51 protein-coding genes, 1 tRNA gene and 1 pseudogene (1 of these 53 cut by a window edge) are annotated in these 56,023 nt (G+C 58.3%); 29 read left to right on the top strand and 24 right to left on the bottom strand.

The annotated features are described in order from the left end of the window. A protein-coding gene (gene hslO / locus ACVWY8_RS11560; protein WP_414328989.1) for an Hsp33 family molecular chaperone HslO crosses the window boundary here: on the top strand, window positions 1-418 show its 3' portion. The gene continues 473 nt to the left of window position 1, outside the view; only the last 418 of its 891 coding nucleotides appear in the window; the start codon falls outside the window, past its left edge; the stop codon is at window positions 416-418. Between the two features lie 47 nt (window positions 419-465). Continuing rightward, window positions 466-1,470: a glycosyltransferase family 2 protein gene (locus tag ACVWY8_RS11555; protein WP_414349686.1), complete on the top strand. Its 1,005-nt coding sequence runs from the start codon at window positions 466-468 to the stop codon at window positions 1,468-1,470. Here ACVWY8_RS11555 and ACVWY8_RS11550 read toward each other — a convergent pair. Together ACVWY8_RS11550 and ACVWY8_RS11545 are read right to left on the bottom strand one after the other, a co-directional pair. Next, window positions 1,462-2,724: a YcjF family protein gene (locus ACVWY8_RS11550; protein WP_457396359.1), complete on the bottom strand. Its 1,263-nt coding sequence runs from the start codon at window positions 2,722-2,724 to the stop codon at window positions 1,462-1,464. The genes ACVWY8_RS11555 and ACVWY8_RS11550 overlap by 9 nt on opposite strands. A gap of 109 nt (window positions 2,725-2,833) precedes the next feature. After that, window positions 2,834-4,027 (bottom strand): RNA-guided endonuclease InsQ/TnpB family protein, encoded by a 1,194-nt coding sequence (locus ACVWY8_RS11545; protein WP_457395078.1) that lies wholly within the window; start codon window positions 4,025-4,027, stop codon window positions 2,834-2,836. A 248-nt stretch (window positions 4,028-4,275) separates the two neighbouring features. Here ACVWY8_RS11545 and dpsA point away from each other — a divergent pair, with 248 nt between their 5' ends. From dpsA to ACVWY8_RS11520, 5 genes are all read left to right on the top strand, one after another. Continuing rightward, a complete protein-coding gene (dpsA, locus tag ACVWY8_RS11540) occupies window positions 4,276-4,827 on the top strand; it encodes a DNA starvation/stress protection protein DpsA (protein ID WP_457395038.1) in 552 nt (183 codons plus the stop codon). 124 nt (window positions 4,828-4,951) lie between these two features. Next, window positions 4,952-5,230, top strand: coding sequence for an Asr1405/Asl0597 family protein (locus ACVWY8_RS11535; protein WP_414343199.1), 279 nt, complete (start codon window positions 4,952-4,954; stop codon window positions 5,228-5,230). Then, window positions 5,214-5,864: a (2Fe-2S) ferredoxin domain-containing protein gene (locus tag ACVWY8_RS11530; RefSeq protein ID WP_414357287.1), complete on the top strand. Its 651-nt coding sequence runs from the start codon at window positions 5,214-5,216 to the stop codon at window positions 5,862-5,864. The genes ACVWY8_RS11535 and ACVWY8_RS11530 overlap by 17 nt, the downstream gene beginning before the upstream one ends. Before the next feature lie 174 nt (window positions 5,865-6,038). Further along, window positions 6,039-7,013, top strand: a complete 975-nt coding sequence (locus tag ACVWY8_RS11525; RefSeq protein ID WP_457395035.1) for a Gfo/Idh/MocA family protein — start codon at window positions 6,039-6,041, stop codon at window positions 7,011-7,013. A 312-nt stretch (window positions 7,014-7,325) separates the two neighbouring features. Beyond that, entirely contained in the window at window positions 7,326-8,612 is a 1,287-nt protein-coding gene (locus ACVWY8_RS11520; protein ID WP_457397119.1) for an AmpG family muropeptide MFS transporter, read from the top strand. A gap of 59 nt (window positions 8,613-8,671) precedes the next feature. Here the strand turns inward: ACVWY8_RS11520 and gap are convergent, their stop codons facing one another. Continuing rightward, complete coding sequence (gene gap, locus ACVWY8_RS11515; protein WP_457395030.1) at window positions 8,672-9,688, bottom strand: type I glyceraldehyde-3-phosphate dehydrogenase; 1,017 nt, start codon at window positions 9,686-9,688, stop codon at window positions 8,672-8,674. 175 nt (window positions 9,689-9,863) lie between these two features. On the opposite strand from gap, the gene surE reads away from it, so the two are divergent. Then, complete coding sequence (gene surE, locus ACVWY8_RS11510; RefSeq protein WP_414419291.1) at window positions 9,864-10,670, top strand: 5'/3'-nucleotidase SurE; 807 nt, start codon at window positions 9,864-9,866, stop codon at window positions 10,668-10,670. Here surE and ACVWY8_RS11505 read toward each other — a convergent pair. Then, on the bottom strand, window positions 10,593-11,240 hold the full coding sequence (locus ACVWY8_RS11505; protein ID WP_414400295.1) for a DUF3318 domain-containing protein: 648 nt from the start codon (window positions 11,238-11,240) through the stop codon (window positions 10,593-10,595). The genes surE and ACVWY8_RS11505 overlap by 78 nt on opposite strands. 249 nt (window positions 11,241-11,489) lie before the next feature. On the opposite strand from ACVWY8_RS11505, the gene ACVWY8_RS11500 reads away from it, so the two are divergent. The 4 genes from ACVWY8_RS11500 (at window position 11,490) to ACVWY8_RS11485 (ending at window position 16,745) form a co-directional block, all read left to right on the top strand. After that, window positions 11,490-12,296: a GvpL/GvpF family gas vesicle protein gene (locus ACVWY8_RS11500; RefSeq protein WP_457395028.1), complete on the top strand. Its 807-nt coding sequence runs from the start codon at window positions 11,490-11,492 to the stop codon at window positions 12,294-12,296. 204 nt (window positions 12,297-12,500) lie between these two features. Further along, on the top strand, window positions 12,501-13,811 hold the full coding sequence (locus ACVWY8_RS11495) for a homoserine dehydrogenase (RefSeq protein ID WP_011433040.1): 1,311 nt from the start codon (window positions 12,501-12,503) through the stop codon (window positions 13,809-13,811). A 118-nt stretch (window positions 13,812-13,929) separates the two neighbouring features. After that, a complete protein-coding gene (gene hemG, locus ACVWY8_RS11490; protein WP_457395025.1) occupies window positions 13,930-15,465 on the top strand; it encodes a protoporphyrinogen oxidase in 1,536 nt (511 codons plus the stop codon). Between the two features lie 53 nt (window positions 15,466-15,518). After that, a complete protein-coding gene (locus ACVWY8_RS11485) occupies window positions 15,519-16,745 on the top strand; it encodes a DUF3326 domain-containing protein (protein WP_457395022.1) in 1,227 nt (408 codons plus the stop codon). Between the two features lie 49 nt (window positions 16,746-16,794). Here the strand turns inward: ACVWY8_RS11485 and ACVWY8_RS11480 are convergent, their stop codons facing one another. Further along, on the bottom strand, window positions 16,795-17,700 hold the full coding sequence (locus tag ACVWY8_RS11480) for a leucine-rich repeat domain-containing protein (protein ID WP_457395019.1): 906 nt from the start codon (window positions 17,698-17,700) through the stop codon (window positions 16,795-16,797). 186 nt (window positions 17,701-17,886) lie between these two features. Between ACVWY8_RS11480 and ACVWY8_RS11475 the strand changes: the two genes are divergently transcribed. Next, a complete protein-coding gene (locus ACVWY8_RS11475; protein WP_011433036.1) occupies window positions 17,887-19,137 on the top strand; it encodes an LL-diaminopimelate aminotransferase in 1,251 nt (416 codons plus the stop codon). Here the strand turns inward: ACVWY8_RS11475 and ACVWY8_RS11470 are convergent. After that, a complete protein-coding gene (locus ACVWY8_RS11470) occupies window positions 19,134-19,430 on the bottom strand; it encodes a hypothetical protein (protein WP_457397115.1) in 297 nt (98 codons plus the stop codon). The genes ACVWY8_RS11475 and ACVWY8_RS11470 overlap by 4 nt on opposite strands. Window positions 19,431-19,575: 145 nt before the next feature. After that, on the bottom strand, window positions 19,576-20,400 hold the full coding sequence (locus tag ACVWY8_RS11465) for a creatininase family protein (protein WP_457395075.1): 825 nt from the start codon (window positions 20,398-20,400) through the stop codon (window positions 19,576-19,578). Between the two features lie 174 nt (window positions 20,401-20,574). Here ACVWY8_RS11465 and ACVWY8_RS11460 point away from each other — a divergent pair, with 174 nt between their 5' ends. Continuing rightward, window positions 20,575-20,997 (top strand): hypothetical protein, encoded by a 423-nt coding sequence (locus ACVWY8_RS11460; RefSeq protein ID WP_457397114.1) that lies wholly within the window; start codon window positions 20,575-20,577, stop codon window positions 20,995-20,997. On the opposite strand, the gene ACVWY8_RS11455 is transcribed toward ACVWY8_RS11460, so the two are convergent. Next, window positions 20,994-22,259: an aspartate aminotransferase family protein gene (locus ACVWY8_RS11455; protein WP_414419285.1), complete on the bottom strand. Its 1,266-nt coding sequence runs from the start codon at window positions 22,257-22,259 to the stop codon at window positions 20,994-20,996. The two genes, ACVWY8_RS11460 and ACVWY8_RS11455, sit on opposite strands and share 4 nt — an antisense overlap. Window positions 22,260-22,394: 135 nt before the next feature. Between ACVWY8_RS11455 and cysC the strand changes: the two genes are divergently transcribed. Together cysC and ACVWY8_RS11445 are read left to right on the top strand one after the other, a co-directional pair. Beyond that, window positions 22,395-22,922, top strand: a complete 528-nt coding sequence (gene cysC, locus ACVWY8_RS11450; protein ID WP_457395011.1) for an adenylyl-sulfate kinase — start codon at window positions 22,395-22,397, stop codon at window positions 22,920-22,922. Window positions 22,923-23,018: 96 nt separating this feature from the next. Next, window positions 23,019-23,954 carry an alpha/beta fold hydrolase gene (locus tag ACVWY8_RS11445; protein WP_011433031.1) on the top strand — a complete coding sequence of 312 codons (936 nt, stop codon included), beginning with the start codon at window positions 23,019-23,021 and terminating at the stop codon, window positions 23,952-23,954. 9 nt (window positions 23,955-23,963) lie between these two features. On the opposite strand, the gene ACVWY8_RS11440 is transcribed toward ACVWY8_RS11445, so the two are convergent. Continuing rightward, on the bottom strand, window positions 23,964-24,500 hold the full coding sequence (locus tag ACVWY8_RS11440) for an HNH endonuclease (RefSeq protein ID WP_011433030.1): 537 nt from the start codon (window positions 24,498-24,500) through the stop codon (window positions 23,964-23,966). 231 nt (window positions 24,501-24,731) lie between these two features. Here ACVWY8_RS11440 and ACVWY8_RS11435 point away from each other — a divergent pair, with 231 nt between their 5' ends. Continuing rightward, on the top strand, window positions 24,732-26,342 hold the full coding sequence (locus ACVWY8_RS11435) for a nitrilase-related carbon-nitrogen hydrolase (protein ID WP_457395009.1): 1,611 nt from the start codon (window positions 24,732-24,734) through the stop codon (window positions 26,340-26,342). A gap of 66 nt (window positions 26,343-26,408) precedes the next feature. Then, window positions 26,409-26,481 (top strand) — tRNA-Thr (locus ACVWY8_RS11430). Between the two features lie 121 nt (window positions 26,482-26,602). On the opposite strand, the gene ACVWY8_RS11425 is transcribed toward ACVWY8_RS11430, so the two are convergent. The 6 genes from ACVWY8_RS11425 to sufR form a co-directional block, all read right to left on the bottom strand. Further along, window positions 26,603-28,903 (bottom strand): DUF1796 family putative cysteine peptidase, encoded by a 2,301-nt coding sequence (locus ACVWY8_RS11425; RefSeq protein ID WP_457395006.1) that lies wholly within the window; start codon window positions 28,901-28,903, stop codon window positions 26,603-26,605. A gap of 309 nt (window positions 28,904-29,212) precedes the next feature. After that, on the bottom strand, window positions 29,213-30,562 hold the full coding sequence (locus tag ACVWY8_RS11420) for a sensor histidine kinase (RefSeq protein ID WP_457395003.1): 1,350 nt from the start codon (window positions 30,560-30,562) through the stop codon (window positions 29,213-29,215). A gap of 33 nt (window positions 30,563-30,595) precedes the next feature. Further along, the gene (gene miaE, locus ACVWY8_RS11415; RefSeq protein WP_457395001.1) at window positions 30,596-31,177 is read right to left on the bottom strand and encodes a tRNA isopentenyl-2-thiomethyl-A-37 hydroxylase MiaE; all 582 of its coding nucleotides are present in this window, start codon (window positions 31,175-31,177) and stop codon (window positions 30,596-30,598) included. A gap of 30 nt (window positions 31,178-31,207) precedes the next feature. Then, window positions 31,208-31,654 (bottom strand): dihydroneopterin aldolase, encoded by a 447-nt coding sequence (folB, locus tag ACVWY8_RS11410; RefSeq protein ID WP_457394999.1) that lies wholly within the window; start codon window positions 31,652-31,654, stop codon window positions 31,208-31,210. Window positions 31,655-31,799: 145 nt separating this feature from the next. After that, the gene (locus ACVWY8_RS11405) at window positions 31,800-32,870 is read right to left on the bottom strand and encodes a 3-deoxy-7-phosphoheptulonate synthase (protein WP_457394996.1); all 1,071 of its coding nucleotides are present in this window, start codon (window positions 32,868-32,870) and stop codon (window positions 31,800-31,802) included. A gap of 275 nt (window positions 32,871-33,145) precedes the next feature. Next, entirely contained in the window at window positions 33,146-33,862 is a 717-nt protein-coding gene (gene sufR / locus ACVWY8_RS11400) for an iron-sulfur cluster biosynthesis transcriptional regulator SufR (RefSeq protein ID WP_457394993.1), read from the bottom strand. A 179-nt stretch (window positions 33,863-34,041) separates the two neighbouring features. On the opposite strand from sufR, the gene sufB reads away from it, so the two are divergent. The 5 genes from sufB to ACVWY8_RS11375 all read left to right on the top strand — a co-directional run bounded on the left by sufB (window position 34,042) and on the right by ACVWY8_RS11375 (window position 39,707). Continuing rightward, window positions 34,042-35,478, top strand: a complete 1,437-nt coding sequence (sufB, locus tag ACVWY8_RS11395) for a Fe-S cluster assembly protein SufB (protein ID WP_011433021.1) — start codon at window positions 34,042-34,044, stop codon at window positions 35,476-35,478. A gap of 128 nt (window positions 35,479-35,606) precedes the next feature. Beyond that, entirely contained in the window at window positions 35,607-36,005 is a 399-nt protein-coding gene (mscL, locus tag ACVWY8_RS11390) for a large-conductance mechanosensitive channel protein MscL (RefSeq protein ID WP_011433020.1), read from the top strand. A 97-nt stretch (window positions 36,006-36,102) separates the two neighbouring features. Then, on the top strand, window positions 36,103-36,918 hold the full coding sequence (gene sufC, locus ACVWY8_RS11385) for a Fe-S cluster assembly ATPase SufC (RefSeq protein ID WP_457394991.1): 816 nt from the start codon (window positions 36,103-36,105) through the stop codon (window positions 36,916-36,918). Further along, window positions 36,915-38,207: a Fe-S cluster assembly protein SufD gene (gene sufD / locus ACVWY8_RS11380; RefSeq protein WP_457394989.1), complete on the top strand. Its 1,293-nt coding sequence runs from the start codon at window positions 36,915-36,917 to the stop codon at window positions 38,205-38,207. The genes sufC and sufD overlap by 4 nt, the downstream gene beginning before the upstream one ends. 360 nt (window positions 38,208-38,567) lie before the next feature. Next, the gene (locus ACVWY8_RS11375) at window positions 38,568-39,707 is read left to right on the top strand and encodes an S-layer homology domain-containing protein (RefSeq protein ID WP_457394986.1); all 1,140 of its coding nucleotides are present in this window, start codon (window positions 38,568-38,570) and stop codon (window positions 39,705-39,707) included. Between the two features lie 35 nt (window positions 39,708-39,742). Here ACVWY8_RS11375 and ACVWY8_RS11370 read toward each other — a convergent pair whose 3' ends face one another. Then, window positions 39,743-40,378 (bottom strand): exopolysaccharide biosynthesis protein, encoded by a 636-nt coding sequence (locus tag ACVWY8_RS11370; protein WP_457394984.1) that lies wholly within the window; start codon window positions 40,376-40,378, stop codon window positions 39,743-39,745. Between the two features lie 130 nt (window positions 40,379-40,508). Here ACVWY8_RS11370 and ACVWY8_RS11365 point away from each other — a divergent pair, with 130 nt between their 5' ends. The 4 genes and pseudogenes from ACVWY8_RS11365 to ACVWY8_RS11350 all read left to right on the top strand — a co-directional run bounded on the left by ACVWY8_RS11365 (window position 40,509) and on the right by ACVWY8_RS11350 (window position 43,079). Continuing rightward, the gene (locus ACVWY8_RS11365; RefSeq protein ID WP_457394981.1) at window positions 40,509-40,934 is read left to right on the top strand and encodes a hypothetical protein; all 426 of its coding nucleotides are present in this window, start codon (window positions 40,509-40,511) and stop codon (window positions 40,932-40,934) included. 193 nt (window positions 40,935-41,127) lie between these two features. Beyond that, window positions 41,128-41,310: pseudogene (locus ACVWY8_RS11360) on the top strand (ATP-binding cassette domain-containing protein); the annotation flags it as partial. A 150-nt stretch (window positions 41,311-41,460) separates the two neighbouring features. After that, on the top strand, window positions 41,461-42,063 hold the full coding sequence (locus ACVWY8_RS11355; protein ID WP_083757641.1) for a J domain-containing protein: 603 nt from the start codon (window positions 41,461-41,463) through the stop codon (window positions 42,061-42,063). Next, window positions 42,054-43,079, top strand: a complete 1,026-nt coding sequence (locus ACVWY8_RS11350; protein WP_457394978.1) for a hypothetical protein — start codon at window positions 42,054-42,056, stop codon at window positions 43,077-43,079. Before ACVWY8_RS11355 ends, ACVWY8_RS11350 begins: the two co-directional genes overlap by 10 nt. A gap of 165 nt (window positions 43,080-43,244) precedes the next feature. On the opposite strand, the gene ACVWY8_RS11345 is transcribed toward ACVWY8_RS11350, so the two are convergent. The 8 genes from ACVWY8_RS11345 to ACVWY8_RS11310 form a co-directional block, all read right to left on the bottom strand. Next, entirely contained in the window at window positions 43,245-44,225 is a 981-nt protein-coding gene (locus ACVWY8_RS11345; protein ID WP_414423735.1) for a tyrosine-type recombinase/integrase, read from the bottom strand. 72 nt (window positions 44,226-44,297) lie between these two features. Continuing rightward, window positions 44,298-45,650 (bottom strand): acetyl-CoA carboxylase biotin carboxylase subunit, encoded by a 1,353-nt coding sequence (gene accC / locus ACVWY8_RS11340; RefSeq protein WP_414423734.1) that lies wholly within the window; start codon window positions 45,648-45,650, stop codon window positions 44,298-44,300. Between the two features lie 154 nt (window positions 45,651-45,804). Beyond that, a complete protein-coding gene (gene ispE / locus ACVWY8_RS11335; protein ID WP_414382793.1) occupies window positions 45,805-46,740 on the bottom strand; it encodes a 4-(cytidine 5'-diphospho)-2-C-methyl-D-erythritol kinase in 936 nt (311 codons plus the stop codon). Window positions 46,741-46,861: 121 nt separating this feature from the next. Beyond that, complete coding sequence (locus tag ACVWY8_RS11330; protein ID WP_011431474.1) at window positions 46,862-47,314, bottom strand: hypothetical protein; 453 nt, start codon at window positions 47,312-47,314, stop codon at window positions 46,862-46,864. A 246-nt stretch (window positions 47,315-47,560) separates the two neighbouring features. Continuing rightward, the gene (locus tag ACVWY8_RS11325) at window positions 47,561-49,582 is read right to left on the bottom strand and encodes an FHA domain-containing protein (protein WP_414332258.1); all 2,022 of its coding nucleotides are present in this window, start codon (window positions 49,580-49,582) and stop codon (window positions 47,561-47,563) included. A 175-nt stretch (window positions 49,583-49,757) separates the two neighbouring features. After that, entirely contained in the window at window positions 49,758-50,300 is a 543-nt protein-coding gene (locus ACVWY8_RS11320; RefSeq protein ID WP_414374025.1) for an FHA domain-containing protein, read from the bottom strand. Window positions 50,301-50,829: 529 nt separating this feature from the next. Further along, on the bottom strand, window positions 50,830-51,294 hold the full coding sequence (locus ACVWY8_RS11315; RefSeq protein WP_414344699.1) for a hypothetical protein: 465 nt from the start codon (window positions 51,292-51,294) through the stop codon (window positions 50,830-50,832). A gap of 118 nt (window positions 51,295-51,412) precedes the next feature. Next, entirely contained in the window at window positions 51,413-52,624 is a 1,212-nt protein-coding gene (locus ACVWY8_RS11310) for an acetate kinase (RefSeq protein ID WP_457394975.1), read from the bottom strand. Window positions 52,625-52,857: 233 nt separating this feature from the next. Here ACVWY8_RS11310 and serA point away from each other — a divergent pair, with 233 nt between their 5' ends. Then, window positions 52,858-54,438, top strand: a complete 1,581-nt coding sequence (gene serA, locus ACVWY8_RS11305) for a phosphoglycerate dehydrogenase (protein WP_414332254.1) — start codon at window positions 52,858-52,860, stop codon at window positions 54,436-54,438. A gap of 76 nt (window positions 54,439-54,514) precedes the next feature. Further along, complete coding sequence (locus ACVWY8_RS11300; RefSeq protein WP_457395072.1) at window positions 54,515-55,816, top strand: bifunctional folylpolyglutamate synthase/dihydrofolate synthase; 1,302 nt, start codon at window positions 54,515-54,517, stop codon at window positions 55,814-55,816. Window positions 55,817-56,023: the final 207 nt, after the last annotated feature.

Below are 56,023 nucleotides of genomic sequence, written 5' to 3'. Positions count from 1 at the left end.
AGTCCTTCTGGGAGTAAATCTCGACTCACAGCGGGTACGCGCCGCCGGCGGAGTGTTGTTGCAGCTGATGCCAGGGGCGCCGGCCAGTTTGATCCCAGAGATGGAAGCCCGTTTGGCCAAAGTGGAAGAATTTAGCCCGATGTTGGCTGGTGGCGGCGGCTTGCGGGAGCTGTTGCAAATCTGCCTGGGCGACTTGGATCTGAAAATTGCGCCGGAAATGCGCACCATCCGCTTCTACTGCAAGTGCAATTCCGACCGAGTGAAGGGGGCCCTGCGCATGCTGGGGCGGGACGAGTTGCTCGATATGATCCACACCGACAAGGGGGCAGAAGCGGTTTGCCAATTCTGCAACGAGGTCTACCGCATCTCGGAAGACGAGCTGCGCTCGATTGTGGCGGAGATGTCGGCCACCCCCTGATGGCACAATGATGGCCAACTACGGGATCCCGATTCTGACACCTCTCGATGTTGTCTGAGCCCCCGGTTGAGTTGGTTGAATTATCGGTTGTTGTCCCCTGCAAAAATGAGGCGGACAACCTGGAACACCTGTTCGAACGCCTGCAACTTACCTTGGAGCCGCTGGGGATCCCCTACGAGATTATCTGCGTCAACGATGGCAGCCAAGACAACACGCTGGAAAAGCTCATTGCCTTCCATCGTCGGGATCCCCGTATCAAAGTGGTGAACCTTTCCCGTTGCTATGGCAAGGAGATCGCCCTTACTGCCGGCCTCGATCACGCCTCTGGTCGAGCTGTTGTTCCCATCGATGCCGACTTGCAAGATCCGCCGGAGCTGATCCCGGAGATGCTGCAGCAGTGGCGGCAAGGCTATCAGGTGGTTTATGCAGTGCGTCGCAGCCGCCGCGGGGAGAGCTGGCTAAAACGCTTTACAGCCAACGGCTTCTATTGGTTGATTGATCAACTCAGCCAGGTGCGGATCCCGCGCAATACGGGGGATTTTCGACTGCTGGATCGGCAGGTGGTGGAGGCAGTTAAACAGCTGCGAGAGCGCACCCGCTTTATGAAAGGGATCTTTGCCTGGGTGGGCTACCGGCAAACGGCCATTTTTTACGATCGCGCCCCCCGCTTTCGCGGCAAAACCCAGTGGAACTACTGGCGGCTGTGGAACCTAGCCATAGAAGGCATCACCTCTTTTAGCTCTTGGCCGTTGCGGGTGTGGAGCTACATAGGGTTGGCGATCTCGGTTCCAGCCTTTTTGTATGGCCTTTTTCTCATCATCCGCACCTTGCTCTTTGGCTCCGATGTACCTGGCTATGCCTCTTTAGCGGTGATGATCTTGTTTTTGGGCGGGATCCAGCTGATCAGCTTGGGCGTGATTGGCGAGTATTTAGGCCGCGTTTTTGAAGAAGTGAAAGGCCGCCCCCTCTACCTGGTCGATGGCACCTTTGGGTTTGAGACCCCACGACCTTCCCCTGCCCTAGATTCAGTACCTACGCAAAAGCTAGGATGAAAAGTCATCTTTCAGAGTTTTGGATCCCGAGGCAACATAACTTTGGTACTCGCGTATAAAGATATCTTTCATCTCTTCTGGAGATAGCTGGATCCCTTGGATTTTGGCGCGGGCGATGGCCTTCATCAGCTCGATATAGGCCAGGCCCAGAGAGAGAGTGAGGGTGGCTGCCGTAGTGGATTGGATAGCGCTGCCTACAATCCCCGGGCCGGGAATCATCTTCAGCAAGTTGGACACAATCGTTCGCCCGATTGCTGTTGTAATTGTAGTGCCTGCCAAAGCGGCTATCAAAGAGTAGTAAAAAGAAGGGGAAGCCTCGAAGCCAAAAATAAAGCTGATATTGGCAATCATGCCTGCTTGGGCTGTAACCAACAGAGGGGCATCTGCAAAGGGAAGGGGCACTGCCCCGATAAACGCTGCACTGGCCACATAGCCTGATACGTACTTAAAGGCAGCCTCGGCTTTGAGATCCACCCGCAGCAATTGCTGGCGGATAAAGGCAAGGCGAGCCACTTCCGGCAAAAGCTCTAGCGTGCAGCCAATTAGGTGCTCCAGCCCGTGGGCAGGAATGGTAATTTGCCGGTTAATCGCCTTGTTGCGGGCCAAAACGGGAACAATGTAGCGGACAGGCAAATTTTGATGCTGCAAATACCGGAAAAACTCGCTCTCTTCAGGATTGGGATATTCCAAGCATTGGGTTAAGACCAAGATGACGGGAACGTCTTTGAGTTCCAACTCCTTTAGCCATTTGCGTTCAACTTCCTCCAACCGCTTCAGTTCGTGGTGGAGGCAGTACCAAACAAGATGGATGTGATGTTCAGGATCCTTAAAGCGCAGCTCCTCGATAAGCTGGGAAACCTCCAGGCGAACTTGCTGATTCTGTTCACCGTCTAGTTCCATGCCAGGTGTATCGTAGATGGTGATTGGGCAACCTGGCTTGGAATACTGACGAATGTGGCGGGTGACGGGGCTGCCAACACCGGTACGGGCCAGCTCATCTCTAAACACTGCATTGACCAAGGTGCTCTTGCCCACCCCGCTTTTGCCAATGACCAGGATGTTGCAGTGGCCCAACTCTGTCTGCGCCTCTAGGAGGTCCTTCTGTAGTATCTGAGACACCGAATTCCAGAAAGACTTAAAGGCTTCTGGCTTCTCGAGAGATTCAGAAGCTTCTGGGATGCCTCGGGCACGGTCAACAATTTGGCGGGTTAGGTCAGTCAGTTTCTCTAAGAAGGATGGGCTTTTCTGAGACATGCTTCTTGCTTCTTCCCCTAAGGCCGATAGCCCCACAAAGGTAGTTCAGGGCGGATCCTACTGCCAAGTTTCTTCCGATACCGGAGAGTAAACTACCCGGCTCCGACCGCTAAGCGGTACGGAGCGGGCTTTCAGTAGCCCTGGGCCTGCTCTGCTCTACCAGAGAACAAAACAGGCCCGAACCTCCAGGCTGGTTTACGGCAGCCCCCAAGAGCGCAATCACATTCGCACCATTCAAATCCGCATCCCCTTCCCATCCACAGTGCCCACACTTGAACGACTTACCACTGCGATAGGATTGCGCAGGATCGGGATGGATGTGTAAACACTTGTGACAGGTCTGCGACGTGTAGGCAGGCGGCACAAGAACCAGAGAAACCCCTGCAACTCTCGCCTTGTATTCCAGAAACTGGCGTAGCTGGTAGAACGCCCAACTGTTGGCCCTGCGCCTTTCGGTTTTGCTGCGGGGTTGTTGATTGACCCTTTCCCGGATCCCTGTCAGGTCTTCCAGGGCAATAGCGCTGTTTGTGGTCTTTGCCCTAGAGACAATAGCTTTGGAGATTCGATGATTGACCCACGCCTGAAAGCGCCTCTCCTTGCCAGACAGCCGTTGCAACAGTTCTCTGCATCTGCGCCGCGAACTGCGTGTGCCCTTACTGGCTTTGCGTTGGAGTACCGCCCTCAACCGGGAGTAGTGGTCTCGGACTCTGTTCAACTGCTGTCCATTCCAGTTGTCCCCCTCTGACGTATGGGCAATATCTGTCCTCCCCAAGTCCACCCCGATCACCTTGTCGGTATCTTGTTGCTTGGGTGGTTTTTTCTCTACGCAAATCTGGATGTAGTAGGAGCCATCTTTGCGCTTGACCAGGGTGGCAGATTTGGGGTTGGAACCAGCCAGCATCCCACGCTGGTAGTTGCCAATGGCCAGTTCAAAGCGTTCTCTCCCTTCCACCGTGGTCAGCGACACCGTCCAGTCTTTTTGACGGAACGAAAAGATACGGGCGTCGTAGGTAACAAAGCCGCTCTTAAACTCCTTGACGGGACGCTTTTTCTGCTTAGCCACTTTGCGGGAACCCGCTACCCGTCTGCACACCTGTTGAGCCAAGTTACTGGACAAGCCAAACCGGGCTCGAATCTCGTAGTAGCAAAGGGATTGGAGTTTGACTGCGTTGACTACTTTTTCTGGTGTGTTTTGGTTGACCCAGTTCAAGGCTTGGCCAAAAGCCTCCATCGTCGCGTCCAATTTGGCGGCTTGCGACGGGGACACCTTGAGCTTGCAGGATATGGTCAGGACTTGGCTCATAAGTTCATTGTACTTCATCAAAGCGCATTCCTCCCGGCACTGACCCTACGGGTACAGTGCGGGGCTCCTGCGATTTCTAGCTGATCCCACTCCAAAGGGATCTGCAACAACGGGCTTATTGAGAGTTATTCACAAGAGCCATTTTCTGCACTATGCTAGACTTGGGGATAAACACCCAACGATCCCAGGCCCGTTGTGGCGGGCGCTCTAGGATTCACAGCTCCTTTTAACTTGTGCTGGAGAATTTTATGTCCGAAACTTCAACCCTGCGCCAGTCTTTCAACAGCGTGCGCGACAATCCTGTCTTGCTTGGCACTGAGATAACCCAGCCGGTTTGCGAGGGGATGAACGCCCTGCTGGCCAGCTTCCAGGGGCTGTACTTGCAATACCAGAAGCATCACTTCGTGGTAGAAGGCACTGAGTTCTATCCGCTGCACCAACTCTTCAAAGATCACTACGAGCAGGCGAGGGAGCATGTCCACGACCTGGGAGAACGCCTAGAAGGGCTGGGAGGTGTGCCGGTAGCCAGCTTTGCCACCTTGGCCCAGCTTTGCTGCTTTACCCCTGAGCCGGATGGAGCTTTTGGGGCGCGGCAAATGTTAATGAACGACCTGGCGGCAGAGCAGGCCATCATCGATCTGCTGCGGCGACAGGCAGCCCAGGCGGAGAGCCTTGGGGATCGGGCCACCCGCTACCTCTACGAGCAGATCCTGTTGAAGACAGAGGATCGCGCCTTCCATCTCTATCACTTCCTGGCCAACGACAGCCTGGTGTTCGGCTTGATGAACGGCAGAGCCTAGCCAGAAGGTCCACAGGTGGGCTTGAGCCTGCCTGGTTTCCGACCTCTGGCTTTTTTTTGAAAAGCTATTGAGAATCTGTTTCATTTCTCTACCATTCTTTACCTCTGAGGTGCTGATCCCGGCCATGAACCCCGCCTTTCTGGACTCTGAGCGCGGTTATCTTTTGGATATTCCTCTGGGCGAGCGCTGGCGCATCGGTCGGCGGTTAGTGGAATTGGGGATCCCGGCGATTTGTACAGGAGATGGTCGTCTGCGGGTGGAGGTGAGTACTCCATTGGCTGTTCTACAGGTGCGCAGTGTGATCCGTCAGCACACAGCGCGGCGACAGGAGTTATTGGATGGCCTAGAGGTTTGTTGGCAGCTCAACACAGAGGCTGGGGGTCAAGATGAGCAAGTTCCCTAAGCAAGGAATCCCGTTTGAGTCGGAGGGCCAGTTTTTGGGATTTCTTCCCGATAAGGATGGCAAGCTCAAGTACCTGCGTTGGCAGGCTGGGGCTGACATTTTTTCCGGCAAGATCCCCAAGTCTCTGCGCTCTGCCCTCTACCGCACCCTCAAACCTGGAGACACCGTGCAGATCTGTGGGGAGCGGGAGGTGGATCCGCACAAAGGGCGAGAGAAGTGGGTGCTTTACCGGGTGGTTCCCCTCGGAGAGAGGGCGGGGGGTTTGTCTTCGGCTTCTGGGGCTGAGGCAGCTTCCGAACCGGTTGCTCCAAACATCACAGATATCAAAGGAGATATCAAAGGTACAGACATCAAAGGTAAGGTGCTGGTCTGCCAGAAATCCGACTGTTATCGGCGTGGGGCCGGAGCGGTGATGCAAGCCCTGAACGCCCACTTGGCCGCCTACTCTGGTTCGATTTGCGTGCAGGGGGTGGGCTGCATGAAAGATTGCAAACGGGGCCCCCATGTGGTGTTTATGCCCGACAAAGCCCGTTATAGCGGCGTTTCCCCCCAAGGGATCCCGGCTTTGTTGGAGCGGCATTTTCCGCTTTCCTCGCCGCAACCCCAAGAGGTTGAAGCAGCAGCTTCTTCCTAACGCCCATGGGATCCCCACCGGCGAACAGCTCTGTGAGGTAGGCACAAAATCAAAGGGTGCAGCAGGAGTTTTCCGGCAAACCTAGGCGGAGCGAGATCCGGATTGCCGGGTGGTACAAAGGATCCCTCCTGTGTGATGCTACAGACAGAGGCAGGCTAGGGGAGGGAACAAACCTTGCGGGTGGGGATCATCGGCACCGGCTACGCAGCTCGCTCACGGGCCGAGGCCTTGCGCAAAGATGGGCAAGTGCAGATTGTCGCTGTTGCCGGTCGAGCTCCCGACCGGAGCGATGCTTTTGCCGCCGAGTTGGGGGCCGTCGCCTATTCGGACTGGTCTTCTCTGTTGGGCGAGCAGCGGCTGGATCTGGTTTTTGTCAGCACCATCAATCGGGATCATGCCGCCATTGCCCGTGCTGCTCTGGAGGCAGGGATCCACACCGTCGTGGAATATCCCCTCGCCCTCAGCGCTGCCGAAGCGCGTTCCTTGGTGCAATTGGCAGCCGAGCGGCAAGTGCTGCTGCACGTCGAACACATCGAGCTAATTAGCGGCGTTCACCGGTTGCTGAAACAAGAGCTGGAAGGGTTGGGCAAGCTGTTTGCCGTTCGCTACATCACTCTCACCGCCACCCACCCCGCCCCCGATCGCTGGACCTATCGGCCTGAGTTGTTTGGCTTCCCCCTCATGGGGGCCGTTTCTCGCATCCACCGCTTGGTGGACTTGTTGGGCAGGGTAGAACGGGTGAGCTGCCAACTGCGCTACGACGGGCCGGATCTGCCCCACCGCTACAGCAGTTGCTACTGCACAGCCCAGCTGAGTTTTGCCAGTGGGTTGCTGGCGGTGTTGACCTATGGCAAGGGGGATTCCCTGTGGTGCTCGCAGCGGCTACTGGAGTTCCACGGTCAACGGGGGGGCCTATTGATCAACGGCGAAGAGGCAACGTTGCTGCGGCCCGGCAGCGCCCACCCTCTAGAGACGGGATCCCGCCACGGCCTGTTCGAGCAAGACACCCGCATGGTGCTGGATCACCTGCGCCACGGCAGACCCCTCTATATCCATACTGAAAACATGCTCCACGCCCTGGCGGTGGCCGAGGCAGCCGAGCGATCTGCCCAAACCCAGCAGGTGGTTTGCGTTCAGGATTGGCTCTAAGGGAAGTCCCTCTCCCCTTGAGAGAGGGGAGCTACGCAATGGGGAGTTTCACTGGGATGTTATGGTCATTTCAGGTTAAGGTGAGACGCCTGGGCTGCTGATCGCGCCAGCGGGACGGAGTCCTTGAAAAGCCCTATAGCCTGCTGCACTCAGAGTTTTAGGTGTGGGTGCAGTGCCCTAGTTTAATTGAAATGACCATACTGGCAATACAGGGATCCCTGAAAATAGACAGGATGGCGGGGAGGGCTAGTCATGATTGAGGCGGGGGCAAGCGTCTTGAGGCGGATGTTGGGCGTCTACGGCAGCTCTAAGATGGGCGTTCTGCTGCTGTTGGGGTTTTCTTCGGGTTTGCCGCTGCTGCTGATCAACACCACCTTGAATGCTTGGCTGACCCAAGCGGGCTTGACCACCATTGCCATCGGCTTGTTTAACCTGCTCAATTTGCCCTACTCCTTTAAGTTCTTGTGGTCGCCTGTTCTGGATCGATTTCTGTTGCCGGCACCGGGATCCCTGCGGGGCAGTCGGCGGCGGGGGTGGATGGCCCTGACCCAAGTGCTGTTGCTGCTCAGCATAGGGCTACTGGGTTTTCAGGATCCGACCCAAACCTGGCTGGAAGCTCTGGGATGGGAAGAGCTGGCCCAGACTTGGCCGGGAATCACGGTTTTCACCCGCCCGATCTTTCTGGTGGGGTTGCTGGTGGCTTTTTTGAGCGCCTCTCAGGACATCGCGGTGGATGCCTACCGTACCGATATCTTGGCAGAGCGGGAGATGGGGGCAGGGGTAGCGATTTTTGTATTCGGCTACCGCATCGCGCTGCTGGTCAGCAGTGGCGTGAGCTTGATCTTGGCGGACTATTTGCCCTGGTGGCAGGTGTACGGGATCATGGCGCTGCTGATGTTGATCGGGTTGATTACCTCGTTTTTGGCCCCTGAGCCGGAAAACAGCGCCCTCAAGCCTACCTCTTTGCGGTCGGCCATCATCGAGCCGTTTCAATCTTTTTGGCGGCACCGCTTGGCCTGGGCGATCCTGCTGTTTGTGGTCTGCTTCAAGTTGCCGGACAGCTTGGCAGGGCAAATGACCCCTACATTTTTGTTGCAGACGGGGTTTAGCACCAGCGATCTGGGCATTATCCGCAGTTGGATAGGCTTGTTGGCCACCTTGGCGGGGGCTTTTGTGGGGGGGGAGTGGGTCAGCCGCATCGGCACCTACCGCTGTCTGTTCATTTTCGCAGCCTTGCAAGGGATCGGCAATTTGGGCCTGGGAGCGATTGGGTTGGTGGGGCAAAACTATCCGCTGCTGCTGGGGGCAACCGTTTTCGACAACATGGCCGGGGGCATGGGCACGGCTGCTTTTCTGGCTTTTTTGATGAGCCTTTGCGATCGGCAATTTAGTGCCACCCAGTATGCTTTGCTCACCAGTGTATTTGCCGTGGGGGGAACCTTGGCCGGGGCCGTGTCGGGCTATTTGGCGGCTGCAGTCAATTGGCCTTTGTTTTATTTGATTACAGCGATGACAGCTGCTCCGGCGATGGTGATCCTACTGTGGCTTGGCCCCCCTTCATCGACTGCAACCCCGGCCACAACCGCATCTGAACCGTAACTGCCCCACCGCAAATCCGGTTCTAATAGCCTTGCCTTGAACGCAACAAGGATGGCCGCCTACAGCGCAGCCCCGATTTTGGCCGCCAGATCCACCAGCCGCGCCGCATAGCCGTACTCGTTGTCATACCAGGAGAGCACCTTCACCGTGCGATCCCCTAAGGTCATGGTGGATCCCAAATCCACAATGGAAGAGTGGGGATCCCCGACAATATCCGCCGATACGATCTCTGGCGGAGCAATGGCCAGGATGCCGCGCAGCGGGCCTTCTGCAGCCTCGATAAAGGCTTGGTTGACGGCTTCTTTGGTGATGGGCTGCTCGGTACGCACCACAAAGTCCACAATCGAGCCGGTCAAGGTGGGCACCCGCAGCGCCAGGCCATCCATCTTCCCTCTCAGGGCGGGCAAAACCTCGGCCACTGCCGTGGCGGCCCCGGTGGTGGAAGGCACGATCGACACTGCTGCTGAGCGGCCCCGCCGATAATCTTTGGGATCCGGGCGATCCACAATTGCCTGAGTGGCGGTATAGGCATGGCAAGTGGTGAGAAAGCCGGTCTCGATGCCGAAGCGATCCAACAAAACCTTGGCCAGCGGCGCCAAGCAGTTGGTGGTGCAGGAAGCATTGGAGACGATGTGATGCCGCTCTGGGTCGTATTGGTCGTCGTTGACCCCCATCACCACCGTCAAGTCGGGGCCTTTGGCAGGAGCAGAGATGATCACCTTTTTGGCCCCGGCCTCCAGGTGTTTGGCCGCCCCCTCTCGTTTGGTGAACAAGCCGGTCGATTCCACCACCAGGTCAACCCCCAGATCTTTCCAGGGCAGTTGTGCCGGATCCCGCTCTGCCAAAACCCGGACTTTCAGGTGGCTGCCGATTTGCAGATGTCCGTTCACCGCGCTCACGGTTTGGGGCAGGCGCCCATAGGCCGAGTCGAACTGGAGCAGGTAGGCCAAGTTGTCGGGTTCGGTCAGGTCATTGACTGCCACCACCTCCAGCTCTGGAGCTGGCTGAGACAGCAGCACCCGCAGGAAGGCCCGCCCAATGCGACCAAATCCGTTAATGGCTACCCGTGTGGTCATCGCAATCCTCCGGTATCAGTTTATACGATGGATCAGGGGACGCGGCATGGGAGACGCTGCCCCCCTAGGGATAGGGTAAAAGAAGAACGGGATCCCCATCGCTTTTGCACCCAAGATCTCCAGATTTGCCACTGGGACTCACCCAAGAAGTTGCCGGCAGAAGGGAAAAGTAGGAATGAAGGTATTGCTGACCAACGATGACGGCATCGAGGCTGCCGGGCTGGCCAACCTCAAGTTGGCCCTCAACTCTCTCATCCCGGAAGAACACTGTTGGATTGTGGCCCCCCACCAGCAGATTTCCGGCTGCAGCCACCAGGTGACGACGGGGCGACCTTTTCGGGCCTTGGCCCGCGGCGAGCGCACCTTTGCCGTCGAGGGATCCCCTGCCGACTGTGTGCGGGTGGCCCTATTCAAGCTGGCCCCAGCGGTGGATTGGGTGCTTTCCGGTATCAACGAAGGGGGAAACCTCGGATCGGATGTGTACCTGTCGGGAACGGTGGCAGCGGTGCGGGAAGCGGCGATGCGCGGGATCCCGGGAATTGCCATTTCCCAATACCGAGCAGGGGGCCAACCCATCGACTGGGAGCAGGCCCAGCGGTGGACGCGGGAAATCTTGGCGGAGCTGATGGAACAACCCCTGCCCAGGGGGGCGTTTTGGAATGTGAACCTGCCTCACTTGCCCGCCGGATCCCCTCTGCCGGAGCGGGTCTATTGTCCCCTCTGCACCCAACCCCTGCCGCTCGATTATGCGGTGGAAGCCGAGGGAAATGGGGCAGAGTCGCTGTGGTTTCGCTATCAGGGCCGCTATGCGGAGCGCGCTCGGGATCCCCAAACCGATACCGACATCTGCTTTTCGGGTCGGGTGGCCATCACCCAAGTGCAACTGGCCAAGGACTCCGTCCCGCTAACGCGACCAGGCGTTTCCGCTGGGGGGGGTAGAAGCCAGGTTGCGGGCAATGGTTCTCAGCCGTTGCAGCCGTAGCGCCGTCAGGATAGATGCTTCGCCGCTGTCGCGAACGGTGGGATCCAGCTTCAGAACCTGTTCTATGGCATCTGCCAGGTGTTGAGCGGCCTCCTGTCGGGTGTAGCCGCGAAACTGAGCACGGCGCAGGGCAAATTCATCGGCGTCGAAATGGGCGCTCTCCCGGTTCAGGTTTTGCCAGATCTGCCGAACGGAGAGAGCCGTAATGCCACCTGCCAACAGAGCGGAAAAGGGGTGCTGCAAAGAGAGCTCCGCAACAGTGGTGATGCCCCCCATCAAGGCCAGCGATTGGTAAAACCCCGGCTGCAACCAATTGCGGTTGCCCAGCCATCCCACCTCCCGCAGAAACAACAGATCCCGCTGCGGCTGAGGGATCCCTTGCCAACGGCGAAAATCGATGGCGATGGTGCCCTGGGGCTGCCAAGGGGCTTTGCGGCGGGAGATGAGCAGGGCTTCACCCCCGAAGTGGGGAACAATGGTGATCAAGGGTCGGAAAGAAGCGGGGAGCAGATCCCGCAACCGTTCGGTTTCTTCTTTTTCAAAGGGTTGGAAATCTGGGCGGCTGTTCATGGCCTCACCTGTTGGGGGGGTTGGGGTGGGGAGCCCGCCTGAACACGGGCGCTGTTCCGGCCCCCGACACCACAGCCCTGTGTAGAACCAATGCGAGGTTAGTCTATCGCATCTCCAGGCTGGCCGTGGAACTCTGGCCGTGGAACTCTATAGGTGGAACCCTGTAGGTTTCAAAGATCCCAATCCTAGGTTGCGTAGACTGGGAAGGCGAGCCTACCCGTCTTACCTACTCGTCTTAAATCCGAGACCATGACCTTCCCAGCTCAGCCAGAACCCCAAGTGCTCCGTACTGCTGACGGGAATGAGCAGAGTATCAACAGCCCCCTTTACACCTACGCCTTCTTCCCGCAGCCAGCTCCAGAACTTTTGCCCTTCATCCGGCAAACCGAGGGGATCCATCGGTCGGTGCAGGTGTTCTCCCCGACAGGCAGCCGAATTGCCGCTGCTGTGGAGCCGATGCAGGATCCAGAGTCGCTGCAAGTCTCGGATGAGGTGTTGGTGCGCTCTGCCCTGCGCCACGACCAGGTGATCTGCCGACTGTTCGCCCAGATGCCGGTGCTGCCCCTGCGCTTCGGCACCTGCTTCCTCTCAGCAGAAAAGCTGGGATCCCATCTGCTGTCCCGGCAAGCGGAATACGAACAAGCCCTGGCAGCCATTGGGGGGCGGGCCGAGTACTGTCTCAAAGGAAGGGTTCAACCTCAGCCCCAACCGGAGCCACAGCCCTCCCTAAGCGGGACGGCCTATCTGTTGGCCCGCAAGCAAGCCTATCTCCAGCAACGACAGGCCCAAGAGCAGCAAGAGCAGGAGCAGCAAGCCCTACAGCAGCTTTGGCCTTCCACCTGGCCTGTGCAAAGGGGGGATCCCCAGCCAGGAGAAGCCTTGCGGCTTTACTTTTTGCTCACCCCTGCCGAGTGGGAAGCCGCCGCTCAGCTCACCCAAACCTGGCTGGATCAGCACCCCCATTGGCAACTGGATTGGAGCGCCCCTTTGCCCCCTTATCACTTTGTCCGTGCCTTGCGGGATTCTCTGGCGGACAAGTGTATAGATCCCAACTAAGGACGCCGTCCCGCTAGCGCGAACAAAGTGCTCTGCATGCGGATCATGGTCGCGTTAGCAGAGCGTGGATCCAAGCGTGATAATGGTGAGGGGATCCCGTCCGCTTCCTGTTTGCATTGGCGAGGCGGAGCCCTCACAGGGCAAAGGACTCCGTCCCGCTAACGGGAACAGCAGGCAAAAGGAAGAGTTGTGGTCTAAAGCGCTATGCGCCGCTACCGCGAACGAGTTGGGCTATTGGGGCTGGGCACGGTTGGCACGGGTGTTGTGCAAATTCTGCAGCAACCCCGGCATCCTCTCTTGCAGTCGGTTGAGATTGCGGCGGTGGGGGTGCGCTCTTTGGACAAGCCACGGCAAGTGCGGATCCCACCTGAGCGCCTGACCACCAATCTGGAGCAAATCGTGTCGGATCCGGAAATCGACGTGGTCATCGAGCTGATGGGGGGCTTGGAGCCGGCCCGCACCTTGATCTTAAAAGCCCTTGACCACGGCAAACCCGTGATCACAGCCAACAAAGCGGTGATCGCCCGCCACGGGGAGGAGATCTTTCAGGCGGCAGCCCAAGCCAAAGTCTCGGTGCTCTTGGAAGCGGCAGTCGGGGGCGGGATCCCGATTCTGCAGCCCTTGCAACAGTCCCTGCAGGCCAGCCACATCCAGGCGGTCTGGGGCATTGTGAACGGCACCACCAACTTCATCCTCAGCCAGATGACCCAGGCGGCCAGCTCATTTGAGGAAGCCCTGGCCCTGGCCCAGGCCCACGGCTACGCCGAAGCGGATCCCAGCGCCGATGTGGAAGGGTGGGATGCCGCCGACAAGATCGCCATTTTGGCCAGCCTTGCTTTCGGGGTGTCTGTGAAGCGGGAAGCCATCCCCTGCGAAGGGATCCGCGGCATCAGCCCCACCGACATTCGCTATGCCCGCGAGTGGGGCTACACCTTCAAGCTCTTGGCCATCGCCCAAAGGGCCAACTCTGGCGGGGAGGCAGCGAAGATGGCTTTGGATATCCGGGTTCACCCCACCCTTCTGCCCTCTACCCACCCCTTGGCCAACATCAACGGTGTGGACAATGCCGTTTTGGTGCAGGGGGATCCTTTGGGGCAGGTGGTGCTGTCGGGGCCGGGGGCGGGGCGGGGGCCGACTGCCAGTGCCGTTGTTGGCGATCTGCTGACCCTGATTGCCCACCGGCAAACGGGGGCTGATGCCCCCAATCCGCTGTGGGGATTCTCCTGCTTCCCCGCTGCCGCCTCTTTGATCCCTCTCTCGGAATTGGAGTCGGAGTTTTACGTGCGGGTGTTGGCCCAGGATCAGCCGGGGGTAATGGGGGCGATTGGCACCTGCTTTGGCCGCCACCGGGTTAGCCTGGAGAGCATTACCCAAAAGGAATGTCACCAAGAGCAGGCGGAGATCGTCATCCTCACCCACACCGTCCGCGAGGCCGATTGCCGGCAGGCGCTGGCCGAGATCCAACAACTGCCCCAGGTAGCCGGGATCCCCAGCCTATTTCGGGTGCTGCGCTAGCTGCTATAGATCCAAAATGCTCCGCACCGCTGACGCGAACGCGCTGGTGGGACGGGGAGCGGCTCAGAGCATAATTGTTTGACTCTTGAGGATTGAAAACCCCGTTGGAACCCAAAAGATGAACTCTTCTGTTGAGCACTTTAGCGGGACGCAGTCCTTGCAGGCCGAGGTGGTGGTGGTGGGGGCGGGCATCAGCGGCCTAACGTTGGCCTTGCGATTACAACAGGGCTTATCCCCCAAGGATGAATCCACCCAGCCGCTGCTCCTGGCCGAGGCCAGCTCCCGCGTGGGGGGCTGTATCTCCACCCAATCCAAAGACAGCTATCGCTGGGAAGAGGGCCCCAACAGCTTTACCCCCGTCCCCGCCCTGCTTAACCTCATTGCCGAGGTGGGCTTGGCGGAGCACCTGGTGCTGGCCGATGCCAAGCTGCCCCGCTACATCTACTGGGAAAAAGAGCTGCTACCGGTGCCCCTGAGCCCTTCTGCAGCCATTGGCTCGCGGCTGTTGAGCGTGGGCGGCAAGTTGCGGGCCTTACGTGGGTTGTTGGGGTTTGTTGCGCCACCGCCGGGCAAAGAGGAAACGGTGCGGCAATTCTTCCAGCGGCAACTGGGATCCGAGGTGGTGGAACGGCTGGTCGAACCTTTTACCTCAGGGGTGTATGCCGGGGATCCGGATCAGCTCAGCGCCTTGGCAGCCTTCCCCCGCATTGCCGGCTTGGAAGAACGCTACGGCAGCCTCTTTGCCGGTGCTGTGCAGGCTTTGCGCAGCCGTTATCGCTACGCGACGCTCCCGCGAACCCGTCACCAGGACAGCGGCAACTCCCCCATCCAGCCTCCTCCCAAGCGGGGCCAACTGGGTAACCTGCGGCAGGGGTTGCAGCAGCTACCTGAGGCGATTGCCCAGAAACTGGGCAGTGCGCTGCGGCTGGGCTGGCGGGCTGTGCATCTCAAGCGGGATGAGACGGGCTACCGGGTGGGCTTCGTCATACACGACAGCGGTGCAGAGCACACGGCCCCAGAAGAAATCCACTGGGTGGCGGCTCAACAGGTGGTGCTCACCCTCCCTGCCTACGCTGCTGCCACCCTCCTGCAGGATCTCAACCCCCAGGCCAGCCGGCTGCTGAGGGAAATCCCCTACCCGCCTGTGGCGGTGGTGGCTTTGGCCTATCCAGAAGAAGCCCTCCCCCAACCGCTGCGAGGGTTTGGCCATCTGATCCCTCGCTCTCAGGGCCTGCGCACCCTGGGCACCATCTGGGCCTCCTCCCTCTTCCCAGAGCGGGCTCCTCAGGGCTATCACTGCCTGATCAGCTTCATCGGGGGAGCTACCGATGCGGCTTTTGCCCGCCAGAAAGGGATCCCGCCCATTACGGCGCTCTCCCCTGACGAGCGGGCCCAAATTGTGCATGCAGAACTCAGCCAGATCCTGCTCACCCGCCCTGTCGAACCCATCCGCCTGGGAGAGCGCCTGTGGCCCCAGGCTATCCCGCAATATACGCTTGGCCACCGGCAGCGGATTGCCCAATTGCAGGCCAGCCTGGCCGACCAAACCCCAGGGGTGTGGGTGTGTGCCAACTACCTGGATGGCGTGGCCTTGGGAGATTGTGTGCGGCGGGCCGAGGCCCTAGCCCAGCAGATCCTGTCCGTCCGGCGTTAGCGGTGCGGTTCCCGTTCGCGTGTAGCAGCATAGAGTGCTGTAGACATAGCAGCATGAGCCATCCCTACACCAGCCTCCTGCTCATCCCCACCGGCATTGGTGCCCGCATCGGTGGTTTTGCCGGGGATGCCCTGCCTGTTGCCCGCACCCTGGCAGCAGCCGCAGAGCGGGTCATTACCCATCCCAACGTGTTAAACGGAGCCAGTTTGTTTTGGCCGATGGGGAACGTGTTGTACGTGGAAGGGTACGGCCTGGATCAGTTCTGTGCGGGGGTGTGGAATTTGCGGCCAGTGCGCCAAAACTGTGTTGGGGTGGTGCTGGATGCCGGGATCCCCCCCGATCTGCAACAACGCCACCTGCAGGTGATGCAGGCTGCTCAGGCCACCTTGGGGCTCAACATCGGCCCCTGGCGCTTGACCCGCCAACCCTTGGGCGTTTCCGTCGGCTTCTCCCCCTCAGGAGCCAGCCAGGGATCCCTAGCCCGGCCCGATGCTCTCTTGGAGACTGCCCAGGAGCTGGTTCGCCTGGGGGCAGAGGCCATTGCCGTGGTGGCCCGCTTTCCGGATGACTTGGACTTCAGCCAGTACGAGCAGGGAAGGGGGGTGGATCCCCTGGCCGGCGTCGAAGCCCTGATCAGCCACCTGGTGGTGCGGGAGTTGCGGATCCCTTGTGCCCACGCCCCCGCTTTCTACCCTGAGACTTTCCCCAAGCCGGTTCACCCCCGCGCTGCCGCAGAAGAGGTGGGGTTTACCTTCCTGCCTTCGGTTTTGGTGGGCCTCAGCTACGCTCCCCAGTTCGTCAAGAGCGGGGATCCCGTCCAACCGGGTGACCTGACAGCAGAGCAGGTGGACAGCGTCATCGCCCCGGCCACTGCCTTTGGGGGGCCTGGCTTGCTGCACCTGGCCAGCCGTTATGGCTCCGCAATGCTGTCGCAACCCCACCACAATGCTCCGCCGCTGACGCGAACGGACGGAGTCCTTGCCCGTCCTCCGCTTTTCATTGCCGTCGAGGAAAACACCACCGTGATGCAGGTGCATCCCCGCCAGTTGGGGATCCCTCATGTATCGGTAACCTCCTATCTAGAGGCGATTGGAGTGGTGGTGGCCCATCGAGCAGGAGTGGCCTGGTCGTCGCTACGGCTCTCCCCCTCCACCCGGGACAAGCTGGGATCCCACACTTGCGCCGTTATTGCTACGCGACGCTGTTGCGTTCGTGACAGCGGTGCAGAGCACAATAGTGGGACAGAGTCCTTTCGCGATAGCGGGACGGAGTCCCAGTAGGCTACCGGTCGCGATAGCGGGACGGAGTCCCAGTAGGCTACCGGTCGCGTTAGCGGGACGGAGTCCATGAGCAGATGGGAGCCGGCAGGGGATCCGCCGGGTTTAGGCCGGCAAACCACTCCGACAGGGCGGCCGGCAAGCAGAGGCCGGGGTTTCCCTCGATGTGCAGCCGCTCCAGTCGGGGCAGTTCTGCCAAAAAGGTCGGCAGTTCTCCCGTGAATTGGTTACGTGCCAGGCGCAGATCCCGCAACTGACTCAGTTGGGCCAGTTCGGGGGGCAGGGATCCGCTGAGGCGATTGTCCGACAAGTAGAGGTTTTCCAGATGGTGCAGTTGCCCCAGTTGAGGGGGGATAGGCCCAGAGAGCTGATTGCGATCCAAAAACAGGCCCTTGAGAGAGCTCATCTGGCCCAGTTGGCCGGGAAGGGTGCTGCTGAGGCGGTTGTTTTGCAGGATGAGGTTTTCCAGATGGTGCAGTTGCCCCAGTTGGGGGGGAATAGGCCCAGAGAGCTGGTTGTGATCCAAAAACAGGCCGCGCAGGTTTCGCAACTGCCCCAGCTCGGCTGGAATGGAGCCGGAGAATTCGTTGTAATCGAGAAACAGGTTTTCCAACTGGCCGAGTTGCCCCAGCTCGGGCGGCAGGGGGCCGGAAAGTTGGTTGTGGCTGAGGGACAAGGCTCGCAACCGGCGAAATTGGCCTATTTCGGGCGGCAAGGAGCCGCTCAACCCCTGGCGATCCAACACCAGTTGGACAAGACACTGATCCGGATCAAAAAGGGCCACCTCCTCTACCTTCACCTCCGGACGGCCCAGAGCTGCCAGGATCTGCCGCAGCAAGAGGGGATCCCGACAAAGGGGAGCAGACCAGGCCCCCATCCCCCAGCTCAGCCAAACCCAGATCGCCAACAGGCCCACCGCCCACCTCTCGTGCCGAGCCATTCCCCTCTGCTGCTTCATCCCTGCTCTCCAAAGGATCTTTGCCAAGGTAGCATCCTACTCCGTCCCGCCTCCGCCGGGGTTGTTGCCATGGGCAGGGGAACCGCGACGTAGAAGAGTTCTGGCCCGGAACCGGCTAAGGACTCCGTCCCGCTAGCGCGAACAGCTACACTGAAAAGCCGATGACCTCCTCTTCGGCAAACCTCCATGGCCAGGATCAACGACCACTTCCTCAAGCTCAAGACCGGCTATCTCTTTCCCGAGATCGCCCGGCGGGTGCAGGCTTTTGCCACCGCCCATCCCGAAGCTCAAATTATCAAAATGGGCATTGGCGATGTCACCGAGCCGCTGCCGGAAGCCTGTCGAACGGCCATGATCCGGGCGGTGGAGGAAATGGGGGAACGGGCCACCTTTCGCGGCTATGGGCCAGAGCAGGGCTACGAGTGGCTGCGCCAGGCCATTGCCCGGCACGACTTCCAGGCCCGCAACTGCGATATCGACGCTTCCGAGATCTTCGTCTCCGATGGCTCCAAGTGCGATTGCGGCAACATCCTGGATATCCTCGGCCACGACAACACCATCGCCATCACGGATCCTGTCTATCCGGTTTATGTGGACACCAACGTGATGGCGGGCCATACGGGGCCGGCCAACGAACGCGGCGAATACGAGGGCCTGGTCTATCTGCCCATCACTGCCGAAAATCACTTCACCGCCAGCCTGCCCAGCCAAAAGGTGGATGTGATCTACCTCTGCTTCCCCAATAACCCCACAGGCGCAGTGGCCACACGGGAGCATCTGCAAAACTGGGTGGACTATGCCCGTGCCCACGGCTCCCTGATCCTGTTCGATGCCGCCTACGAAGCCTATATCACCGAGCCCGGGATCCCCCACTCCATTTACGAGATTCCAGGGGCGCGGGAATGTGCCATCGAGTTCCGCTCCTTTTCCAAAACCGCTGGGTTTACCGGCACCCGCTGTGCCTTTACGGTGGTGCCCAAGTCTTTGCGGGGGCAAGCTGCCGATGGATCCTGGGTGGATCTGTGGAGCTTGTGGTATCGCCGTCAATCCACCAAGTTCAACGGGGTGTCCTACATTGTGCAGCGGGGGGCGGAGGCGGTCTATTCCGAAGCGGGGCAAGCGCAGGTGCAAGGTCTGGTGCAGTTTTACCTGGAAAATGCCCGCATCATTCGCCAGCAGTTGGCCGAAGTGGGGATCCAAGTCTATGGCGGCGTGAATGCCCCCTACGTCTGGGTGAAAACACCCGATGGGCTGAGCAGTTGGGAGTTTTTTGACAAGCTGCTGCACACCTGCCATGTGGTGGGTACCCCTGGCTCTGGCTTCGGCAGCGCCGGAGAGGGCTATCTGCGCCTGTCCGCTTTCAACAGCCGCGCCAACGTGGAAGAGGCAATGCGCCGCATTGGCAGCGTGTTTGCGGGGGCTGGAGCCGTTGGTTAATTGAGTCTTGACCCAGAGGGCGAGGATTCTTTCAAGCGCTCCCCGCCGCCAGAGGCGAACAGCTTGGGCCCGACAGGAAAGATGACGAACCAGTCGGCGATACCGCCGCAAACCCTTTTGCCTGCAACGCAGCAACTGGGCCAGCTTCCCCTTCGGCTTTCCGGGTACTGCCGCTTCGACTGCAGCTCCTGACCGTTAGCGATGAAGATATCCATACCCTCATGGGCAGTGGCCAGGTGAACTTTGCCCAAATCCACCCCATTTCCACCAGAACGGGTGTGTTCTGGGGCCAAGGTATCACCCTTTCCCATTGGGCAGATAGAGTTTGCAGCAGCCCAGCAAAAAGCTGCCCTGATCGCGTCAGCAGGTCGTATCTTGGTCGGCCAGTTCTGGCGAAAGCCTTTCACAAAGCAGGCCGTAGGTCTTTTGCCTGGATCCCTAGACCAGCAGCGGGGCTTTGCGCCAAGCCTTGGGCTGCTGGAACCGGTGCAGATCTCGGATCAGCCGCACCCAGCCGTCAGACATGGACTCCACCAAAACTTTGCCTTTCTCCGGCGTGGCGGCGGTGGCATCGCCCAAAACTCCGCTCTGGGTGAGATCGCGAGTTGCCCAAGCGAAAGGGATCCGCCCTTCCATGCTGAGCAGGCTGTTTTCCGGCAGATCGTGGGGATATTCGCAGACCAATCGGTCGGTTCGCACCGTGTCCGGCAAAAGGTGCATCAGCATACTGGTCTCCCCATCGCCGGCGTGAATGCCCAATTCCCGTTCTTTCTCGGTAAACAGCTCTCGTCCTTCGTGGGGAACGCGCCAGACCGACACCGGAAACAGCATGAAATCTTCATACTTCTGGTGCAGATCGCGGGCAACAATCTCCAGGACCTGTGGCTGGCCGCCGTGGGAATTGAGGAATACCAGCTTGCGAAACCCAGCTCGGTAGATGCTCTCTGCCACTTCCGTCAGCACCGCCATCAGGGTTTGGGCCGAGAGGGTAATGGTGCCGGGGAAATGCCAGTGCTCGTTGGCTTTGCCGTAACATTGGGTGGGCAAAACATAGGCCAGGATCTCAGGCTCCAGCTTCTCCATGGCGCGCCCGATGACCGCCGTGCCGATGCAGGCATCCACCACCAGGGGCAGGTGGGGCCCGTGTTGCTCGATTGAGGCAACCGGCTGGATGATCACCACGTTCTCTTTGTCGGGCATGGCCTGGATCTCCGTCCAGGTCAGGTAGGGGAAAAAGCGGTGGGGCGGGACAAAAGTGTGCATCATGGCGGGATCCGTTCAAGTTTGATCAGAAAGCTACCTAGCACCATGCCACAAGATCGGGTTCACGAAATGTCGGCAAAGACGGGATCCCCGGCCAACCCGCCTGCCAAAGAAAAGTAAGGAGGCCATCGATTAGGATCAGTACAGTCCATATCGTCTTCAGTTAACGATTGCATGACCCTGTTGCCTCGTTTGCCCGCCCGATGTGGCTCTGTGGAGAATATCCCTTTCAGAAGCCGCCCTTTGCCTGCCCCGGTGGAGGTGGGCAGCACTCCACCCTCACCCCGTCCCATCCTCGCCCTGCCAGGGTCGCAGGCCACCCTCTATGCGGAGCTGATTCAGGTTTCTCGCCACAGTCTTGAGGCAGGCTCTGACACCCCGCCGCTGCTCTGGGTGCGGCCTCTCCTGCTCAGGCAGGGATCCCAAGTCTTGAACCTGCGGGCCACCTCGGATTTGCTCTGGCCTGCTGCCGGCTTTGTTCCGGCCTATGCGGAGGAGGTATTGCCCCTTCTGGAACAGGCAAGGGATCCCGCTCCCCACGAGCTCCCTGCCCGACAGCAGTTGCAGGCATTTCTGCGGCAAGTCTGGCGAGGCTAGGCTGCCCCGGAATGGCCAAGGGAGGCGGCCAACCTTTGCAAAGCCGATGCCAACATCGCTAGAGCCGCGTCAATTTCTGCCGGGGTGACAATCAAGGGGGGCACAAAGCGCACCACCTGGGATCCTGCCGGCACCAACAACAGCCCGCAGTCCATGGCTGCCTTGACCACTTCAGCCGCCGGGATGCGCACCACCAAGCCCTGAATCAGGCCCCAGCCCCGCACTTGCTCAACGAGCTGCGGAAACTGCTCCGCCAAGCGGGACAGCCCCTGACGCAGATACACCCCTGTCTGCTGGGCATTCCAAACCAAACTCTCCGACATTAGCGTGCGGCAAACCGCCAGGCCCACCGCACAAGCCAAGGGGTTGCCCCCAAAGGTGCTGGCGTGATCCCCCGGCTGAAACACGGCGCAAAAGTCTTTCGCCAACAAGGCCCCGATGGGGATCCCACCGGCCAGGCCCTTGGCCAAGGTGAACACATCCGGCTCCACCCCCAGGTTACAGTGGCCCCACAGCATGCCAGTACGGCCCATGCCCACCTGCACCTCATCCAAAATCAGCAGAATGCCCCGCTCGCTGCAGATCCGGCGCAACCATTGAAAATAGGCGGGATCCCCCGGCACAACCCCCCCTTCCCCCTGCAACGGCTCCAACAGCACGGCACACACCCGCTCGCCCCAGCGCTCCAACACCGCTGCTGTGCCCTCGATGTCGTTGTAGGGAACGTAATCAAAGCCGGGCACCAGAGGGGCAAAGTCTTTTTGGTATTTGGGCTGGCCGGTGGCGGTAATGGTGGCCAGGGTGCGGCCATGGAAGCTGGCATGGGCGGTGAGGATCATCGGATCTTGGATCCCGCGCACCGTGTGGGCATACTTGCGAGCCAGCTTAATGGCTCCCTCATTGGCTTCCGCCCCTGAGTTGCAGAAAAACACCTTGTCGGCACAGGAGTGCTGGGTCAGCCATTGGGCCAGTTGCGCCTGCGGCTGGTTGTAGTAAAGGTTGGAAACATGATGCAACTGTTGCGCCTGCTCGGTGAGCGCCTGAATCCACACCGGGTGGGCATGCCCCAGAGTACAGGTAGCAATGCCGGCCACAAAATCCAGGTACTCCCGCCCCTGCTCATCCCAAACTCGACACCCCTGCCCGCGCACCAGGGTTAAAGGATAGCGCCCGTAGGTGGACATCACATGCTCGGCAAACAGCTCGGCAGTTGTCGGGGATCCCGAAGTGGCACTGGCAAGAGGCGAAGTCAGGGGGGACATGGCCGGTGAAGGATTGTTGTCGTGTCGGCGGCGCAGAGCACTTTGGGGCTGTGCAAGCCGTGTTTCGAGTGTATCACCCTGCTTTTGGAGATGATATTCTGGCAGGGCCCAAGATTCAGGGATCCCTACGAACCGATGTCGCGGCGGGGGGTAACGGTCTGGTTTACGGGATTGAGCGGGGCGGGCAAAACCACCCTGAGCTGCGGCGTGGCCCAGCAGTTGCGCGCTTGGGGGCTGCCGGTGGAAGTGCTCGATGGGGACCTGGTGCGGCAACATCTCACCAAGGGTCTGGGCTTCAGCAAAGTGGATCGGGAGGAGAACATTCGCCGCATCGGCTTTGTGGCGGAGATGCTGACTCGGCACGGGGTGATTGTGCTGGTGTCGGCCATTTCCCCCTATCGGGCAGCACGGCAGGAGGTACGGCAGTATATTGGCAGCTTTATCGAAGTCTTTGTGGATGCCCCCCTGGAGGTGTGCGAACGCCGGGATGTGAAGGGCCTCTATCGAAAGGCGCGGGCAGGCTTAATCCAGAACTTTACCGGCATCGACGATCCCTACGAGCCGCCGGAACACCCGGAGGTGGTGTGCAAAACTGCCGAGCAAAGCATCTCCGAATGTATTGACCTGGTGATACAAAGCCTAAAAAGCAGAGGTTATGTCTAACAGGCCCACTGCTCTTACGTTGCCCGTAGAGGGTGGGCTTCCCCCCGGAGTAGCTGCAAAGAACCTAGAATTAAGAAAGGCTTACAAGCAACTCCTATGGCTTCGACATCGGCATCGGCCACTCCCATTTCGGCGCAGTGGATCTGGCGGGGGCAGTCAGTTCATTACGTCAAACAGGGTGAGCAGGGGCAGCCTCTGCTTCTGGTGCACGGCTTTGGAGCCTCCACCGACCACTGGCGCAAGAACATTCCCGAATTGGCTCAACACTACCAGGTGTACGCCATCGATTTGCTGGGTTTCGGTCGCTCCGCCAAGCCCAACTGGGACTACCGCGCCGAAATCTGGCGGGATCAGCTGCGGGACTTTTGCCAACAGGTAATCCGTCGGCCTGTGGTGGGGATCGGCAACTCCCTGGGCGGCTATGTGGTGCTCAGTTTTGCGGCGGAGTGGCCGGAGTGGGTGCGGGGCGTGGTGCTTTTGAATGGGGCAGGTGGGTTTTCCACCCTCAAGGGATCCCCGACCGGATGGCGGCAATGGATAGGCGGATTGGTGGGCTGGGGCCTGCGCCAGCGCCTGGTGTCTTACCTGCTGTTTCAGTATTTGCGGCAGCCGCACGTGATCCGAGCCAAGCTGAAGCAGGTTTACTACGACCCGGCAGCCGTGACCGATCAGCTGGTCGAGGCCATCCATCGCCCCACCCAGGATCCGGGGGCTGCCGATGTGTTTGTGGCCTTGATGCGAGGTGGGCAGAAGGGACGGTATGTAGATGAGCTGCTGTGCAGCTTGGTGCGCCCGCTGTTGTTGATCTGGGGAGAACGGGATCCCTGGATGCGGGCTCGGGAACGCTCTAAGCTGTACCGGGCCCACTACCCTCAAGCAGTGGAATACTTCCTGGAGGCTGGCCACTGCCCCCACGATGAGCGCCCCGAAGAGGTCAATGCCCTGATTCACCGGTGGATCGAGACCGGGATCCCAGCCACCACTTCTCCCCCCATTTCCAAAGCTGCCCCTGTATCGGAAGTCCATCCCTAGGCGGCCCGTCTAGCTTGGGCTGTCCAACAATTCCTCCTGGGGATCCCCTTCTAGGCCGATGGTGTACTTAGACCATTCTCGATGGGAACCACTGCCGACGGCTTTGGAGATTTCAAAGTAAAGAGTGCTGTGGGGACGGCGGGGTTGGCGCAGCAGGGGCATACCGGCTTCGCGGGGGGTGCGGTTCCCTTTTTTCACGTTGCAACGCACACAGGCACTGACCACATTTTCCCAAGTATCCCCGCCGCCACGAGACCGAGGGATCACGTGATCCAGGGTGAGATCTTCGCCGAAGCAGCCGCAGTACTGACAACGATGCCCATCCCGGTAGAGGACGTTGCGGCGCGTAAGCGGGATCTCCTTGTGGGGAACGTGGACATAGTGGCGCAGACGAATGACGGTGGGCAAGGGAATGTTGCCGTACACCACTCGGCCATTGTGCTCGATTTGCTCGGCCTTGCCCTTAAGCAAAAGAACGACTGCCCTGCGCCAACTGGTGATGTTGAGCGGCTCGTAGGAGGCATTCAAAACCAAAACCTTGCCCATAGTGCCGCGCACCGCTGACGGGATCCCCAACCCAAGCCGGAAGGCGCCAGCCCCCTGAAGTTATGCAAAATGTTAACACAGCTTTAGATTCAAGCAGTAGGAGTTCTGTGCTCCAGGAGATATTCCCGGCTGCTGCGAGAGCGCTACTCTGGAAAAGACCTGCCGGCAAGGGCGTGTTGATCCTGGGGCATTAGGTGGGGTTTCCCGAATAGGCTGAACTTTATTGAGGTGATGAAGCCGGAACTGAAATCTTCAACTCAACGGCAGGATCTGCCCCAAAAGAGAAACCCAGGCGAGGGATCCCGCTGGCTGATGGGTTTGGCCATCCTGCTGCTCTGTCTGGGGTTCCCCAACCGCTGGTGGCACTGGTTTCCGGGGGCGCTGCTGGGCTTAGCCCTGCTGTTTGGCCTGTGCGAGCAACGGCAAGGGTGGGCGCGGTGGCGTTTGGCCTATGGCCTCTGGTTTTGGGTGTGCCTGTATGCCTTCTGGGTGGATCCCTTCTCGGTTAAGGTGTTGAGCGCCTGGGAGATCCTGGGGGGCGTGGTGGTGGCTCCCCTGATCCCCCTCTTTTTCACCACTGCTACGCTCCTGAGTTTGGAGCTGAGCCGCCCCCTGCCGGCTTGGGCACGTCCGCTGGGCTTGGCCACGGTCTGGACAGGCTTGGATGGGCTGTTGGGCTTGCTCTGGTGGCCCATCCCTTTCCACTGGGGATCCCTGTTGTTCGACTGGCCCCTCGGGATCCAAGTAGCCGATGTTACGGGGATCTGGGGGGTTACCTTCTATGCCGTGTTCGTCAATGGGGTTCTTTGGCAGATGGCCAGGCAGATTTCTAGCCGGTGGCAGGCGGCTGGGGGATCCCTGAGAAACGTTTTGGGTGAGATGCTCAGGAACAGGGATTTCTGGGGTACGCTCGCCTGCGGCCTGGGGTTGACGGGGCTGGTCTTGGCCTATGGAAGCGCACGCCTGGCCGACTTCGATGCCTTGGCCGTCGAAAACAGGGATCCTGACTTTCGGGTAGCGGCAGTGCAGCAGGTGGCTTGGCTGGAAGCCGATCGCAGTTGGAACTACCGCCTGGAGCGCTACCGGGAGCTGCATCAGCTTTCTGCCCAGGGGGTGGCTGCTGGGGCACAGTTGGTGATTTGGCCGGAGGGGGCGCTGCGGGCACGGCTGCTGAATACTGGCCTGGAACCCTACGTGATCGAGCCAATGCAAGCGATTCTGCCGCCGGAAGGCGCTTTGATTACGGGGGCAACAGAGCCGGATCCCCGCACAGCCCATTTGCCGGAGCCAGAGCAGCGATTTTTTAACACGGCCCTGTTGTTTGACGCCCGGGGCAACTTACTGGATTGGCTTGGCAAGCAGTGGATCTTTCCCTATTTCGAGTCGGGGCGCTACGTGCCTTCACCCGATGGCTATCGGCCTCTGGACGGAGGGGAGCTTTTCGGGCCTTTGGGGGTGATGATCTGCTTGGAGAGCGTCTTGCCTGCGCCCAGCCGAACTTTAACCCGTCGCGGCGCCGAGTCTTTGATCGTGATTTCGGATGATAGCTGGTTTGGTAATAGCCACTGGCCGATGTTGCATGGCCAGCTCTCGGTTTTCCGGGCTGTGGAAAATCGGCGGGGCGTGGTGTTTGTCAATAACACAGGCGGCAATCTGGTGGTGGATCCCTCAGGTCGGCTCCAGCAGGTTGGCCCCATCTTTCAGCGGGGGGTGATTACGGGAGAAGTGAAGCGGCGTTCTGAGACAACTTTCTACAATCGCGCGGGGGATTGGCTGGCGTGGCTGACGTTGGGGCTATCTTTGGGGCTATGGCGCTGGGGATCCCGAGCAAGGCAAGGATGAGTTAGAATCGATAGGCCCACCGGTGGGTCTGCGGATTCTCCTATCCAGTCCTCACTTCAAAGCCCTGCTGATGTAGCTCAGTTGGTAGAGCAGCTCACTCGTAATGAGCAGGTCGTCGGTTCGAGTCCGATCATCAGCTTTCTGGAGTTGAACACCTCAGAGTCCCTTTGGGAGAAGAGTTGGGGGTGGTCGCGGAAGCGGCGCGGAGCGTTTGGGCAGCAGCGATCATTCTTTCGAATTGCAGTGAAACCTTGGAACGGCTACAGTTGTGGAGGGCACCAGAAAAGATTTCGGGTAGAGACCCCCAAAGAATGGAGAATATCTCTCATTACCCCTGTGCAGTACTTCCAATGCTCAGGATCTGCACACATGCGGTCGGGATTTAACTCCATCTCATAATGGATAACATTGGGGATCCCGGCAAACTCATCAGAAGACTGAGGAGAAACAATCAGCAGCAGAAAAGGCTTGCCCCTGCGCTTAGCCGCCAGCTTATCCATTAAGTCAACAACGGCCTCTCGCCGGCAACCCCCTGTGCGCACAAACAAGACTTTATCGGCTTTTTCCAAAACATACATAAAACGCTTGGCGCGAGCAGTGTAGCGAGTTCGCATTCGCTCATGGATGGGATCCATATTCTGAAGTGGATCCTCCCCCTCTTCCACCTCATGGCCAAAGGAGAGGCCCGTCCACTTGCTGTGGTAAATTCGCCGATCTTCAGGACTGTAGTGCAAATATTGCGGATCCCACATGCCCTGAAACTCGTTGTGGATCATATCGGCCACATCAGCCAAATTGCTGGTGCGTGTCAAATCAAAAGGAAAGGCAGGCCCGTCATATTCCAACTTGTAGAGCAGCATTCGCACCGCGCAGCGATCCCCTAACGGCACAATGGCAACACGATGAATATCCGATAATTTGCAGGTGTATTCCAGCAGCATGACCGATTCGGGAGCAGCCTTTACCCGACTTTCGAGGCCACCTTCCCCGATCATCAGGGTTCGGAAGAGAGCTTCGCGGTGGCTCGGATCTTCATAAACACCCGCTGGCATGGCTTTGAGAGCGGCCCGCACTTCCTTCCACATGGGGTGGATGTTGTACTCGTGATTGCTCTGGTTGATCACGCACAGGCGAGGCATGGGATTAGAAGAGCCTTCTGAGGATCCACTGAGCTTGAGAAGGATCAACGATCCATCCTCGAAGATCGTTTCTACTGCTGCTGAGGAAAAGAACTGGGCTACTGGGGAGAAGACAAGATCGGCATCCGCAGGAATGGAGAGGGTGGTTTGCACCGAACCATCTTCTTGTACGGAAAGGGAATATAAGGTAGCATCCCCTAGCCTTTCATCGCTTTTGCCAATATACAGACCCGGCTGTAGACCTGCTTTTTGGAAAGCGGCTTGCAAAGGTTGCCAAGTGGGCGTGATGGTGTAAGGGTAGGGAGTTATATTCACGATGCGAAATTGGTTTTTGCCCGTCTCTACGGTTACCCAAAAACCATGCTCCTCTTCAAAAATGACCTGCTCCCCAATGGGTTGAGGGAGCTTGCCACGAGCCGAGCTAACTTGGCTGGGATCCAGAAGAGAGAGATCGATGGCCTCAAACATGACCTGATGACCCTTGGAATTGGGGTGAGCTGGGTCAAAAGCAAGGTCTGGTTTCCAGCGGCCCTGTCCATCTTCCAAATGAGGCAGCCAATTGAACACAGGGCATCCCCAGCTGAGCATTCTTTGCTGAGTTTCTTGCAAAAGAAGATGCTGTTCTGGGCCGTAGTTTGCATGGGGATAAACCCCTCCCAGAACTGGCAAGGCTCCAATGTCTTGAATTCGCTGAATTAACCGCCGCAGGCCGTTTTCAAACCGTCTCTGCAGGGCGCGGCGATGCTGGGGCAAGGCCGATACCAAGCCTTCATTTCCCAAGGACAGGGCAACAATAACGACATCAGGACGTTCAGGGATCACCGCCTGCTCAAACCGCAACAGAGTTCGGCTGACATTGGCCCCCAATTGGGAGAGATTTCGCACTTGATGGCCATAGCGCTCTTGTAGAGCTTTCTGCAACAGCCAAGCCCAACCTCGCAACAGCCAAGCGCTGCACCCCAGGGCAACGGAGCTGCCCAAAATGACGACTTTTAGCCCTTGCGGATTTTCCGGTTCGACCTCAGGAATGGGATCGGCAAAATAGCCGTAAGGATAGGCAGGGATCTGGCCAAACTCCCCATCCTCGACAATCAAAACTGCCGGCAAAGGTTCCGGCTCAAGTGGCACCCAGCGATTGACATCGGCGGATTCCCAAATCACTTCGCCACCGGCTTGAACGCGCAGATACCGGTACTCTACTCGAGGGATTTCTTTTGAACACCCGCTATAGGGCAACAACGGGCCGGGCGTGCCGTCTGCTGGGCTCAACGGCAACTCTACCCACCACAGCGGATAATGAGCGGGATCCGTCTGCAGCCAAATGCAATGGCAGGGATCCCAGGAGCCCAATTTTGTGCTGGATCCCACCAAGGCAATTCTCTCGCCCGGCTGGGTGATGGCACGAACCTGGAAGCGATACATAACGTTTTCCTGGCACAGGATTCAATGGGAAATTGTGGGGCTGCGCGGGCGGACTGCACTCACTCATCACCCAATCAACAGCTCAGCAGCCGGCTGAGAAGGGCAAGAGCCTGGGAGCTGATCCCATCTCTGCTGTTTTATCCGGGAAAAAGAGAAGTTCTTAAATCTGGAAAGGAAAGATCTCTAGTACCCAAAAATCCAGTTCAACTGGGCCAATACGGTTCTTAATACAGTTCTGAATAAAGACTCAGTCAATCTTGGCTTAAAGCTAGCATATTGACCGAGGGCTGTCTGTTTTCCAGAGCACTTTTAGACTCTCTCTGGGGTACAGGTTTCCAACTGCCGCTGGGGCAAAATAACTTCAAAGCTGGATCCCTGGCCCAGCTTACTCTCCACCTGCACCTGACCTTGATGCTGTTGGGCAATGCTTTTGACGATCGCCAGCCCCAAACCTGACCCCGAGAGGCGACCGGGATCCCCGCTGCGAGCCGGATCTGCTCGATAAAAGCGATCGAACACATGGGGCAGAGCCTGAGGCGGGATCCCTGGCCCGGTATCTTGTACCCGTACCACCAGCTCTGGGGATCCAGAGCGCAGCCGCTGCTCCAGCCTCACCTGCACCTCTCCTTGGGGGGGAGTGTGGAGAAGGGCATTTTCGATCAAGTTGGTAAACAGGCGGGCCAATTGATCTTCATCTCCCCAAAAGCCGAAGGGATCCACTTGGGCGGGAGAAGGTTCCGTCCCGCTCTCAGGGGCAGCAATCTCCAGCTGCAAGCGGATCTGTTTTTGGTTGGCCAGGCCCTGCAGCTCCTCCACCACCTGCAGCAGCAGAGCATCCAGCGCACAGCAACGGGGTTGGAAAGGCACCATACCGCTGTCGTGGCGGGCCAGAAACAGCAGGTCATCCACCAGACGACCCAGCCGTAAACACAACCGCTCCACCATCTGCCAGCGCTGCCGGGTGTCGGCATCCAATTGGGAATCCGCCAAAGCCACCTGTACCGCGGTTTGAATGCTGGCCAAGGGGCTGCGCAGCTCGTGAGAGGCGTCGGCGGTAAATTGCTTGAGCTGCTGATAAGACTGCCGGATGGGTTGCATGGCCAAACCGGAGAGCATCCAGCCAATGGCCCCCACACCCGTCAAACCGGCCACCACCCAGAGGGAAAGATCCCGGATCAACTGTCGCGTTGGCTTGCTCACCTCAAACCAGGGATGGCTGACCCGCAGATAGCCCAGCAGCTTCCCACCGGCCACGATCGGCTCGGTGAACTGGCGCAGCCAATACCCAGGGGCGATACGGGCAGTGTGCAGGGATCCCTCGGTCAACAGGGGGGCAGGGATCCCGCCGGGCACCGTGGACCAGATGAGCGTTCCTTGAGGGCCGAACCACTCCAAGTCGATGTGATCGTCCTCTAGGGTGCTGGGATCATCCCGAAAGCTGGCCTCCAAGCTGCGGCGGGCCTGCTGCGGATCCAAGAGGCTCTCATCCACCACCAAAGACCGCTCGACAATTTCCACCACATGGCCAAGGGTATCGTCCACCCGTTCAATCAGGGTTGACTGCACGTACCAATAGAAGCTGCCGGCAAACAACAGCAGCAACACTGCCGTAACCGTTGTATACCAGAAGGCCAACCACTGCCGCGTCGCTTGAAACATGGGAGCTGCACCGCGGGGGGAAACGGAGTGGGGCTAGCTGTGAACACGGGGTTCGGGGTGAAGGGAAGACAAGATCTCGGCCTCCACCTGGAGTAGAGTATCGAGACGCTCCTGCACCTGATCGGCAGGGAACTGATCCAAGGCCAAATCCAAATAAAGCTGCCAATGGCGCTCCTCCGCAGCCGCCAGCCACAGGTAAAACTGCCGCAACTCCAGGTCAGGCGCGTGGATCCCCAACAGGCCCAAGCGTTCGTGGCTGCGGGCCTCGATAATGGCTGCCACCAGCAAGGTGTCGAGCAGATGCTCTGGCTCAGAGCGGCGCAGGTGTTGGTTCAGGCGACCCGCATAGGGCGCAGCCGACAAGGGCTTGATGGGGATCCCCAGCCGTTGCAGGTGGCGATGCACCCGCTCAAAATGCTGCAGCTCCTCCCGCGCCAGCGGCGAGAGGGTTTCCACCAAACGCCCGTTAGCCGGGTAGCGAAAGAGCAGACTGAGGGCGTTGCCCGCTGCTTTTTTCTCACAATTGGCGTGGTCTAGCAAGACCAGATCGATGTGCCGGATGGCCTGGTCGATCCAGTCCTCAGAGGTACGAGAAGCAAGTTCTAGAGCAAGCACAGGGTCGGTAGGAAAGGGTTAAGAGAAGTTCTAGGGACGAACAATCTCCACAGTAACCCGCCCCGTCAGCTCCGGGATCGGGGGATGACACTTGGTTAATCGGATCTTAGCTTTGCTGGCCCCCGTCTCCCGCAGCACCATTTCGGCAATCGCCTCCGCCAAACTCTCGATCAGCACAAACTGATTGCTTTTCACCAATTCCGCAATCCCGGCCACAGCAGAACGGTAGTCGAGGGTGTCGCGCAACTGGCCGCTGAGAGCAGCCGGGCGCAGATCCGCCCACAACTCGAAATCCACCTCAAACCATTGCCCCAAAGCCCGTTCCGCCTCATCAAGGCCGGTATAACCGTAGTAGCGCAGGCCGGAGACGATCAGCCGATCTCGCAACTGCTCAGGGGGTTGCCGAGGGATCCGATCGGGATCTGGATAGGGCTGCTGACTGTTGCTGCTGACACTGGTGGGGATCTGTAGCTCCATCACATCCTCCAAGCTCGACCTGGAGACCCCATCCCACAGGGCCTGACGAAACAACGAAACCTTGGCTCGACCTTAGGAGCCGGTTGCCCCCTGTTCCCATTTCCTTTTTGATTCCCTAAGGAATTGGCTCCGGGATCCCCGTCCCTCAGCGGCTGAGGGCCAACGCTCTCCCCTCTACGGTCGCTGCCATCTCCCACAACAGATCTTCCGTCTCTTCCCAGCCGATGCAGCCATCGGTGATGGAAACGCCATACTTGAGCGGCGCCCCTTCCTGCCAGGTTTGCTTGCCCGGGTAGAGGTTGCTCTCCAGCATCAGTCCCATCAGAGCCCGCTGCCCCGCCTGGTACTGCTGTAGCACCGCTCGACAGACGGATCCCTGGTTGCGGTAATTTTTGTGGGAGTTGTCATGGGAGCAGTCCACCATCACCGAGCGAGGGATCCCTTGATCCTTCATCAGCAGTGCTGCCCGCGCCACATCTTCCGGGCCGTAGTTGGTCTTGCCCCCTCCCCCCCGCAACACAATGTGTCGATCCGGGTTGCCGGTGGTTTTCACCAGAGCCGTCATGCCATCTTGGCCAATGCCCAAGAAACTGTGGGGATGGCTGGCGGAGAGGATGGCATTGAGAGCGATTTCCAGCCGTCCATCGGTGCCGTTTTTGAAGCCCACAGGCATGGAGAGACCGCTGGCCATTTCCCGGTGAGTTTGGCTTTCGATGGTTCTGGCGCCAATGGCCGCCCAGCTCACCAGATCCGCCGTGTATTGAGGGGTCACCGGATCCAGCATCTCGGTAGCACAGGCCAGGCCCAGCTCGTTGATCTGCAGGAGAATGGAACGGGCCAGTTGCAAGCCGGTGGCAATGTCGCACGAACCATCCAGGTGGGGATCGTTGATCAGGCCCTTCCAGCCCACCGTGGTGCGGGGTTTCTCAAAATACGTGCGCATAACGATCACCAGGTGCTCCCGAGTTTGGTCGGCCACCCGCTTGAGGCGATGGGCATACTCCAGAGCCGCTGCGGGATCGTGGATGGAACAGGGGCCGACGATCACCACCAAGCGATGGAGATCCCGTCCGTGGATGATGTCGCGGATGGCTTGCCGAGTGGAGAGCACCACCTGGGCTGCCGTTTCCGTAAGGGGCAGCTTGGCCTTGACAGCAGCAGGGGCAATCAAGGGAGTCACCTCTTGGATGTTGCAATTGTCGGTTTGAGGGGGCATGGAACTGTCCTCAGCGTGCAAGTGGGTAGATGGGGTCGTCGAGCCATCAAAAAAGCCCTGGCGCTGGGCTCAGGGCTTCAGGACTGACTCGGGTAAACTGTAGGTCTTTGTTTACGCGCCACCCTTCTGCCCTGGTCGTTGCCAGGGAAAGCTAAAGTAGCCAAAAAAGGAAGCGCGCCAGACCATGCGGAGAACAAACTTAAAACCTGTACGAGATAACTATACCCGAAAAAACCCTGTTTGCCATCTCAGGGATCCGGTTTCCTGGGGAAGTCTTAAGCCGACCGAGCCGCCGGCTTGGCAATCCAGTAGCCGCAGGGGTGTTCTCCCTGCACCTGCCAGGTGATGCGCTCTACTCGGCAATCGGGCAAGGCGGCAGCAAACATCTCCAGCTCGTGGCCGCAGACGCTGGGAAAGGTGTGGGCAATCTGAGCAATGGCGCAATTGTGCTCAACCAACACATACTGCTCGACGTAATACTCGGATCCCTCTGCTGCCAGCGGCACAGTCAGGTCGGCAGGATAGGGGTAGTACTCCGCCATGTAACCCTCTGCCTGGCGCAACTGCACCAAACGCTCCAGCCGCTCCCGCAGGGATCCGGATCCCAGTTGGGCCTGATATTCCCGGGCTTTGCGCTGCCACTGGTGGTGGAGAAGGGATCCCATCTGCTCGGAGCCCAGGGTTTCGGCCAGGGTGTTGAGCAGACCAAGGGCAAACTCATCGTAGCTGGCGGGGAACTGCTCTTCTCCCAAGGGGCTGAGCTGATAGAGATGCTGGGGGCGGCCTAGGCCATTGGGTTGAGCGATATGTTGGATCAACCCCTCTGCCTCCAGATCCTTGAGGTGGCGGCGGATGGCCTGGGGAGAAATGCGCAGGTGCTCTGCCAGAGTTTGGGCGTTGGCCTGCCCCGCCTTGCGCAGATAGACCAAGATGGCCTGCTTACTCGAAGCGGGTTGAGCGACCTGCCCGGTGATCTTGCGCGTGCTGTCCACCCTCGCCCTCCTGGTTAGACTGGGTTAATCGGCTGCCGCTGCCAGCACAGCTCTCTGCTATTTTGACAACGGGATCATTGCTAAAGTAACCTGAGGATCAGTTAAACAACAACTCTGTTGTTTTATTTGGCCATCTGTCTTAGTCGCGTTTCTACCCTGTCACTACCCGAGAGCCATCCATGTCTACGAGCGTCCGCGCCCTGGTCAACCAGCCCTACAAGTACGGCTTTGTAACCGACATCCCCTCTGAGTCGATTGGCAAAGGCTTGAACGAAGAGGTGATTCGGCAGATCTGGGCCAAGAAAGGGGAGCCGGACTTTATGCTAGAGTTCCGGCTGCGGGCCTACCGCCAGTGGCTGAAGATGAGCGAGCCCACCTGGCCCAACGTCAGCTACCCGCCCATTGACTACCAAAACATTGTCTACTACTCGGCCCCCAAGGTGCAGCCCAAGAAAAAGAGCCTGGACGAAGTGGATCCGGTGCTGTTGGAGACCTTCGAGAAATTGGGGATCCCCTTGTCAGAGCAAAAGCGGCTGGCCAATGTGGCGGTGGATGCCATCTTCGACAGCGTTTCGGTAGCCACCACCTTCCGGGAAAAGCTGGCCAAGGAAGGCGTGATCTTCTGCTCCATGTCGGAGGCACTGCGGGAGTATCCAGAGCTGGTGCGCAAGTACTTGGGCAGTGTGGTTCCCATTGCCGATAACTACTACGCTGCGCTGAACTCGGCGGTGTTTAGCGATGGCTCCTTTGTCTATGTGCCCAAAGGGGTGCGCTGTCCCATGGAGCTCTCCACCTATTTCCGCATCAACAACGGCGAATCGGGCCAGTTTGAGCGCACCCTGATCATTGCCGACGAGGGATCCTACGTCAGCTACTTGGAAGGGTGTACTGCCCCCATGTTCGACACCAACCAACTGCATGCGGCGGTGGTGGAGTTAATTGTCCTAGACAATGCCGAGATCAAGTACTCGACGGTGCAGAACTGGTATGCCGGCGACGAAAACGGCAAAGGGGGCATTTACAACTTTGTAACCAAGCGCGGCCTGTGTCAGGGAGCAAACTCCAAGATCTCCTGGACGCAAGTGGAGACCGGCTCGGCCATCACTTGGAAATATCCTAGCTGCGTGTTGGTGGGGGAAAACTCGGTGGGCGAGTTTTACTCGGTTGCCCTAACCAACAACTACCAGCAGGCCGATACCGGCACCAAGATGATTCACGTGGGCCGCAACACCCGCAGCAAAATCATTTCCAAGGGCATCTCGGCTGGGCACTCCAAAAACAGCTACCGCGGCCTGGTCAAAATCGGGCCGAAAGCAGAAGGGGCCCGCAATTTTTCCCAGTGCGATTCCATGTTGATCGGGGATCAGTGCAGCGCCAACACCTTCCCCTATATCGAGGTGCAAAACAACACCGCCAAAGTGGAGCACGAAGCTTCCACCTCTAAGATTGGAGAAGAGCAATTGTTCTACTTCCAGTCCCGCGGCATCTCTGCGGAAGATGCTGTGTCCATGATCATCAGCGGCTTCTGCCGAGAAGTGTTCAACCAACTGCCGATGGAGTTTGCTGTAGAAGCCGATCGGTTGCTGAGCCTGAAGTTAGAGGGATCCGTCGGCTAGGGGATTGTTCCCGACGTGAAGCTAAGCAGCTGGGGAGAGGCTACTGACATCAGTGGGATTTCAGGAGAGGGGTGACTCCCAAGGCAGAGAGGTTTTGAACTATAAAGGCTAGGCAGGAGAAGTTCCCTATGCGGGCATTTCTGGAGGAGTTCAAAAACTTTATTAGCCGGGGCAATGCCTTAGATTTGGCTGTTGGCGTTGTTATTGGAGGTGCTTTTGGGAAGATAGTGACTTCTTTCGTAGCAGATCTATTTACTCCGGTTTTAGGCTTGATGATTGGTGGAGTGAACTTCCAGCACTTGGCCTGGGAAATCGGTGGAAGTCCTGAAGACCCAGTTACGATTAACTACGGTAGCTTTCTGCAAGCTGTGTTTGATTTTGTGATTATCGCTTTTGCCATCTTCTTACTGGTGAAGGCGATCAACACCCTACAGCGAAAGGAGGAAGAATCTCCTCCCACATTGCCCCCACCAGAAGTGGTTTTGCTGACAGAGATCCGGGATATCCTCAATCGCCACTCCCAATAGAGCTATAGGGGATCCTTAGGCCCAAAATCCAAACCTGGTTTAGGGATCCCTTAACTTTTCAGCTCCTGCCCTTCGGTGTCAACCCTAGAGTCTAGCCATGATCCGTGAAAACAGCCCTGTCATCTTATCCGTTCGAGATCTCAGCGCCGAGATCGATGGCACCCCCATTCTCAAGGGGTTGAGCCTGGAAATTCGCGCCGGAGAAATCCACGCCATCATGGGCCCCAATGGTTCTGGAAAAAGCACTTTTTCCAAGATCTTGGCTGGCCACCCCGACTACCGGGTGACAGGAGGCGAGATCCTCTATCTGGGCAAGAATCTTCTGGAAATGGAACCGGAGGAGCGGGCTTGGGCAGGGATCTTCTTGGCGTTTCAATACCCCATCGAGGTTCCGGGGGTGAGCAACTTGGATTTCTTGCGGGCTGCCTACAACGCCCGACAGAAATATCGGGATCAGCCGGAAATGGATCCCCTCGAGTTTGACGACTTCGTGCGGCAAAAGTTGAGCGTCGTCAAAATGGATCCCGCTTTTTTGGAGCGCTCTGTGAACGAGGGCTTTTCCGGCGGTGAGAAAAAGCGCAACGAGATCCTGCAAATGGCGGTGTTGGAGCCCACGCTGGCCATTTTGGACGAGACGGATTCCGGCCTGGATATCGACGCGCTGCGCATTGTCGCCCAGGGCATCAACCGACTGGCCGGCTCTGAGAATGCCATGCTCTTGATCACCCACTACCAACGCTTGCTGGACTATGTTACCCCCGACTACGTGCATGTGATGGAAGGGGGGCGTATTGTCATCAGTGGGGACAAGACCTTGGCGCTGGAGCTGGAGGAACGGGGCTACGACTGGATCAAAACTCAGTCGGGTCAAGAACCGGCAGCTGCGACATCTCGGCAGGAGAAAGAGGGATGAGCGCCACCTTGCCCAAACCTTTTGCCCCAGAGAGCCGCCTATTCCTGGAGCACATCCTCGGCCAAATCCCGGAAAGGCAGGATCCCTACACCACCCTTAGGCAGCAGGCCCGCGCCCAATTGGCCGAACTGGGGATCCCGACCCCACGGGAAGAGGATTGGAAATACAGCGATCTCTCGCCACTGCTGGCCCACAAGTTTCGCCTGGCTGCCGCGGGGGATCCGGCTCTGGATGCGGCAACCCTAGAGCCCTGGCTTTGGCCGGAAGCCAGCTATAGCCGCGCCGTGTTCGTCAACGGCTACTTTGCCCCCCAGCTTTCTGATTTGAGCGGCCTGCCCACCGCTTTGCAGGTGATCCCTTTGGCCCAAGCCCCAGGGGAGTTGCTGCAAACCCTGGCCAAGACGGATGTGTTTACGGCCCTCAACACCGCTCATCTGGGAGATGGGATCCAGATTGGCCTACAGCCCGGCCAGGAAGTTCCGTCACCGCTGCACCTGCTGTTCATAACGGTGGCTCCTGAGGGAGAGGCCGTTTTGGCCCAGCCCCGCTGCCTGCTGTCTTTGCAAGCCCACAGCTCCCTCACGCTGATCGAAGATCATGTATCCCTGGGATCCGGGATCCCCTTTGGCAACGCGGTTACGGAGATCGCCCTGGCAGAGGGATCTCGTTTGCACCATGTGATTTTGCAAAGGCAGGGATCCCCAGCCTTCTACATCAACAAGACCGCCGTGCGCCAAAGCCGCAACAGCCACTACCGCCTCCAGGCCATTCAGTGGGGATCCCGGTTTTCCCGCCACAACCTGGAGATCACCCAAGCCGGAGCCCAGGCCCACACCCAACTGCAGGGGCTAACGCTGCTGAAGGGATCCCAGCACAGCGACACCCACTCCCGCTTGGTGCATCAGGCCCCCCACGGCAGCAGCCGCCAATTGCACAAGTGCATTGTGGACGAGACGGCCCATGCGGTCTTCAGCGGACGGATTCTGGTGAGCCGAGAGGCCCAACTGACGGACGCCGCCCAGACCAACCGCAACCTGCTCCTAGGCCCCAAAGCCCGGGTCGACACCCAGCCGCAACTGGAGATCTTTGCCGATAACGTCAAATGCGCCCATGGGGCCACCGTCAGCCAACTGGAGGCGGAAGAGATCTTTTATCTGCAAAGCCGGGGTATTCCCCAAGCTGAGGCCAGGCAACTCCTCACCTGCGCTTTTGCGGCAGAAGCCCTGGAAGGGATCCCGTTGGCTCAACTTCCCGCCCTGGTGGCCCGCCAGTTGGCTGGGATCCCGTGAATCCAATCAATTCCAATAACAATAATAAGTTGTTGCTCCCCCATTACCCTCAAGAGTGACCAGACTTGGGCGTAATGGATAGGCAGCACTGACGCGACAGAGATTTAGGGGTTTCCTTATCAATCCTCTGCAGTTGCGTTTTGCTGCAAATCTTAGGTTAGAAACGCTCAAATTACCTCAGAGCAAGGGTTTCCGCCATTGTCATCACTGAGGAAATAGCCAGAATAAAAGTAGCCATCGACCCAGCAATGGGCGCTACGACAACTCGGTGAACGAACGATGTTTCCCTCTCTTTTAACTCCACGTGCAGCAGGCATACTCCTATCGGGAGCTGTCTTGGGCATCCACTGCCAGGTGGCCATGGCCGCCCCTTTTCGCGACACCTTTGGTCACTGGGCCCAAGCCTACATTGAGACCCTCTCCGCTCAAGGAGTGTTGAACGGCTTCCCCGATGGCACCTTCCGCCCCAATGAGCCGGTGACCCGCGCTCAGTTTGCCACCATTGTCAATACCGCTTTCCGCCTCCGCAATACCTCCGGTACTTTCATCGGCTTCCGGGATGTGCCCCCCACCCACTGGGCAGCCAGTGCCATCTCGACGGCAGCGGCCAACAACTTAGTCGCAGGCTTTCCTGATGGCACCTTCCGTCCTGAACAGCCCGTTACCCGCACCGAAGCGCTGGTGGTTTTGACCAACGCCATTGGCAACACGGGAGCGATCCCAGCCGCTCAGCCCAGCGATCTCTTCAGCCGCTACCGAGATGCGGCAGCCATCCCCAATTGGGCCCTGGCACAACTTGCGGCGGCCAACCGCGCCGGGTTGATCGTCAATTATCCAGACCCGATGCTCTTGGAACCCAACCGTCCCGCCACTCGCGCCGAGGTAGCAGCCTTCACCCACCAGGCCATGCTCAGCCGGGGATCCTTGGTGGCGCAAAACCCAGGGGGATCCCTCTCCGGTTCCCAGCCAGGCTTTGACCTGCGCCTTTCCACCCTAGCGGCGGGCACCCTGATGCAAACCACCACCCCCTTCAACGAGCGCCTCTTCATTGCCCCCAACGAAACCCGGCCCATGTCTTTGATCGTCCGCAACCCGATTCGCAACGCCCAGGGGGATATTCTGGTGCCTTTTGGCTCACGGGTGGATGGCCGCTTTGAGCCGGCCCCAGGGGGCACCCGTTTTGTGGCGGAAAGCATTATCGTCAACAACCAACTGTTCCCCTTGGCTGCCCAATCGGACATCATCCACGATGTCAAGGATCCCCGCTACACCACCACAGGCAAAATCATTCAGGATGCGGCCATCGGTGCAGCAGCAGGCGCTATTCTCGGCTTGGTAACCGGAGACAATGCCATTGCCACAGAGGAAGTGCTGGGGGCAGGGGTGGCCGGAGCGGTGATCGGCAATGTAACGGCGCCGCAGGTGGTGGTGCTGGATCCCAATCAGGTGATCGAGTTGCGCCTCACTCAGGATCTGGCGCTGGCCCCGACATCCCGATAACCGGTGCAAGGCCGGAATAAGCGGTGTCGGCACGGCTATCTCCCCAGCCAATCCAAAAGGGTTGTTCCCCCCAACCACAGGCCGATCAAAATGGAAGTGGTCAGCAGTCCTCCTGCTACACAGATCAGGGATCCCAAGCTGCACAGGATCCCGTCTTCTTCCAGGAGGCCAAAGGCGGTGACGAAAACCCCCATTGCCGGCAGGGTGTTGGTGCCTGGAACGGGGATGATCATGGAAATCCCCATCAAGCCGATCCAGGTGCCCAGCCAGACTTGGCCGAGCCGTGTGGTGCAAAGCTGCTTCCAACGGGGGCGGGCAATTTTTTCAATACGCTGCAGCCACGGGATCCCGGCCTGCGCCCACTTTTGAAATTGCCTCCGCTCAACAGAGGTCTGCAACACCCATTTCGGCAGCCAAGGAGTGGTTCGCCCTGCCAGCATTTGTGCGGCCAGCAACAGGATGACCACGCCAAAGGGAGTGGAATAGCCGGGAGCCGGCAGAGGCAAAGCAGAAGGGAAAGAGAGCACCGCCAAAAACAAGCCAAAACTGCGCTCGCCCGCCAGTTTTAGAATGTCTTCGATGCGGATCAACCCTTCCGGGGAGGGTTCGGGTTGCTCTGGGCTCTCGGGAAGGCGGGAAAACCGGGCTAGCTCTTGAGACAGACGGGCCATAGAGGGGGCAGGGCTGGAGCGGGCAAAGTTTGGCAACGGGTGGGCACTACCTGGAGGGCCAACGATAGCCTACTGCAAATTCAAGTTGTGTTGGATATCTTGAGCAAAGGGGTGGTTTCGGAGAGGTGACATGCTCGGTGACAGGTTCAAGAGGGCCGTAAACATCAGCAGCCTTGAGCGACAGCAGAAGGCTCCGACTCAGTTCCGCAAAGGGGGGCGTGGGCTGGGATGGCTCCTGTTGCTGGGATCCCTGTTGATGGTGGGGCACGGTGTGGCCCTGGCAGAAGCGCAGTTGGAGGTGGGCACTTCCACCACCCTATCCCCGCAGGCAGCTCCGCCGGTGTTGCCACCCCCCCCTGTGGGAGTCCGACAAATTTCCCTGGATACCGATCCCGAGCAAACCGCCGATATGCCCCTTTCCTTGATGGCTGAGCAGGTACTGGAGGCAGTGTGCGAAGCGCAAATTGATGCTCAGCGGGCCTTGGCTCTCATGCCCGACCTGAGCGAATCCCACATCCGTGCTGCCTGTCCGAAGCGGCTGATCCCCAAAAGCTGAAGGGGCGGCCCCAAGTTGGCGCTGAAAAGTAGCCGGAAATACGTTCACTGCCAAGGAAAGGTGGTACTCAACCTGTGTACCTCTTTCTTCAGAGAGCCTTCCATTTATGATCAGCCTTTTTATGAGAGAGCCTGTCTGGTAGGGATCCTGGCGGGGGAACTCAACCGAACAGGCAAGCTGGGGGCGCTCTAGCGTGGACTTTGAACTACGGGCCGGGGAGATTTACGCTCTCCGGGGGGAGAATGGCGCCGGGAAAACCACCCTGATGAACATGCTGGCGGGCCTCTACCAGCCGGATGCTGGCGAGATTCGCCTGCGGGGCCGCCCAGTGCGGATCTGCTCCCCACACCAAGCCATCCAACTGGGCATCGGTATGGCGAAGCTTATGTGGTGCAAAGCTTTACAGGTACCGGCAACATTGTTACACTGACCTAAGATTGTCTGCATCATTGTGCAAATAAATTCACAGACAGCCTATAAGTTTTGTGCGGATCTACACTTGGCATCACTGACTTGAGGGGAAGCCATGCCCAAAAAAGCCGCCAGCACAAAACCAAAAACAACTAGGGCAACCTCAAGAGAAGAGACCAAGCCCGATCCGCAAGGGGCGATTGCTGCAGAAATCCAGCGCCTTTCCGATACCTACGGCATCTCTAAGGAACTCCTGGAGAATTTTGCGCGGTTTGTGGTCAGGCAGCTACAGCCACCGCCTCGGTTGTCTGTCAAAGAGCTGCAGAAAGCGATTTACAACCACTTTGGCGTTAAAAACGCAGCCGAGCTGAGAAAGTCAGCCAGCTTCAAACTGGCAACCAGCGGCATGGGCAAGCTGAGCTTATCCAACATAGACGATTTGGAGCGCATTTATCGTCAGCACATCGGGATCCTTCCCAACGAAGAGGGGGAAGAGGGGTATGGCTGCATCAACGGGATCAACATCTTCAAGTACGACTTGCCATGGCGGGTTTTTGGACTTGACCCCGATCGAGCTACCAATGAGGACATCAAAGCTGCCTTTTATCGCCTGAGCAAGATCTACCATCCCGATTCTCCAACCGGGGATGACAAAATTTTCCAGCGATTGACTCTCTTCTACAAAAGCCTTACGGAGAAATTTGAGCAATGGCTATAGTCTATGTTTCTTCAAGCAAGCTCGCCGAATTTTTGGGTATCAGCCTTGAGGAACTCAGGGAGATTGAAGCCTACTTTGACAGTATCCCTGATGATGAGTGGGAACTGGTGGAAGGTAAAGACTATCGCGTTATCAACAAAAGTTCGGGGCTGAGAGAATACACGCAGTCTGGTGCTTACGCCATTTTATCCTTTTTAAGGTCTAGGTCAGAGCAAGGTCGTAAGTACTCTACAGACACAAGCATTAGCACAAGCATTAGGAATTGGTTCAAGGAAGAGTATCGCAAGAGTCAGAAGGCTCTGGTGGATCATAGGATCCTCGAAAACAGCTCCTCTCTGGTCAGAAGACAAGATCAGTTTTGGCTATCTCTTCAAGATGTTGTGACGATCTTTGGAACTCGAACTGATTACCTTAAGAAAGCGCTTGAGATTGCATCAAAACAAAGTAAACTCATCAAAGACGTTCATTACACACGCTTTGGCAACGACGACACTGTCTACCTCTCTTTGCGAGGCATCTATGAGCTTGCCAAGATTATGGTAGAAGTCCTCAAGCAAAACCACAGAAAAGACTGGTGTCGAGATGTTGGCGAACGCATTGAACCCCAGATTCAGGCAATCGTCAAGACAATCCAGGATAGACAAAGGCAGATAGAAAGAGCAAAAGAGCTTGCAAGAAGAAGGGATAAAAATCTCTGTAGAGTTACTCGAAAAACAGCCAGTAGCCTAACGGTTCACCATCTCTACTCTGAAGCGCACTATCCAAAGATTGCAGCAAATCTTTCCAACCTGATTACTATAGCCAGCGAAGTGCATAGCCACTTTCATCAGTGGATGGGAGGTTTCAACGAGCCATGTACAATTGATGACTTCATCAAGTATGTTTTGGAATACTATCCTGAGAACAAAAACCTGATCATCTGGTTGGGACAACAGAAGGCCAGTCTTGGGCCGCAGTTGCCCATTGGCAAGGGGAGAGAGCATGTGCTCTACATTCCTCTCCAGCGTGTAACTTGAAATAACCCATTGGTTATCGGTTGTTTTCAGGTCATTCCAAACCACCTTAGTCAGGTTTGTCCGTCCTTGAGGATCGTTGATCTCTTTTTGGGGATCCCTCTTTCTGCGAGCAATCCGCGTCTGTCTCACTGGAAACGACAGAGGCCATAGTACAGCCAGGGATCCCTAAACCAAGCCCTGATTTAAGATCTCGCGGGAACGGGCGATGGCTGCTCTCAAGTTGGCCCGCTGGGTGTAGCGCATCGTCATGGCGGCAGTTGTGTGGCCCAGCAGGTGCTGGATATGTTCGGGGGCAACGCCGCGATCCAGCAACAAGGTGGCAAAACTGTGGCGAAACTGGTGAGGGGTTTGATGTCCCGGCTCAGGCTCGGTTAGCTTGAGCACAATATGCCGCAGGCCATCGTAGGTGAGGGGGCGCCCCCGGTAGGCCAAGCAGCGAGATTGGGAAACAAACAAGGGATCCGTCGGCGCGCACGGGCCCCGTTCTCGGCTCAGATACTGTTGCAACAGCTCGGAGAGGGGATCCCCTACTGCCACAGCGCGGGGTTTGCTCCCCTTGCCACAGCGCACTTCCAACAGGGATCCCTCAGGGCTGATTTGAAAATCTTGAACGGTTAAGTCCAACAGCTCCTGGGCCCGCAGCCCGCACTCCAGCATCAGGCGAATCAAAGCCGCGTAGCGCAGAGAATGGTTTTGGGCCCGCTGCAACACCCGCTGCAACAACAACCGATCCAGATCGCGAGGCAAACGAGCGGGTAGGCGGGCAGGTCGAATGGCTTGGGTGGGCAGGGGATCTTGAAGGTAGCCCCGTTGGCTGGCCCATTCAAAAAATTGTTGCAAGGCCAACCGCTTGAGGTTGTAGGTGGCCGGGGAAGCGGGCGGATGGATCCGCTGGCCAGAGCGGCTTTGGAATGGTCGCCCTTTCAAGCTGTTCAAAAAGGACTGAACGTGGACAGGCTGCACCTGGGGCAGCGGCACCGGGCAAGTTTTGGCAAACTGCTCCAGAGCAATGCGGTAGGTACGGCGGCTGGCAGGGGCCAGATCCCGCTCCCGCTCCTGCAAAAATTGCGCCGCCAGATGGCTGAGACTGGGAGCAGGGCCGCTCGGTTGAGTCTGTCGAACCTGACCAGGTCGGGGATCCCTCATCTTTAGCCCACTGGCAACCCTCAACCAACTCTATCCTTCCCCTGCGAGCAAGCTCCAGCTTGGACTCGGCCCCTACCCCGGCATCAAATGCTGAGCGATGAAGTCCGTGTACACCTCGCCCCGCAAAAAAGCCTCGTGGCGCAGGATCTGCTGGTGGAAAGGGATCGTGGTGGGCACCCCAGTGATGGCACATTCCCCCAAAGCCCGCTGCATGCGGCGGATGGCTGCTGCCCGGTTAGGCCCCCAGACGATCAGCTTGCCCAACAGCGAATCGTAGTAGGGGGGAATGGTGTAGTCGGTGTAGATGTGGGAATCCATGCGCACCCCCGGCCCCCCAGGGGGCAAATAGGCACTGATCGTGCCCGCGCAAGGCCGAAACTGCTGCTTGGGATCCTCGGCGTTGATGCGGCATTCGATGGCATGGCCCCGCAACTCCACATCCTTCTGGCGAAAGGTGAGGGGTTGACCTTGGGCAATGCGAATCTGCTCGGCAATCAGATCCAGCCCGGTCACCATCTCAGTAACCGGATGCTCCACCTGGATGCGGGTGTTCATCTCGATGAAGTAGAACTGGCCATTTTTGTCCAGCAAAAACTCCACCGTGCCCACCCCCACATAATTCACCACCTTGGCCGCTTTCACCGCCGCTGCTCCCATGCGGGCGCGCAAGCTTGCAGTCAAAGCCGGGCTGGGGGCCTCTTCCAACAGCTTTTGATGCCGCCGTTGAATGGAGCAATCCCGCTCGTACAGATGCACCACATTGCCCTGACTATCCGCCAAGATCTGAAACTCCACATGACGGGGGCGCTCGATGAACTTCTCCAAGTAAACCCCGCCGTTGCCAAAGGCTGCTTGGGCTTCCCCCTGAGCGGTGCGCAGCATCTTCAGCAGCTCCTGGGCATCCCGCGCCACCCGCATACCCCGCCCCCCGCCACCGGCGGTGGCTTTGATGATCACGGGGTAGCCGATTTTCTCCGCCAGCTTCACTGCCTCCTCCTCAGAGGTGATCAACCCGCGGCTGCCCGGCACCGTCGGCACCCCCACCGCTTGCATGGTCTCGCGGGCCGTGGCCTTGTCGCCCATCTTGCGCATCGCCTCTGGCGAGGGGCCGATGAAGATCAAGTTGTGGTCGGCACACATCTCGGCAAATTTGGCATTCTCCGCCAAGAACCCATAGCCCGGATGAATGGCAGTGGCCCCGCGGGTGAGGGCTGCCGAGATGATGTTGGGAATGTTGAGGTAGCTTTTGGCCACCGGGGCATCTCCTACGCAAACAGCCTCGTCCGCCAGTTGGACGTGCAGGGAGTTCTGATCCGCAGTGGAGTAAACGGCCACAGTTCGGATCCCCATTTCCTGACAGGTGCGGATGATGCGCAGGGCAATCTCACCCCGGTTGGCGATCAGGATCTTGGTGATGGGCGGCATGAGGGAGGTTCAGAGCAGAGAGATAACTTGACCGCTAAAGCCAGCAGTCTGTGAACGCAAGGTTAAGTTTAGGTGCTCATCCTACTATGCCAACCAGAGGGAAGAATAGAGAAGGCTGGTGGGGATCCCACATTCAGCCCATCCAGTCGACAACCTAGGTAGGACTGAGGCTACAGGGATCCGGCTGCAGCAGAATCCCAGTGGGGGCAAACTGCGTCACCCAAAACTCTACATCCTGAAACTGGTGACGCAGGGTGTTGCGCACTTGGGCGGCCAGCTCCAGGCTGGGCATGATTCCGAAGACCGTTGGCCCCGACCCCGACATCAGGGATCCCAGGGCCCCCGCCGAGAGAAGAGCTTGGCGCAGTTCCCCTACAATCGCGTACTCCGGCAAAACCACCTGTTCCAAGTCATTGCGCAAACTCCTGGCTAACGCCGGCGGATCCTGACGGCTGAGAGCCGCCAACGCCTGCGGCAAGGTGGGCAGTGTGGGTTTGGGTAGGGCATCCCCTCCCAAGCTCCCCTGACGAGAACGAAAGGCTTGATAGGCCCAGGCGGTGGAAACCCCCAGGTGCTTGGGCTTGGCCAGCAGCACAGGGATCCCTTCCCAATCGGCCAGCGGCTCCAAAACTTCCCCGCGCCCGGTGGCCAGTTGCGTTCCCCCCTGGATACAGAAGGGAATGTCGGATCCCAAGCGGGCTGCCAAACTCTGCAACTCTCCCACCGTCAGGCCCAGCCCCCACAGTTGGTTTAACCCCACCAAAACCGCCGCCGCATCAGCCGAGCCCCCCGCCAAACCTGCTGCCACCGGAATGTGCTTTTCGATGTGAATCTCCACGCCAGCGGCAGAGTGACACTCTTTTTGCAGCAGCTCAGCGGCTTGATAGGCAAGGTTGCGGGCATCTGCAGGCACTTCTGGACGATCGCAGGTGAGGTGGATCCCGTGAGGACGGCACTTCAACTGCAGGCGATCCGCCAAATGAATGCTCTGCAACACCATCGCCACCTCTGAATACCCATCAGGACGGGAGCCGAGGATTTCCAGGTAGAGGTTGATCTTGGCGCGGGCAATCAGGGTACAGGCTTGCATGGGGCAAAAATCTGGGTCAGCAACAAGTCTCAACTCCCCTTAGCCTGCACAGACCTGATCAAAACACAGACTTATCCGGGGAGGTCTCCCAGCCTGATTCTAGCGGCAGTGGATCCCCTCTCTAGCTGCCAGAGCGAGGCCATGGCCCCAGCCACTCTCCACCGCGAAAGCGCCAGCGGGGAAACAAAATGCGCATTACCACCCAAGCGCTGAGGTAAAGGCAAACCCAGACCACACTGTAGTGGAGAATAAAATCTCCCAAGTCAAACCGTTGGGTTGGGATATAAGGAAGACCCACCACCTTCAAGACTGTACCCAAAAAAAGCCCTTCCCAAATGCCGGCCAAAAGCTGAAGGATCCCAGGCCAATCGTGATCCCACATCCACCCCATCAGGTAGTTATAAACAACATCCCAAACACAGCCAAACAGACCTACGTAGAACAGCACCCAAAAATAGGTGAGGCTGCCGCCATGTCCAGTGATCCCAAAATAAAAGGGTAAACTTGCCAAAACACCAACGGTGGCCAATAAGAAAATGCGAGTTTGCCAGCGGCCAATCAAGGTCGGAGTCATTTTTTCCTCCCGCAGTTTTGCCAATCGAGATCATCAGGATCCGTGTCGCTCCCAGTATGTTTGAGGGAACCTTCTGGCCCTCACCCCCAACCCTTCCCCCTTTGGTATAGAAGAGTTGGGGATCAACGCAACACCCCTTTCACCAGGTTCAACGGGATGGGGAATAGCCATGATGTGTCGCCAACAATAGCGTTGATAACCATAAACATCCGGCAAAATCCAGGAGCGTTGCCCAATGTCGGCAAGCTAGGGGCTGATGTTTAGGGCCCACTTGCACCATTGCCACAGGGATCGGATCCCTTCTAAGCCTTTGACCCCCGGTGCCCGCAGTCGAGCCAGGTGTTCCACCGAGCGATGGGCACAGTACTGTAAACCCAAAAACGTATCCACCGGCGCATAGGGCCCGCCCAAGGTGATGATCCCAGCGGCGTACATTCGCCCATCCCGGTTGCGCATCTCCACCAGCTCAAAGTCGTTGGAGACATGCAAGCGCCCATGAGGATTGAGGGGCAGGTTGTAGTGGGTAATTAGATCGTTGAGGAGAGGATTGGTCATGGGATCCGAAACCAAACCCGTACAGTCGATAACGAAATCGGCCTCCACCTTTAATTGCGTGTTGTTGTGGGTACCTCGAATGTAGGTTACCGGCTTACCCTTGTCGCCGGGAACCACCGACTCCACCTTGCCGAACACAATCGAGTACCAGCCCTCTCGCAACCCTTGCCGCACGATCCGCCGCCATTTCCGCCGACTTGCTGTCGTGGTGCCGCCCCAAGCTTCCAGCAGTTCGCGCCGTTCCAGGGGGGTCGCCGCTTCCAATTTGGCACGCAGAACTCCTCCCCAAGTGCCCTTGGGCCAGTTGAAGGGCTGAAACTCCCAATGGTTATCCACTGCCCGTTTGGCTCGTCCGAAGCGATTACCGCTTTTGGGCGCACGGCTCAGATGCACCACCGAGATGCGGGGGTTGACTTTGCGGGCTTCGTAAAGGCGTTCCATCACCTGAGAGGCGACGATCCCAAATCCCCGAATTAGGACGGTGCCACCTTGTTTCTCCAACTGCTCATAAACGTGATCATGAGGCTCATAGCCGTGTACCACCGATCTCAAATCTCCTGTTTTTTCGCGAAACTCCTGCAGGTCGTTGAGCAACTTGATGGCCGGATATCCAGTTGCCAAATGGAGATACTTGGCCACCATAAAACGGTGATCCGTATGGCCGGGCCGCGTTGCCGAATAGGCCACCACATATCGCCCATCCTCCGTTTTGCGAATGGCGCGAATATGGCCGTAACACAACATTTGCTCCCAACCAATTCGGGCTGCCTCCCGATCCATTGAGGCAAATACATCCCCCGCCCGCGGCGTATAGGTATCTGCCAACAAGGGCTCACTAAATACCTGCCACAAAAAGCCGAGTGCTTCCAACAATCGGCCGGAGAAAAAGGAACGCCAAGCATCCCGCAGAGCATAGCCAGGCCAGCCCCAAATGTTGTCCGGGCAAGAATCGGAGCCAGAGCGAATTCGCTTCCAGCGGGGGATCTGGCAGTTGGTCAAAAGCCGTTCATACCGTTCGTAGGGTTTGCGGGCAATGCTGATGACGCGGATGTGTTCCGGTCTGACCCCGTAGATGCGCAGGGTATCCACCCAGACAAAGCTGCCGATACCGCCGCCCAAGGCCAAATAGAGGGTCTCCTCCACAGGCAGTCCGGTGGCTTTGAGGGCGCTCAGGGCAATTTGCTCAGCTCGAAACAAATCCGGCGGCGGAAAATCCGAGCCAGGCCGCACCTCGGGAAGCTGCTCTGGGGCGAAAACCACCGTGGAAGCCGGGGGAACCTCAAATGCGGTGTCGGGTTGGGTGGCCGGGCGAATCAGTTCGGTGCGCGGCTCCAGCAAAAGAGTAGGGGTGGCGGTCAGAAGGGTGGCATTGGGATCCCTGGGGGACACCAAACCCACGGTGATGCTGTAGGGGCCAAGCTCCACCACTTCTCCCCCCTGGAGCACCCGGCGTGCCTGACGGATTTTTTCCCCATTGATGCGGCTGCCGTTGGCACTGCGATCTTCATAGATGACCTGGCCATCCTCACCGAGATAGACGAGGGCGTGATAACGGGAGATCTCCTGGCTGGCAAACACAGCCCGCGCCACTTCTCGACCTTGCCATTCCTGTGGCAATTGGGCCAGCTCCCTGCCCAAGGCAAGAGGCAATGGAAAAATCAGCTCCTGCTGTTCTTCGGTGATGGGATCTTCCCAGCTCAGTTGAATTTGCATAGCTTCTCCTTACCTTTACAAAGATCATGAAGAGGCCATTGAGAAAACACAGAACAGCGCGACCTCACAGGTCACTTTTGGTTTGCCCGGGATCCCTTTTTTCTATCCCCCACGGACTTGGATCAGCCACTGGGATCTGTAAGAAGAATTAAGAAGAATAGAAAGGGTTGGTCCTCTAGAGAGGAGGTTGTGGGGCTTTGCCAGCTTCTGGAGGAGGGATCACCAAGGTAGCGCTCAAAACCAAATGTCCACAGTAGGGACAATTCTGACCCTGATATTCTGGGGGCAGGTAGTGAGGGTTTTCCAGGCGGCTGCACTTAACCTTGAGGGTGTCCAAAGTGCCGCGGCTGAGGAGATCCCCCTGATCCTTCCTGGCCACTTCTATAGACTTCACCCTCAGCACAATGTGCCCCAACTGAATTTGGCTATTGGCCTCAAGCGCAGGCTCCTCCTGAATCATTTTTCGGCCATTCACCCAGACAGGGTTGGGCTGCTTAGGAGGCAAACGATCCCGAGTTAAGTTGCGAATGTGAAAGTTTAAGGTTTTGGGATCAAAATAAAGCCCGGCGTGAACTCCTGAGACCGAGCGAGTTGGGTCATTGAGCACCACATCGCAGCTGGGATCCCGTCCAATGGTAACCAGCTTAGAGGGGACAGGCGAAACCGTTTGCGATCGGCGCCGGTCGGCCTCGGTCCATTCTAAAGTGAGTTGACACACGATCCCATTCTCCACAGTTCAGCGCCTCCATTCCCTAGATCGGCTTCAGCATATCCAAAGGTCAGCTTGGGGAAAGCAGAAGATGTCTTTTTCGTCAAAATTGTTATCTTTTTGGATAACTATAACCTACTCCCCTGACCAAAGGCTTGCGCTGATCCGGATCACCTGAGTTGGGATCTCCGAGTTACATTCCTGCTGGAGACCGTGCCCAAACGCTCCGCGCCGCTTCCGCGACCACCCTCAGCTCCTCTTCCAGAGGGAGAGGGGAGCCAGACGGAAAGGTTTCATTCATGATGTTTAGACCATGATGTTTAGAGTGACTACATACTCGACTTTATCCCCACCCGATTTGAAGCAACAAAACTCGATCTCCTCAGGAACGGCGAGGCCGTTCAAGTTTGACCGAGGTGGCCTGATCCCTTGGCCGGAAGCCTCAGAAATCCACCTGAGAGATAGGGCCTAGAGTGAGTTTTGAGTTTCTGGGGATCCTGCAAGACTAGTATCCTCTGTGTCTTTATCCAAACCGTTTTCAAAGCACTCCAGTAAATGTGAAACTGCCGCTGCCCAGCCGCTCCTGCCGATCGAACACACTGATGGTGAGCTGATGGGATCCCGTTTGAGTGAGGGTAAAGCGATTCTGGGTCAGGGTCAGCCCTGTAACGGTGCAGGTGGTCGCCCCAACGAAGCAGCCGGGCAACTGAGCGGCATCAAAAGCTCCCAGAGTTACGAAATTGCCCAGTGGGGTGGTGACGGAAGCCAAAAAGGCGTTGGAACCCCGGATCCCGGCAGGGGCCTCTACCCGAAAAGACACCACAAAGGTTGGAGTTTGCCCCACCAAGACGGTGCGCGGAGAGAGATCAGTAATGGTGAGGGATGGAGCAGGTATGGGAGGCGGCAGGGGCAGAAGATCGCTGCTGCCGGTCGTGCCCCCACACCCCACCAGAACACTGCTCAGCAGCACCAGCAATGGGATCCGTTCATGCCTTCGCTGCATGGTTTTCCTCCACTCCAAAAGGTCTTCTTTTTTTGAGCTTATTGTCTAGAGTTTGTCTCCACCAAGCCAGTGGGCGGAAAGGAGAGAACCTGGCAAGCAGCGGCCTGGGATCCTTCGTCTATTCCCCTTGCAAAAGGTTTTGGCAAGCTGTGGCAATGGCCCAGTCCTCTTGGGCTGAGATCACCAGAACCCGCACCGGAGCATCCGAAGTGCTGATATCGCAGTTGCGGGGGGATCCGGCATTCAAAACCGGGTCGATCTGGATCCCTAAAAAACCTAGGTCTGCACAGGCTGCCGCCCGCACCGGTGCTGAGTTTTCCCCAATCCCCCCAGAAAACACCAGCGCATCCAGCCGATCCAAGCTCATGAGCATCGCCCCAATCTGGCTGCGCAGACGGTGGACAAACAGATCGAAAGCCAGCTCCGCCCGGGCATGGCCTGCCTCCATTGCCTCCAACACAACCCGCATATCGCTGCTCAGGCCGGAAACGCCCTTCAACCCCGATTCTCGGTTCAAGATCCGATCCAGTTCATCCACACTCATGCCCTGGCGCAACTGATGGATCAAAATGCCCGGATCCACTGACCCCGACCGGGATCCCATCATCAAGCCCTCCAGGGGGGTGTAGCCCATGGTGGTGTCCACACTTCTGCCCCCGCGAATGGCCGCCAACGAGCAGCCGTTGCCCAGGTGACAAGTGATCAGCCGCAACTCCTCCAGGGGTCGGTTCAAGATCTCGGCAGCGCGACGGGCGCAATGCTCGTGGTTGATGCCATGAAACCCGTAGCGGCGGATCCCTTGTTCAGCCCAAGCGTAGGGAAGGGGGTAGAGGGCTGCGGCCAGAGGCATTTGCTGGTGGAAGGCGGTGTCGAAAACGGCCACCTGAGGGATCCCCGGCAACAGTTGCCTTAGCAGACGGATGCCAGCCAGCGCGGCAGGGTTGTGGGCTGGGGCCAAGGGGATCAATTGCTCAATCGCCCTCTCCACCTCTGGCGTAATTAAGGTGGGCTGCCGGTACAGGGATCCCCCATGCACCACCCGATGGCCGACGCCGCCGATCTCAGCCGCCTGGGAGAGCAGGGATCCCTCCCCTTGCCAGAGGCTTTGAAACAGCGGGGCCAGTTGGCCGATCCCTCCCTCAGGTGAAGCGGAGGGAAAAGATTCCCACCCACCGCCTCGCCGACGAGTCTGGATGAGGGCCTCCCCCGGCTTGTAGGTGAAATCCACCTGGGCTTGCCAGATGGGCGTGGCCTCCACCCTTCCCTCAACCGTCAGAAATAGGGAGGATTTGAGGCTGCTGGAACCGGCATTGACGACCAGAATATTCACAGCGCGTCTTCGTTGGCCTTCGCACTGCTGGGCTTAAGGCCTATAGCCCGCTTGCTTGAACAGAGCGGTTGACTACCCTGCCGCTAAGGATGACCATAGCATTAAAGCCCTCCTGCAGCTTCCTGAGGCCAAGGCGAACTGCGTAGCAGTAGGACGGAGCTTTAGACCCAATTTTTTGGGTAATCTGTTCCCCTACTTCTGTTGCCCTCCATCCCACTGGACTAACGCTGCTTATGCCCAGAGTCATCGTCACAGATCCCATCGATCAGGCGGGGATCGACATTCTCTCCCAAGTCGCTCAGGTGGATGTGCAAACCCAGCTCACCCCAGAGCAGTTGATCGCGGTCATCCCCAACTACGATGCCATCATGGTGCGCTCCGGTACACGGGTTACCCGAGAGGTAATCGAGGCGGGGACGAACTTAAAAATCATCGGGCGGGCGGGCGTTGGTGTCGATAACATCGATGTGCCCGCCGCAACCAAAGCCGGGATCCTGGTGGTCAACTCCCCAGAGGGCAACACCATTGCCGCTGCCGAGCACGCCATTGCCTTGATGATGGCCCTCTCCCGCCACATACCCGATGCCAATGCCTCTCTGAAGTCGGGCCTGTGGAATCGGCAAGAGTTTGTCGGCGTAGAAGTCTACAAAAAAACGCTGGGGATTGTCGGATTGGGTCGGATTGGATCCCATGTGGCCCAGATTGCCAAGGCGATGGGGATGAAGCTGCTGGCCTATGACCCCTATCTATCCGTGGAGCGGGCCGAGCAACTGGGGGTGCGCCTGGTGGACTTCACAACTTTGGTGCAGGAATCGGACTACATCACCTTGCACGTTCCCAAAACCCCTGAAACCACCAACCTGTTCAACGCCGAAACCTTTCGCATGATGAAGCCGACCGCTCGCCTGATCAACTGCGCCCGCGGCGGTTTGGTGGATGAACAAGCCCTGTACGAAGCCCTGAAATCCGGCCAAATTGCCGGAGCGGCTTTGGATGTATTTGCCAACGAGCCCCTGAAGGACTCCCCGCTGTTTTCCCTGGGCAAAGAAGTCCTGCTCACTCCCCACTTGGGGGCCTCCACCGAAGAAGCCCAAGTGAATGTGGCCATTGATGTGGCCGAGCAGATCCGCGATGTGTTGCTGGGGCTGCCGGCCCGCTCTGCCGTGAACATCCCCGGCCTACAGGCAGAGGTGCTGCAAAACCTCAGACCCTACCTGGACTTGGCCGAAACCCTGGGCAACTTGGTTGGCCAATTGGCGGGGGATCGCGTCAACCAGTTGGAGATCCGCCTGCAGGGAGATCTGGCAGAAAAAGATGGTCAGCCGATCGTCATTGCCGCTCTCAAAGGGCTTTTGACGCTGGCGCTGCGGGAGCGGGTCAACTACGTCAACGCCTCCATCGAGGCCAAAGAACGGGGCATTCGGGTGGTGGAAACTCGAGATCCCTCCTTGAAAGATTATTCCGGATCCCTGACGTTGATTGCCCACGGCCCCAATGGGATCCGCTCGGTTTCGGGGGCGTTGATTGGGGAGCGAGAGGTGCGGATTACCCAGATCGACGAGTTCCCGGTGAATGTGCCCCCTTCCGCCAACATGCTGATGACCCTGCACCGGGATATGCCGGGAATCATCGGACGGATTGGCACCCTGCTGGGAGCCTACAATGTCAACATCGCCAGCATGCAGGTGGGGCGCAAGATCATCCGCGGCGATGCAGTCATGGTGCTCAGCTTGGACGATCCCCTGCCGGATGGGATCCTAGAAGAGGTGCTCAAGCAGCCGGGCATCCGTGACGCTTTTGTAGTGAACCTCTAGAATTGTTGATCCCTAGAAAAAATCCCAAATCTCACCTACCCTGGCAAGACGGAGTCTTTGCTTGAACCAGAGCAACTTGTCCCTAACCCTGTCCCAGATCCCAGACTGGGATTGGCCGGCCTTTCTGGAGTCCCTGGGCCATTTTGGTGTGGATCTCAGTCTGGAACGCATGCAAGTCTTGCTGCAGCGTCTAGGACAGCCCCAAGCTGGGATCCCGGCCATCCACGTAGCCGGCACCAACGGCAAAGGATCTGTCTGTGCCTGGGTCAGCCACGTGTTGTGGGCGGCAGGCTATCGTGTGGGCCGCTACACCTCTCCCCATTTGGTGGACTGGCGGGAACGGATTTGGCTGAACGGGGAATACATTTCCGCCAACGACTGGAGCCAAGCGCTGGCCCAGGTGCGAGACTGCCTACAAACCTATGCCCCTGACGAGGCTTCTCCCACCCAGTTTGAGGTTATCACCGCTGCCGCTTGGCTGTACTTCCGCTGGCAAAAGGTGGATGTGGCAGTGATAGAAGTGGGCCTGGGGGGGCGGCTGGATGCTACCAATGCTGGGATCGAGCCAGTGGTAACGGCTATCACCTCCATCGGCTGGGATCATTGGCAGCGCTTGGGCAACAGCCTTCCCCAAATTGCCTCTGAAAAGGCGGGTATTCTCAAGCCAGGGATCCCGGCAGTGTGCGCACCCCAAACTCCAGAGGTCACAGCAGTTATCCAAGCCAAGGCAGAGCAGTTGCAAAGCCCCCTGAGGGTGGTCGACCCTCTACAATGGTCAGAGCCTCAAACCGCCCAATGGCGAGGGCAGCTCCTCACCCTGCCCCTCAGCGGCGATGTACAACTCACCAATGCGGCAGTAGCTCTTGCCGTTGTAGAAACTCTACAGCAACAGGGCTGGCGGATCCCGGATGCCACTGTAGAAAAAGGATTTGCCATCACCCGTTGGCCGGGGCGCCTACAGCGGGTGCAGATTGGATCCCGCCAGTTGCTGATGGATGGAGCCCACAACTTACCCGCTGCCCAGGCTCTCCGTCGCTATCTGGATAAGTATCAACCTGGCCCCCTCACCTGGTATGTGGGCATCCTCACCACCAAAGATGTCCAGGGCATTCTCAGCACCCTGCTGCGACCAGGAGATTGCTTTTTCGCTCTGCCAATTGCCGGCCACTCTGGGACGGATCCCGAGCAACTTGCTCAGCTAGCCCAGACTCTGCAGCCTCATCTCGCCTCGGCACGGGCACTGCCCAATCTCTCCGCTCTTCGGGCTCAGTTGCTCAAGCCGAAAAACCTCACTGAGCCACCAGCTGTAATCTGCGGATCCCTGTACCTATTGGGCCAGGTGATGCAGGAATGTTTGGGATGGGATCTAGCCTGTTGAACTGACAGGTGAAACCTTATGCAAAACCTGAGCTCCTCTCTTATAAAGAGAGAGGAGCTATGAACAAAAACTAGCTCTCAACCACTATCACTTGATCAAGATACTCTCCTACTGATTGGGTTAGGGTGGTGGGCCTGGCACCGAGCTAGGTTGCCAGCAGGTCGCCCTGCCAGTAGGTTCGCCGCTGATGCGTTTCACGTCCGAGTT

The sequence above is a fragment of the Thermostichus sp. OS-CIW-32 genome, assembly GCF_054060415.1.
This window is presented reverse-complemented; position numbering and strand designations above follow the sequence as displayed.

What these genes read in the sequence shown, in the direction of transcription:
- ACVWY8_RS11555 (WP_414349686.1), top strand. Translation starts at nt 466, where the DNA reads ATGTTGTCTGAGCCCCCGGTTGAGTTGGTTGAATTATCGGTTGTTGTC.
- ACVWY8_RS11550 (WP_457396359.1), bottom strand. Translation starts at nt 2,724, where the DNA reads ATGTCTCAGAAAAGCCCATCCTTCTTAGAGAAACTGACTGACCTAACC.
- ACVWY8_RS11545 (WP_457395078.1), bottom strand. Translation starts at nt 4,027, where the DNA reads ATGAGCCAAGTCCTGACCATATCCTGCAAGCTCAAGGTGTCCCCGTCG.
- dpsA (WP_457395038.1), top strand. Translation starts at nt 4,276, where the DNA reads ATGTCCGAAACTTCAACCCTGCGCCAGTCTTTCAACAGCGTGCGCGAC.
- ACVWY8_RS11535 (WP_414343199.1), top strand. Translation starts at nt 4,952, where the DNA reads ATGAACCCCGCCTTTCTGGACTCTGAGCGCGGTTATCTTTTGGATATT.
- ACVWY8_RS11530 (WP_414357287.1), top strand. Translation starts at nt 5,214, where the DNA reads ATGAGCAAGTTCCCTAAGCAAGGAATCCCGTTTGAGTCGGAGGGCCAG.
- ACVWY8_RS11520 (WP_457397119.1), top strand. Translation starts at nt 7,326, where the DNA reads ATGGGCGTTCTGCTGCTGTTGGGGTTTTCTTCGGGTTTGCCGCTGCTG.
- gap (WP_457395030.1), bottom strand. Translation starts at nt 9,688, where the DNA reads ATGACCACACGGGTAGCCATTAACGGATTTGGTCGCATTGGGCGGGCC.
- surE (WP_414419291.1), top strand. Translation starts at nt 9,864, where the DNA reads ATGAAGGTATTGCTGACCAACGATGACGGCATCGAGGCTGCCGGGCTG.
- ACVWY8_RS11505 (WP_414400295.1), bottom strand. Translation starts at nt 11,240, where the DNA reads ATGAACAGCCGCCCAGATTTCCAACCCTTTGAAAAAGAAGAAACCGAA.
- ACVWY8_RS11500 (WP_457395028.1), top strand. Translation starts at nt 11,490, where the DNA reads ATGACCTTCCCAGCTCAGCCAGAACCCCAAGTGCTCCGTACTGCTGAC.
- ACVWY8_RS11495 (WP_011433040.1), top strand. Translation starts at nt 12,501, where the DNA reads ATGCGCCGCTACCGCGAACGAGTTGGGCTATTGGGGCTGGGCACGGTT.
- hemG (WP_457395025.1), top strand. Translation starts at nt 13,930, where the DNA reads ATGAACTCTTCTGTTGAGCACTTTAGCGGGACGCAGTCCTTGCAGGCC.
- ACVWY8_RS11485 (WP_457395022.1), top strand. Translation starts at nt 15,519, where the DNA reads ATGAGCCATCCCTACACCAGCCTCCTGCTCATCCCCACCGGCATTGGT.
- ACVWY8_RS11480 (WP_457395019.1), bottom strand. Translation starts at nt 17,700, where the DNA reads ATGAAGCAGCAGAGGGGAATGGCTCGGCACGAGAGGTGGGCGGTGGGC.
- ACVWY8_RS11475 (WP_011433036.1), top strand. Translation starts at nt 17,887, where the DNA reads ATGGCCAGGATCAACGACCACTTCCTCAAGCTCAAGACCGGCTATCTC.
- ACVWY8_RS11465 (WP_457395075.1), bottom strand. Translation starts at nt 20,400, where the DNA reads ATGCACACTTTTGTCCCGCCCCACCGCTTTTTCCCCTACCTGACCTGG.
- ACVWY8_RS11460 (WP_457397114.1), top strand. Translation starts at nt 20,575, where the DNA reads ATGACCCTGTTGCCTCGTTTGCCCGCCCGATGTGGCTCTGTGGAGAAT.
- ACVWY8_RS11455 (WP_414419285.1), bottom strand. Translation starts at nt 22,259, where the DNA reads ATGTCCCCCCTGACTTCGCCTCTTGCCAGTGCCACTTCGGGATCCCCG.
- cysC (WP_457395011.1), top strand. Translation starts at nt 22,395, where the DNA reads ATGTCGCGGCGGGGGGTAACGGTCTGGTTTACGGGATTGAGCGGGGCG.
- ACVWY8_RS11445 (WP_011433031.1), top strand. Translation starts at nt 23,019, where the DNA reads ATGGCTTCGACATCGGCATCGGCCACTCCCATTTCGGCGCAGTGGATC.
- ACVWY8_RS11440 (WP_011433030.1), bottom strand. Translation starts at nt 24,500, where the DNA reads ATGGGCAAGGTTTTGGTTTTGAATGCCTCCTACGAGCCGCTCAACATC.
- ACVWY8_RS11435 (WP_457395009.1), top strand. Translation starts at nt 24,732, where the DNA reads ATGAAGCCGGAACTGAAATCTTCAACTCAACGGCAGGATCTGCCCCAA.
- ACVWY8_RS11425 (WP_457395006.1), bottom strand. Translation starts at nt 28,903, where the DNA reads ATGTATCGCTTCCAGGTTCGTGCCATCACCCAGCCGGGCGAGAGAATT.
- ACVWY8_RS11420 (WP_457395003.1), bottom strand. Translation starts at nt 30,562, where the DNA reads ATGTTTCAAGCGACGCGGCAGTGGTTGGCCTTCTGGTATACAACGGTT.
- folB (WP_457394999.1), bottom strand. Translation starts at nt 31,654, where the DNA reads ATGGAGCTACAGATCCCCACCAGTGTCAGCAGCAACAGTCAGCAGCCC.
- ACVWY8_RS11405 (WP_457394996.1), bottom strand. Translation starts at nt 32,870, where the DNA reads ATGCCCCCTCAAACCGACAATTGCAACATCCAAGAGGTGACTCCCTTG.
- sufB (WP_011433021.1), top strand. Translation starts at nt 34,042, where the DNA reads ATGTCTACGAGCGTCCGCGCCCTGGTCAACCAGCCCTACAAGTACGGC.
- mscL (WP_011433020.1), top strand. Translation starts at nt 35,607, where the DNA reads ATGCGGGCATTTCTGGAGGAGTTCAAAAACTTTATTAGCCGGGGCAAT.
- sufC (WP_457394991.1), top strand. Translation starts at nt 36,103, where the DNA reads ATGATCCGTGAAAACAGCCCTGTCATCTTATCCGTTCGAGATCTCAGC.
- sufD (WP_457394989.1), top strand. Translation starts at nt 36,915, where the DNA reads ATGAGCGCCACCTTGCCCAAACCTTTTGCCCCAGAGAGCCGCCTATTC.
- ACVWY8_RS11375 (WP_457394986.1), top strand. Translation starts at nt 38,568, where the DNA reads ATGGCCGCCCCTTTTCGCGACACCTTTGGTCACTGGGCCCAAGCCTAC.
- ACVWY8_RS11370 (WP_457394984.1), bottom strand. Translation starts at nt 40,378, where the DNA reads ATGGCCCGTCTGTCTCAAGAGCTAGCCCGGTTTTCCCGCCTTCCCGAG.
- ACVWY8_RS11365 (WP_457394981.1), top strand. Translation starts at nt 40,509, where the DNA reads ATGCTCGGTGACAGGTTCAAGAGGGCCGTAAACATCAGCAGCCTTGAG.
- ACVWY8_RS11355 (WP_083757641.1), top strand. Translation starts at nt 41,461, where the DNA reads ATGCCCAAAAAAGCCGCCAGCACAAAACCAAAAACAACTAGGGCAACC.
- ACVWY8_RS11350 (WP_457394978.1), top strand. Translation starts at nt 42,054, where the DNA reads ATGGCTATAGTCTATGTTTCTTCAAGCAAGCTCGCCGAATTTTTGGGT.
- ACVWY8_RS11345 (WP_414423735.1), bottom strand. Translation starts at nt 44,225, where the DNA reads ATGAGGGATCCCCGACCTGGTCAGGTTCGACAGACTCAACCGAGCGGC.
- accC (WP_414423734.1), bottom strand. Translation starts at nt 45,650, where the DNA reads ATGCCGCCCATCACCAAGATCCTGATCGCCAACCGGGGTGAGATTGCC.
- ispE (WP_414382793.1), bottom strand. Translation starts at nt 46,740, where the DNA reads ATGCAAGCCTGTACCCTGATTGCCCGCGCCAAGATCAACCTCTACCTG.
- ACVWY8_RS11330 (WP_011431474.1), bottom strand. Translation starts at nt 47,314, where the DNA reads ATGACTCCGACCTTGATTGGCCGCTGGCAAACTCGCATTTTCTTATTG.
- ACVWY8_RS11325 (WP_414332258.1), bottom strand. Translation starts at nt 49,582, where the DNA reads ATGCAAATTCAACTGAGCTGGGAAGATCCCATCACCGAAGAACAGCAG.
- ACVWY8_RS11315 (WP_414344699.1), bottom strand. Translation starts at nt 51,294, where the DNA reads ATGCAGCGAAGGCATGAACGGATCCCATTGCTGGTGCTGCTGAGCAGT.
- serA (WP_414332254.1), top strand. Translation starts at nt 52,858, where the DNA reads ATGCCCAGAGTCATCGTCACAGATCCCATCGATCAGGCGGGGATCGAC.